The 57,300-nt window shown below is 73.0% G+C and carries 48 protein-coding genes and 1 pseudogene (1 of these 49 only partly in view); 18 read left to right on the top strand and 31 right to left on the bottom strand.

Annotation, left to right across the window (positions count from 1 at the left end; translation table 11 throughout):
* Positions 1–6 carry the beginning of a M48 family metallopeptidase gene (locus ABZX65_RS33240; protein ID WP_355348687.1) on the bottom strand. It extends 627 nt beyond the left edge of the window, so only the first 6 of its 633 coding nucleotides appear in the window; its start codon is at positions 4–6; the stop codon falls past the left edge of the window.
* Between the two features lie 265 nt (positions 7–271).
* Here ABZX65_RS33240 and ABZX65_RS33235 point away from each other — a divergent pair, with 265 nt between their 5' ends.
* On the top strand, positions 272–1,465 hold the full coding sequence (locus tag ABZX65_RS33235; protein ID WP_355348684.1) for a ThiF family adenylyltransferase: 1,194 nt from the start codon (positions 272–274) through the stop codon (positions 1,463–1,465).
* A 21-nt stretch (positions 1,466–1,486) separates the two neighbouring features.
* Positions 1,487–2,836, top strand: a complete 1,350-nt coding sequence (locus ABZX65_RS33230; protein ID WP_355348681.1) for an AarF/ABC1/UbiB kinase family protein — start codon at positions 1,487–1,489, stop codon at positions 2,834–2,836.
* Positions 2,837–2,916: 80 nt separating this feature from the next.
* Here the strand turns inward: ABZX65_RS33230 and ABZX65_RS33225 are convergent, their stop codons facing one another.
* The 5 genes from ABZX65_RS33225 to ABZX65_RS33205 form a co-directional block, all read right to left on the bottom strand.
* A complete protein-coding gene (locus tag ABZX65_RS33225) occupies positions 2,917–3,102 on the bottom strand; it encodes a hypothetical protein (protein WP_223187396.1) in 186 nt (61 codons plus the stop codon).
* 105 nt (positions 3,103–3,207) lie between these two features.
* The gene (locus ABZX65_RS33220; RefSeq protein ID WP_188283322.1) at positions 3,208–3,456 is read right to left on the bottom strand and encodes a hypothetical protein; all 249 of its coding nucleotides are present in this window, start codon (positions 3,454–3,456) and stop codon (positions 3,208–3,210) included.
* Between the two features lie 125 nt (positions 3,457–3,581).
* The gene (locus ABZX65_RS33215; protein ID WP_317452820.1) at positions 3,582–3,908 is read right to left on the bottom strand and encodes a WhiB family transcriptional regulator; all 327 of its coding nucleotides are present in this window, start codon (positions 3,906–3,908) and stop codon (positions 3,582–3,584) included.
* A gap of 197 nt (positions 3,909–4,105) precedes the next feature.
* On the bottom strand, positions 4,106–4,477 hold the full coding sequence (locus ABZX65_RS33210; RefSeq protein WP_355348677.1) for a hypothetical protein: 372 nt from the start codon (positions 4,475–4,477) through the stop codon (positions 4,106–4,108).
* A gap of 133 nt (positions 4,478–4,610) precedes the next feature.
* The gene (locus tag ABZX65_RS33205; RefSeq protein ID WP_355348674.1) at positions 4,611–6,818 is read right to left on the bottom strand and encodes an ATP-dependent DNA helicase UvrD2; all 2,208 of its coding nucleotides are present in this window, start codon (positions 6,816–6,818) and stop codon (positions 4,611–4,613) included.
* Positions 6,819–7,068: 250 nt separating this feature from the next.
* Here ABZX65_RS33205 and ABZX65_RS33200 point away from each other — a divergent pair, with 250 nt between their 5' ends.
* Complete coding sequence (locus ABZX65_RS33200; protein WP_355348671.1) at positions 7,069–7,311, top strand: mycoredoxin; 243 nt, start codon at positions 7,069–7,071, stop codon at positions 7,309–7,311.
* Positions 7,312–7,406: 95 nt separating this feature from the next.
* Here the strand turns inward: ABZX65_RS33200 and nudC are convergent, their stop codons facing one another.
* The 4 genes from nudC to ABZX65_RS33180 all read right to left on the bottom strand — a co-directional run bounded on the left by nudC (position 7,407) and on the right by ABZX65_RS33180 (position 16,379).
* On the bottom strand, positions 7,407–8,327 hold the full coding sequence (gene nudC / locus ABZX65_RS33195; RefSeq protein ID WP_355348668.1) for an NAD(+) diphosphatase: 921 nt from the start codon (positions 8,325–8,327) through the stop codon (positions 7,407–7,409).
* 84 nt (positions 8,328–8,411) lie between these two features.
* Positions 8,412–11,939, bottom strand: coding sequence for an ATP-dependent DNA helicase (locus ABZX65_RS33190; RefSeq protein ID WP_355348665.1), 3,528 nt, complete (start codon positions 11,937–11,939; stop codon positions 8,412–8,414).
* A gap of 226 nt (positions 11,940–12,165) precedes the next feature.
* On the bottom strand, positions 12,166–15,666 hold the full coding sequence (locus ABZX65_RS33185; protein ID WP_355348709.1) for an ATP-dependent DNA helicase: 3,501 nt from the start codon (positions 15,664–15,666) through the stop codon (positions 12,166–12,168).
* 341 nt (positions 15,667–16,007) lie between these two features.
* Positions 16,008–16,379, bottom strand: a complete 372-nt coding sequence (locus tag ABZX65_RS33180) for an MGMT family protein (protein ID WP_355348662.1) — start codon at positions 16,377–16,379, stop codon at positions 16,008–16,010.
* Between the two features lie 512 nt (positions 16,380–16,891).
* Between ABZX65_RS33180 and ABZX65_RS33175 the strand changes: the two genes are divergently transcribed.
* Positions 16,892–19,555, top strand: a complete 2,664-nt coding sequence (locus tag ABZX65_RS33175; RefSeq protein ID WP_355348706.1) for a lysylphosphatidylglycerol synthase transmembrane domain-containing protein — start codon at positions 16,892–16,894, stop codon at positions 19,553–19,555.
* Between the two features lie 114 nt (positions 19,556–19,669).
* Here the strand turns inward: ABZX65_RS33175 and ABZX65_RS33170 are convergent, their stop codons facing one another.
* Positions 19,670–20,260, bottom strand: a complete 591-nt coding sequence (locus tag ABZX65_RS33170) for a hypothetical protein (protein ID WP_355348660.1) — start codon at positions 20,258–20,260, stop codon at positions 19,670–19,672.
* 396 nt (positions 20,261–20,656) lie between these two features.
* Here ABZX65_RS33170 and ABZX65_RS33165 point away from each other — a divergent pair, with 396 nt between their 5' ends.
* Entirely contained in the window at positions 20,657–21,349 is a 693-nt protein-coding gene (locus tag ABZX65_RS33165) for a hypothetical protein (protein WP_355348657.1), read from the top strand.
* Positions 21,346–22,449, top strand: a complete 1,104-nt coding sequence (locus ABZX65_RS33160) for a hypothetical protein (protein ID WP_355348654.1) — start codon at positions 21,346–21,348, stop codon at positions 22,447–22,449. The genes ABZX65_RS33165 and ABZX65_RS33160 overlap by 4 nt, the downstream gene beginning before the upstream one ends.
* Before the next feature lie 94 nt (positions 22,450–22,543).
* Here the strand turns inward: ABZX65_RS33160 and ABZX65_RS33155 are convergent, their stop codons facing one another.
* The 13 genes from ABZX65_RS33155 to ABZX65_RS33095 form a co-directional block, all read right to left on the bottom strand.
* Entirely contained in the window at positions 22,544–23,446 is a 903-nt protein-coding gene (locus ABZX65_RS33155) for a VCBS repeat-containing protein (protein ID WP_355348651.1), read from the bottom strand.
* A gap of 260 nt (positions 23,447–23,706) precedes the next feature.
* Complete coding sequence (gene moeZ / locus ABZX65_RS33150; protein ID WP_355348647.1) at positions 23,707–24,885, bottom strand: adenylyltransferase/sulfurtransferase MoeZ; 1,179 nt, start codon at positions 24,883–24,885, stop codon at positions 23,707–23,709.
* 212 nt (positions 24,886–25,097) lie between these two features.
* Positions 25,098–25,967, bottom strand: coding sequence for a spherulation-specific family 4 protein (locus ABZX65_RS33145; RefSeq protein ID WP_355348703.1), 870 nt, complete (start codon positions 25,965–25,967; stop codon positions 25,098–25,100).
* Positions 25,968–26,026: 59 nt separating this feature from the next.
* A complete protein-coding gene (locus ABZX65_RS33140; protein WP_188283310.1) occupies positions 26,027–26,938 on the bottom strand; it encodes an NAD(P)-dependent oxidoreductase in 912 nt (303 codons plus the stop codon).
* 167 nt (positions 26,939–27,105) lie between these two features.
* Positions 27,106–28,029: a hypothetical protein gene (locus tag ABZX65_RS33135; protein ID WP_355348644.1), complete on the bottom strand. Its 924-nt coding sequence runs from the start codon at positions 28,027–28,029 to the stop codon at positions 27,106–27,108.
* A 1,178-nt stretch (positions 28,030–29,207) separates the two neighbouring features.
* On the bottom strand, positions 29,208–30,941 hold the full coding sequence (locus ABZX65_RS33130) for a DUF3492 domain-containing protein (RefSeq protein WP_355348641.1): 1,734 nt from the start codon (positions 30,939–30,941) through the stop codon (positions 29,208–29,210).
* A 188-nt stretch (positions 30,942–31,129) separates the two neighbouring features.
* Entirely contained in the window at positions 31,130–32,878 is a 1,749-nt protein-coding gene (locus tag ABZX65_RS33125) for an ABC transporter ATP-binding protein (RefSeq protein ID WP_355348638.1), read from the bottom strand.
* The gene (locus ABZX65_RS33120; RefSeq protein ID WP_355348635.1) at positions 32,875–33,864 is read right to left on the bottom strand and encodes an ABC transporter permease; all 990 of its coding nucleotides are present in this window, start codon (positions 33,862–33,864) and stop codon (positions 32,875–32,877) included. The genes ABZX65_RS33125 and ABZX65_RS33120 overlap by 4 nt, the downstream gene beginning before the upstream one ends.
* The gene (locus ABZX65_RS33115; RefSeq protein WP_355348632.1) at positions 33,861–34,931 is read right to left on the bottom strand and encodes an ABC transporter permease; all 1,071 of its coding nucleotides are present in this window, start codon (positions 34,929–34,931) and stop codon (positions 33,861–33,863) included. Before ABZX65_RS33115 ends, ABZX65_RS33120 begins: the two co-directional genes overlap by 4 nt.
* 3 nt (positions 34,932–34,934) lie before the next feature.
* Entirely contained in the window at positions 34,935–36,653 is a 1,719-nt protein-coding gene (locus tag ABZX65_RS33110) for an ABC transporter substrate-binding protein (RefSeq protein ID WP_355348629.1), read from the bottom strand.
* Between the two features lie 170 nt (positions 36,654–36,823).
* The gene (locus ABZX65_RS33105) at positions 36,824–36,922 is read right to left on the bottom strand and encodes an Ms4533A family Cys-rich leader peptide (RefSeq protein WP_355348626.1); all 99 of its coding nucleotides are present in this window, start codon (positions 36,920–36,922) and stop codon (positions 36,824–36,826) included.
* 121 nt (positions 36,923–37,043) lie between these two features.
* On the bottom strand, positions 37,044–38,486 hold the full coding sequence (locus ABZX65_RS33100) for a DUF3152 domain-containing protein (RefSeq protein WP_355348623.1): 1,443 nt from the start codon (positions 38,484–38,486) through the stop codon (positions 37,044–37,046).
* A gap of 21 nt (positions 38,487–38,507) precedes the next feature.
* Positions 38,508–39,527 (bottom strand): alpha/beta hydrolase, encoded by a 1,020-nt coding sequence (locus ABZX65_RS33095; RefSeq protein WP_355348620.1) that lies wholly within the window; start codon positions 39,525–39,527, stop codon positions 38,508–38,510.
* A gap of 183 nt (positions 39,528–39,710) precedes the next feature.
* Here ABZX65_RS33095 and ABZX65_RS33090 point away from each other — a divergent pair, with 183 nt between their 5' ends.
* The 4 genes from ABZX65_RS33090 (at position 39,711) to ABZX65_RS33075 (ending at position 41,575) form a co-directional block, all read left to right on the top strand.
* Positions 39,711–39,977: a hypothetical protein gene (locus tag ABZX65_RS33090; RefSeq protein WP_355348617.1), complete on the top strand. Its 267-nt coding sequence runs from the start codon at positions 39,711–39,713 to the stop codon at positions 39,975–39,977.
* Positions 39,978–40,131: 154 nt separating this feature from the next.
* Complete coding sequence (locus ABZX65_RS33085) at positions 40,132–40,773, top strand: TetR/AcrR family transcriptional regulator (protein WP_355348614.1); 642 nt, start codon at positions 40,132–40,134, stop codon at positions 40,771–40,773.
* A 155-nt stretch (positions 40,774–40,928) separates the two neighbouring features.
* Positions 40,929–41,159, top strand: a complete 231-nt coding sequence (locus ABZX65_RS33080; RefSeq protein WP_188281577.1) for a DUF3107 domain-containing protein — start codon at positions 40,929–40,931, stop codon at positions 41,157–41,159.
* A gap of 137 nt (positions 41,160–41,296) precedes the next feature.
* The gene (locus tag ABZX65_RS33075) at positions 41,297–41,575 is read left to right on the top strand and encodes a hypothetical protein (protein WP_355348609.1); all 279 of its coding nucleotides are present in this window, start codon (positions 41,297–41,299) and stop codon (positions 41,573–41,575) included.
* Between the two features lie 82 nt (positions 41,576–41,657).
* Here ABZX65_RS33075 and ABZX65_RS33070 read toward each other — a convergent pair whose 3' ends face one another.
* Entirely contained in the window at positions 41,658–42,386 is a 729-nt protein-coding gene (locus ABZX65_RS33070; protein ID WP_355348606.1) for a ferritin-like fold-containing protein, read from the bottom strand.
* 529 nt (positions 42,387–42,915) lie between these two features.
* On the opposite strand from ABZX65_RS33070, the gene ABZX65_RS33065 reads away from it, so the two are divergent.
* The 3 genes from ABZX65_RS33065 (at position 42,916) to ABZX65_RS33055 (ending at position 46,187) form a co-directional block, all read left to right on the top strand.
* Positions 42,916–44,907 carry a DEAD/DEAH box helicase gene (locus tag ABZX65_RS33065; RefSeq protein ID WP_355348700.1) on the top strand — a complete coding sequence of 664 codons (1,992 nt, stop codon included), beginning with the start codon at positions 42,916–42,918 and terminating at the stop codon, positions 44,905–44,907.
* Between the two features lie 134 nt (positions 44,908–45,041).
* Positions 45,042–45,953 (top strand): alpha/beta hydrolase, encoded by a 912-nt coding sequence (locus ABZX65_RS33060; protein WP_355348603.1) that lies wholly within the window; start codon positions 45,042–45,044, stop codon positions 45,951–45,953.
* Between the two features lie 93 nt (positions 45,954–46,046).
* The gene (locus tag ABZX65_RS33055; RefSeq protein WP_355348600.1) at positions 46,047–46,187 is read left to right on the top strand and encodes a hypothetical protein; all 141 of its coding nucleotides are present in this window, start codon (positions 46,047–46,049) and stop codon (positions 46,185–46,187) included.
* Between the two features lie 176 nt (positions 46,188–46,363).
* Here the strand turns inward: ABZX65_RS33055 and ABZX65_RS33050 are convergent, their stop codons facing one another.
* The 4 genes from ABZX65_RS33050 to ABZX65_RS33035 form a co-directional block, all read right to left on the bottom strand.
* Entirely contained in the window at positions 46,364–46,972 is a 609-nt protein-coding gene (locus ABZX65_RS33050) for a MarC family protein (protein WP_188284666.1), read from the bottom strand.
* A gap of 211 nt (positions 46,973–47,183) precedes the next feature.
* Positions 47,184–48,041, bottom strand: a complete 858-nt coding sequence (locus tag ABZX65_RS33045) for a PHP domain-containing protein (RefSeq protein ID WP_355348596.1) — start codon at positions 48,039–48,041, stop codon at positions 47,184–47,186.
* Positions 48,042–48,367: 326 nt separating this feature from the next.
* Positions 48,368–49,006, bottom strand: coding sequence for a DUF6758 family protein (locus ABZX65_RS33040; protein ID WP_355348593.1), 639 nt, complete (start codon positions 49,004–49,006; stop codon positions 48,368–48,370).
* A gap of 113 nt (positions 49,007–49,119) precedes the next feature.
* Positions 49,120–49,713, bottom strand: coding sequence for a suppressor of fused domain protein (locus ABZX65_RS33035; RefSeq protein ID WP_355348590.1), 594 nt, complete (start codon positions 49,711–49,713; stop codon positions 49,120–49,122).
* Positions 49,714–50,089: 376 nt separating this feature from the next.
* On the opposite strand from ABZX65_RS33035, the gene ABZX65_RS33030 reads away from it, so the two are divergent.
* A complete protein-coding gene (locus ABZX65_RS33030; protein WP_355348587.1) occupies positions 50,090–51,226 on the top strand; it encodes a magnesium and cobalt transport protein CorA in 1,137 nt (378 codons plus the stop codon).
* Between the two features lie 66 nt (positions 51,227–51,292).
* On the opposite strand, the gene ABZX65_RS33025 is transcribed toward ABZX65_RS33030, so the two are convergent.
* Entirely contained in the window at positions 51,293–52,153 is an 861-nt protein-coding gene (locus ABZX65_RS33025) for a DMT family transporter (RefSeq protein ID WP_355348697.1), read from the bottom strand.
* Positions 52,154–52,456: 303 nt separating this feature from the next.
* On the opposite strand from ABZX65_RS33025, the gene ABZX65_RS33020 reads away from it, so the two are divergent.
* On the top strand, positions 52,457–52,972 hold the full coding sequence (locus tag ABZX65_RS33020; RefSeq protein WP_355348584.1) for a hypothetical protein: 516 nt from the start codon (positions 52,457–52,459) through the stop codon (positions 52,970–52,972).
* 14 nt (positions 52,973–52,986) lie between these two features.
* Here ABZX65_RS33020 and ABZX65_RS33015 read toward each other — a convergent pair whose 3' ends face one another.
* Complete coding sequence (locus tag ABZX65_RS33015; RefSeq protein ID WP_355348581.1) at positions 52,987–53,712, bottom strand: hypothetical protein; 726 nt, start codon at positions 53,710–53,712, stop codon at positions 52,987–52,989.
* Positions 53,713–53,898: 186 nt separating this feature from the next.
* On the opposite strand from ABZX65_RS33015, the gene ABZX65_RS33010 reads away from it, so the two are divergent.
* From ABZX65_RS33010 to ABZX65_RS33000, 3 genes and pseudogenes are all read left to right on the top strand, one after another.
* Positions 53,899–55,320: a CBS domain-containing protein gene (locus tag ABZX65_RS33010; RefSeq protein ID WP_355348578.1), complete on the top strand. Its 1,422-nt coding sequence runs from the start codon at positions 53,899–53,901 to the stop codon at positions 55,318–55,320.
* Positions 55,307–55,834: pseudogene (locus ABZX65_RS33005) on the top strand (DUF1003 domain-containing protein); the annotation flags it as partial. The gene ABZX65_RS33010 and the pseudogene ABZX65_RS33005, both read left to right, overlap by 14 nt.
* Before the next feature lie 236 nt (positions 55,835–56,070).
* Positions 56,071–57,228 (top strand): Mrp/NBP35 family ATP-binding protein, encoded by a 1,158-nt coding sequence (locus ABZX65_RS33000; protein ID WP_355348575.1) that lies wholly within the window; start codon positions 56,071–56,073, stop codon positions 57,226–57,228.
* The last annotated feature ends 72 nt before the right edge of the window (positions 57,229–57,300 follow it).

Raw genomic sequence — 57,300 nt, 5'->3', positions numbered from 1 at the left:
TCGCATGGGAATCACCTCGCTTCATACGCATATTGAACGACTATCCCCCACAACCTGTGGATAACTCTCCGGGAGTTTCGCCGGGAAATGGCATGCTGAGTTCTGTCGCTTACGGAGAGTGACGAGGGAAGTCGGAATGGGGAATTTCGCCGGGCGGGCCGGATGGACGGGACGGGCTGGCCGGTGGGCGGCTCTCCCGGTGGACCTCCTGGTGGACGTCCTGGTGGACCTCCCGGTGGATCGAGTGAACGGATGGACGGGGGTGACGGTCATGCGTCCCATGCTCAAGAGCGCGCTGCGCCGCAGTTGGCGGGACAGGGAGAGCGTGCAGTTCGGGGTGGATCCGGCGCACGCGGTGGTGCTGGAGCCGGTCGACGGCGCGGCGGCCGGTTTTCTCGACCTGCTCGACGGCACGCGCGGCGCCGACACGCTGACCCGTGACGCGGGTGCGCTGGGCCTCGGGCCCGCGCAGGTCAGACGGCTGCTGGGGCTGCTCGCCGAGGGCGGCGTGCTGGACGACGCGGCGGCGCACGGCGCGCTGGCGGAGGCGGTACGGCACCGGGCGGCGGCCCTGGACCGGCTCAGACCCGATCTGGCGGCGCTCTCGGTGGTCCACCCGGGTCCCGGCGGGGCGGCGGGCCGGATACGGCACCGCAGGGCGGCACGGGTGCGGGTGCACGGGGCCGGGCGGGTCGGCGCCGCCGTGGCCTCGGTGCTGTCGGCGGCCGGGGTGGGCTGGGTGGACGTGCTGGACAGCGGTCGCGTCGAGCCGTGGGACACCGGCCCCTGCGGCATCCCGGCCGACCACATCGGGGACCGGCGGGACGCGGCGGCCCGTGGCGCGGTACGGCGGGCGGCGCCGGGTCCGCGTACGACGCCGGGCGAGCGCGGCAGACCCGGCGCCACGGTGGTGGTGATCGCGCCGAGGGACGGGCTGGACGCCTGGGCGCCGGATCCGGGCGAGTCCCGGCGGCTGGTCGCCTCCGGGGTGCCGCATCTCTACACGGGTGTGGTCGAGGGGACGGGCGTGGTCGGTCCGCTGGTGCTGCCGGGTCGGACGGCGTGCGGGGAGTGCCTGGGGCTGCGGCTGGCCGACGAGGACCCGGCCTGGCCCCGGATGCTGGCCCAGCTCAGGTCGGGGCGGCAGCCCGCGGTGCCCGCCTGCGACATCGCGCTGGCCACCTCGGTGGCCGGGCTGGCGGCCGGACACGTGCTGGCGCACCTGGATGGACGGGTCGCGCCGGGGGTAGGCGGCCGGGTGGAGATGTCGCTGTCCCGGCTCACCACCAAGGTCAGGGCGCTGCCCGGTGACAGCCGCTGCGGGTGCGGTGCCGGGACCGCCCGCGGGGCGCGGGACGGCCGGGACACCTGGGGCGACGCAGACGGGGGCAAAGCGGCGGAGCCGACGACAACCGGTGCTCGCTGGGACGGGGCGCCGGTGGCGGGGGGCACAATGGCCATGTGACCGACGGGAAATGAGGGGCGCATGTCTGATCTTCCGCGCAAGGCTGTGACCCGTACCGCGAAGCTGGCGGCGCTCCCTCTCGGGTTCGCCGGACGGGCCACGCTCGGACTGGGAAAGCGGCTGGGGGGCAGACCGGCCGACGAGGTCGCGACCGAGTTGCAGGAGCGGACCGCGGAACAGCTCTTCAAGGTGCTCGGCGAGCTGAAGGGCGGGGCCATGAAGTTCGGCCAGGCCCTGTCGGTCTTCGAGTCGGCGCTGCCGGAGGACATCGCCGGGCCCTACCGGGCGGCGCTCACCAAGCTCCAGGAGGCCGCCCCGCCGATGCCCGCCCGCACCGTGCACAAGGTGCTGGCGGAGCGGCTGGGCAAGGACTGGCGCTCACTGTTCAGCGAGTTCGAGGACACCCCGGCCGCCGCCGCGTCGATCGGCCAGGTGCACCGGGCGGTGTGGAGCGACGGGCGCAAGGTCGCGGTGAAGGTCCAGTATCCGGGGGCGGGCGACGCGCTGCTGTCCGACCTGACGCAACTGGGCCGGGTGGCACGGCTGTTCGGGCCGCTGGTGCCGGGGGTGGACGTGAAGCCGCTGCTGGTGGAGTTGCGCGAGCGGGTCGAGGAGGAGCTGGACTACGCCCTGGAGGCCAGGGCGCAGCACGCGCACGCGGAGGAGTTCGCCGAGGACCCGGACGTCCACGTGCCGGATGTGGTGCACCAGGCCGACGAGGTGCTGGTCACCGAGTGGATGGACGGCGTGCCGATGTCGGAGGTGATCTCCGGGGGCAGTCAGGAGATGCGGGACCGCGCGGGGCAGCTCCTGGCGCACTTCCTGTTCGCCGGGCCCGCCCGCACCGGGCTGCTGCACGCCGATCCGCATCCGGGGAATTTCCGGCTGCTGGTCGACGACGGGCCCGCCGAGGGCTGGCGGCTGGGCGTGCTGGACTTCGGCACCGTCGACCGGCTGCCGGAGGGGCTGCCGCTGCCGATCGGCACCGCCCTGCGGCTGGCCCTGGAGAGCGACGCCGACGAGGTCTACGCGATGCTCCGCCAGGAGGGTTTCGTAAAGCCGACGATCAAGCTGGACGCCGAGGCCGTGCTGGACTATCTGCGGCCGATCATCGAGCCGGCCGGGCGCGAGGAGTTCACCTTCGACCGGGCGTGGATGCGCGCTCAGGCGGCCCGGATCGCCGACCCGCGCTCACCCGCGCACCAGCTCGGCAAGCAGCTCAATCTGCCGCCCTCCTATCTGCTGATCCACCGCGTCACCCTCAGCACCGTCGGGGTGCTGTGCCAGCTCGGCGCGACGGTCCGGCTCCGCGACGAGCTCAACGCGTGGCTCCCCGGCTTCGACCCCGAGGGCACGGCGGAGTCGGCCTGAGCGGGCACGGACGCCGGGCGGCGGCGGACGGCCAGCGCTGAAGGCTGGGTGCTGGGGCGGCCGGGCGGCTGGGAGCCGCGCTACCACCACGCGGAGTCGAGGCGGCTCTCGATGCTGCGGAGGTGCTGGCGCGCGCACGTGACGCAGAAGTACACGCGGTGTCCGTTCTCGACGGAGCAGGTCCACGTCAGCGGCAGGCCATCGTGGGTCTCGCCGCAGCGGGCGCACGTGGTCGTGGTCGTGGTCTGAGAGTTCTTCTGATCCACTGGTTGACGATACCTCCGCATGCGCCGCGTTTGTCGCCGTAACGCACCGCGGGGCCGGTCCTTTCGGACCGGCCCCGCGTCAAATGTTGGTAACTGCCTGACTGGTTACTGCATGACGGCCATCGCCAGTGCCCGGCGGGCACGGAGCGAGGCGCGTTCGGCACGGCGCTGGAGTCGGCGGGCGGCGAGCAGCCGCACGGACCTTCGTTCGTGTTCGGCCTCGTACAGGCGCTGTTGCATATGGGCACGCGCCAGTGCTTCTGGCATGAGTTGCATTTCGAGGTTCCTGTTCTGGTACGACGCGGGGGCGTCGGAAGTACGGGCTGCGGGGATCTCGGTGAGTGTGGGGTTCATCGGGGCCTGATTCTTCGGGTCGAGCGTGAGTGGGCGGTCAATCGTTCCGGGCAGATGCGCCGTGGTGGCGCTTCGGGTGGTGCGGGCCTTCCTGACGTTCCGGGTCGGCCGGGTCCTCCTGGCGGTCATACCGCGACCGCGTCCTTGCGCGGACGGCCACGGGGCCGCTTGCGGGGCACGACTACCCCCTGGATGAACAGCTCGCCGCCCCAGACACCCCAGGGCTCGCGGCGGTCCTTGGCCCCGGCGAGGCAGGCCTCACGGACGGGACAGGTCTGGCACAGGGACTTCGCGTACTCGACGTCCGCCGGCGACTCGGCGAAGAAGACCTCCGGGTCGTAGGTGCGGCACGGGACGGGCACGCCGAGTCGCTCGATCTCGTCGTCGAGCTCGGTGAGGGGCAGCAAGGGAGTCTCCGGGTCGTGGTGTGCTTCTGCGGGCGAGCGGTTCAGGTCGGGCTGGGGTCCGGACGGGGCGTGCTGGGCGGTAGGCACGGTTGGTTCGTTCCTCGTCTGTCGGTCCGGCCGGTGGGCCGGTTTTCTGTTTCTGCCTGTCCTGCGGAACAGGCTTTCTGTCTGGAGAGAAAACAGAAGGGCCGCGGATCCCGGTCTGGGATTCCGCGGCCCTGAGGCGCCGACCTGATGCGTTATCAGGCTGGATCACTCCAGGGTTCGAGCCCGCGGAAGGCCCACTTGCCGTACTGCTGCGTCTTCTGCTGTCCATTGCCATTGGCGAAGCCGCCGCTGGCGAAGCCGTCGATAGCGCCCTTGGCCTCGATCGCAGCCTTGGCGGTACCAGCGCCGGCGCCGTTGGCCGCCGCCGCGAAGGCAGAGGCATGCGCCAGAACCTTCGCCGCTACCGCTGCCGCGGGCGCCTGCATCGGTCGCTCGTTCCGCTCACGGATCGGCAGAACCGGGAGCAGGGCGGAGGACAGACGGGTGGCACGCGGCGAAACGCCGAGCGGGCAGGTGGCGACGACCGAACGATCGGTCATTTTCACGGTGGTCATGATGCTGATCATTGGGCTCGCCTCCTCTCGGCGTCGTAGTGCGGATGGAACGGACTGCTAGTACATCACGATCAGACCCGCTCTTGGAAGAGCCGCTCTCGACCGTGCTCCCGAAGGCTATGGGGACTTCCTCGGGATGCGCAAACTATTTTTCCGCCTCTTCTTCAGTTTCTTCGGAAGATCCTTCGGCGGCCTCGTTTCCGCCCGGTTCCTCCCCCGCGCACAGCGCCAGAACGTCCGCGCCGAACTTGTCGAGTTTCCGCGCGCCGACCCCCGCGATCTGCGACAACTCCGCCTCGCCGCCCGGCCTGACCTCGGCGATGGCCAGCAACGTCTTGTCGGTGAAGACGCAGTACGCGGGCTGGCCGAGCGCCTTGGCCTGTTCCATCCGCCACTCGCGCAGCCGTTCGTACAGCGCCTCGTCGAGATCCGAGGGGCAGTCCTCGCAGCGCATCAGTTTGATCTCGCCCGCCTCGGACAGCGTCCGGCCGCAGACCCGGCACAGCACCGGGCCGCGCCGCTTGCGACCGCCTGAGCCGCGCTCCGCGCCGCCGCTGCCGCCCGCGCCCGCGCCGCGTGCGCCGCGCGGCGCGGAGCCGGGGCGCAGCCCGTCCAGGAAGCGCGAGGGCCTGCGCCCGCCGCGCCCGCCGGGTGAGCGGGACAGCGCCCAGGACAGCGACAGGTGCAGCCGGGCCCTGGTCACCCCGACGTACAGCAGCCGCCGCTCCTCCTCGATCTGCTCGTCGGTCTTGGCGTAGGTGATCGGCAGCGTGCCCTCGGTGAGGCCGACCAGGAAGACCGCGTCCCACTCCAGGCCCTTGGCGGCGTGCAGCGAGCCGAGCGTGACGCCCTCGACGGTCGGGGCGTGCTGCGCGTTGGCCCGCTCGTCCAGCTCCGCGACGAAGTCCGAGAGGGTGGCGTCCCGCCGGGCCGCCGCGAAGTCCTCCGACAGCCGGACCAGCGCGGCCAGCGACTCCCAGCGGTCCCGTACCGCCCCGGAGCCGGCCGGCGGCTCGGAGGCCCAGCCGCGGGAGCTGAGCACCGCGCGCACCTGCTGCGGCACGGTGTTGTCGGCCTCTTCCGGGTCGGTGGACGCGCGGGCCGCGCCGCGCAGCAGCAGCCCGGCCTCGCGCACCTCCGGCCGTTCGAAGAAGCGTTCCGCGCCGCGGAGCTGGTACGGCACCCCGGCGTCGGCCAGCGCCTGCTCGTAGACCTCGGACTGGGCGTTGATCCGGTAGAGGACGGCGATCTCGCTGGGGCGTACGCCGGAGGCGATCAGCTCCTTGATCCGGCGCGCGGCGCCCTCGGCCTCCGCGGGTTCGTCCGCGTACTCGGAGTACACCGGCTCGGGTCCGGCCTCGCGCTGCGAGATCAGTTCCAGCCGGTGGGCGGCGGCCTGGCCGCGGGCCTTGCCGAGCAGGCCGTTGGCGAGGCCGACGACCTGGGGGGTGGAGCGGTAGTCGCGGACCAGCTTGACCACGGTCGCGTCGGGGTGCCGGGAGCGGAAGCCGAGCAGGAAGTCCGGGGTGGCGCCGGTGAAGGAGTAGATGGTCTGCGAGGCGTCGCCGACCACGCACAGGTCGTCCCGGCCGCCGAGCCACAGCTCCAGCAGCCGCTGCTGGAGCGGGCTGACGTCCTGGTACTCGTCCACCACGAAGTGCTGGTACTGCGACCGCACGGTGTCCGCCACGTCCGGCCGGTCCTGGAGCACCCCGACGGTCAGCAGCAGCACGTCCTCGAAGTCGATCACCCCGCGGTCCCGCTTGAGCTGTTCGTACGTGGTGTAGATCTTCGCCACCTCGGCCGGGTCGCGCGGCACGTCACGGCCGGTCTTGGCCGCCGCGGCCGCGTACTCCTCCGGCACCGTCTGCGTGACCTTGCACCACTCGATCTCGCCGGTGACATCGCGCAGTTCGTTGCGGTCCAGCCTGATCCGGCAGCGGGCTCCCGCCTCCGCCACCAGTTGCACCTTGCGCTCCACCAGCCGCGGGATCTCCCCGCCGATCGCCCGCGGCCAGAAGTACTGGAGCTGCCGCAGTGCCGCGGAGTGGAACGTCCGTGCCTGCACACCGCCCGCGCCGAGCTGCCGCAGCCGCCCCCGCATCTCCCCCGCGGCGCGCGCGGTGAAGGTCACCGCGAGCACGCTCGCGGGTTGCAGGATTCCGGCCCGCACCCCGTACGCGATCCGGTGCGTGATCGCCCGGGTCTTGCCCGTACCGGCCCCCGCCAGCACGCACACCGGCCCGTGCAGCGCCGTCGCGACGGCGCGCTGCTCGGGGTCGAGTCCGGCGAGCACCGCGTCCGCGGAGTCGGGTTGCGCGGGAAAGAGCGATTCGTGGGTTGTCGCAGTCACCCCGCCACTCTGCCAGGTCCGACCGACACCCCGGCGAAGTTATCCACAGCCGCCCGCGAAACCCGCCGCGAACCCCGCCCCGGAACCCACGCCGGTACGTGCCCCGGTACCTGCCCCTGGACCCGCACTCGCAAGCCGCCCCGTAACCCCCTCGCGGCCGACCGGCCGCCCCCCGGAATGCCCACTCACGCCATGGTGTTCTACTGGCGCAGAACCCCCTTCACCCGCAGGCGACGAGGAGCGAGAAGCGATGTCGGGCACCGTGACCATGTACAGCACCACCTGGTGTGGCTACTGCCGTCGGCTGAAGAGCCAGATGGACCGCGAGGGCATCGCGTACACCGAGGTGAACATCGAGGAGGACGCGGAGTCGGCGAAGTTCGTGGAGAAGGCGAACGGCGGCAACCAGACGGTGCCGACCGTGCTGTTCCCCGACGGCTCCACCCTCACCAACCCGTCGCTGGCGCAGGTGAAGCAGAAGATCGGCGCCTGACCCGCACCGTACGTACGAGCCCGTCGTCGCCGTGAGGCGCGGCGGGCTCAGGCGTTGCTGCCGCTGAGGGCTCAGGCGTTGGCGCAGCAGCAGGCTCAGGCGTTGGCGCCGGGGCGGGGCAGGGGCTTGCCGTACCAGAGCTCGATGAGCCGGGCGGCGATGGAGATGCCGAAGGGCGGCAGCACTTCGCCGGACTCGAAGGCGGCGCGCAGGTCCTCGCGGGAGAACCAGCGGGCCTCGTGGATCTCCTCGCCGTCGACGGTGATCTTCGACGAGGTGGCGTGGGCGTTGAAGCCCAGCATGAGGCTGGAGGGGAAAGGCCAGGGCTGGCTGGCGACGTACTCGACGTCGCCGACGACGACGCCCGCCTCCTCGAAGACCTCGCGGCGCACGGACTGCTCGATGGACTCACCGGGCTCCACGAAGCCCGCGAGGGTCGAGAAGCGGCCTTCGGGCCAGTGGACCTGGCGGCCGAGCAGGGCCCGGTCCTCCTCGTCGGTGACCAGCATGATCACGGCCGGGTCGGTACGCGGGTAGTGCTCGGCGCCGCAGGCGGGGCAGCGGCGGATGTGGCCCGCGGCGGCGATGACGGTGCGCTCGCCGCAGCGGGAGCAGAAGCGGTGCATCCGCTGCCAGTTCTCCAGCGCCACCGCGTGCACCATGAGTCCGGCTTCCAGCGGCGACAGCAGCCCGCCGACCTCGCGCAGCCCCGCGGGACGCGCCTCCTCGTCCATCCGGCCGGGAAGGGTGTCCTTCTGGAGCGCGAAGTAGCGCACGCCGTCCGGGGCCGTGCCCAGGAAGTAGCGGTGCGTCTCGGTTTCCGGGGCGTCGAAGGCGGGGGTCATCACCAGGGCCGTACGCCCGTCGGGCCCGTCCTCGACCAGCACCTGGCCGCCGGAGACGACGAAGACGCGGGTTGTCGGGTGGCTCCAGGCAGCGGCCAGCCACGCCTCGTCCAGGCGGTGGTGCGCGGCTCGGTCGACGCCCTCGTGGGTGAGGGCGAGCGGTTGCGACATAGCGTCGAATCCGGTCAAGGCTGCTTTCAACTCCCGGTGGTCGTGCACATACGTGCAGCCTAGCTTGGCGGGGGTGGTCCCGATTTACGCGGTCGGGCCCCGCTTTCCCGCGGTCGGGCCCAGCAGCCGCTCAAGACCCTCCCGGTCCGGCAGGTCCGGCGGCCGGATGACCGTCGCCGTGCGGATGTGGAGGAAGGCGGCGGTGACGCGGTCGAGCGGGACGCCCTGGTGCTCCGACCAGGCCAGGCGGTAGACGGCGAGCTGGAGGGGGTCGGCGTCGGTGGCGCGGCCGGTCTTCCAGTCGAGGATCTCGTAGCGGTCGCCGTCCCGGTACACCGCGTCCATCCGGCCGCGGATCACGCGGCCCGCCAGGACCAGGTGGAAGGGGAATTCGACCCGGTACGGGGTGCGGACGGCGTACGGACCGCGCAGGAAGGCGTCCTTGAGCGCGGCGAGGTCGCGTTCGTCGGCGATGTCGTCGTCGCCCTCGATGCCGGGGAGGTCTTCGGGCCCGAAGAGCGGGCGGGCGTCGAACCGCGACTCGACCCACGCGTGGAAGCGGGTGCCGCGCCGGGCGGCGGGCGCCGGGGGGCGCGGCATGGGCCGGGCCAGGTCGCGGGCGAGACCGTCGGGGTCGGCGGCCAGCCGCAGCAGCTGCGTCGCGGTGAGCGCGGCGGGCAGCGGCACGTCCCGTACGCCCGCCCGCGCCCGCCGCAGCTCGTCGGCGAGCGCGTCGAGGTCCCGGTCCCAGGACGCCACCAGCCGCGCCTCTTCCGCTACGAGACCGGGTTCAGCGTCCCGTGCGGGTTCACCGACTCGTGCCGGTTCACGTACGGGTGCGTCCTGCGCCACGGGGCCGCGCGCCGGTACGTCCTCGCGTACGCCGTGCGGCTCCCGTACCGGCGGGCGCTGCGTGGGGAGCGCGTCCCAGTCCGCGACGTCGTCCATGCCGCCCACGTCGTCCATGTCACCCACGTCGTCGTACGGCGGCTCGTCGTCCGGCTGGTCGTCCGGCTCGTACGACGGCTCGTACGTCGGCTCGTACGGCAGCGGCGCCGGGGAATCCGCGCCGGGGTCGGGGCCCGCGCCGGACTCCAGGTAGGTGAGGACGGTCTTCGCCGCCCGGCGCCGCCGTTCCAGGGCGGTCGGGTCGAGGGGCAGCGGCCAGGGGGGCTCGACGGGGGCGGCGAGGGCCGGATTCTGCTCGTCCTCGGCCGGGGGCTCCGCCCAGTGCTCGATCTCGCCGTGGCCCGCCTCGCAGTGGGTGCGCAGGGCGTCGAGGAAGGCGGACGGCTCGAACGGCTTCTTCTGGGTGGGGCCCCAGCGGTGGCCGGAGCCCAGCAGCAGGGAGCGCGGGCGGGTGAAGGTGACGTAGCCGAGGCGCAGCTCCTCCACGCGCTGGTGTTCCTTCATGGCCGCGCGGAAGCCGTCGAGCCCGGCGCGGCTCCATTCGGCCACGTCCGGGAGGGTGGCCGCGTCGCCGCGCAGCCCGTGCGGCAGCACTTTCGCGTTGGCGGGCCACAGCTCGCGTCCGCGTTCGCTCGGGAAGCCCTTGGCGACCAGGCCCGGCACGGCCACGACGTCCCACTCCAGGCCCTTGGACTTGTGGGCGGTGAGCACCTTGACGGTGTTCTCGCCGCCGGGCAGCGAGCTGTCGAGGCCCTTCTCGTACTGGATGGCGGTGTGCAGGAAGCCGAGGAAGGCCAGCAGCGTGGCCTCGCCGTCGAGGGCGGCGAAGCCCGCGGCGATGTCGAGGAAGGCGTGCAGGGTCTCGCGGCGGCGGGCGGCGAGCGCGTGCGGGGACGCGGACAGCTCGACTTCGAGGCCGGTGACGGCCAGGACCCGGTGGAGCACGTCCATCAGCGGGTCGGCGAGCGCGCGCCGCAGATCCCTTATCTCCGCGGCGATCCGGGCGAAGCGGACCCGTGCCTCGGGCGAGAACGGCAGGTCGTCGTCCGGGCCGTCGCTCCCGTCGGATCCCGGGGACGCCGATGCGAGGAATGTCTCCAGAGCGTCCGCCAGCGAGATCACCTCCGCCGGGTCGACGCCCTCGACGGCCGCCGCCAGCGGATCGCGCCCGTCCCCCGCGGCCCCGTACCGCACGAGCTGCCGGGCGCGGCGGCCGAGGAGGGCCAGGTCGCGGGGGCCGATCCGCCAGCGGGGGCCGGTGAGGAGGCGGACGAGGGCGGCGTTCGCGGTGGGGTCGTGCAGGACTTCGCAGACGGCGACGAGGTCGGCGACCTCGGGCAGGTGCAGCAGCCCCGACAGGCCGACGACCTCGACGGGGATGTCGCGGGCGACGAGCGCGGCGTGGAAGTCGGCGAAGTGCGCGGCCGTACGGCACAGGACGGCGATCTCGCCCGCGGGGGTGCCGGTGCGCACCAGGTGGGCGATGGAGTCGGCGAGCCAGGCCGTCTCGTCGTCCTGGGTGGGCAGCAGGGCGCAGCGCACCAGCCCGTCGCGTTCGGCGCCGGGGGCGGGCCGCAGGGCCTCCACGCCTTCGTGGCGGGCGCGCAGTTCGACGGCGAGGGTGTTGGCGAGGTCGAGCAGGCGCCCGCCGGAGCGGCGGTTCTCGCTGAGCGAGTAGCGGTCGGCGGGGCGGCCGTCGGCGTGGGCGAAGTGCCGGGGGAAGTCGTCGAGGTTGGCCACGGAGGCGCCGCGCCAGCCGTAGATGGCCTGGCAGGGGTCGCCGACGGCGGTGACGGCGTGCCCGGTGCCGCCGCCGAACAGCCCGGCGAGCAGCAGCCGCTGGGCGACGGAGGTGTCCTGGTACTCGTCGAGCAGCACCACTCGGTACTGGTCGCGCAGGATCGCGCCGACCTCGGCCCTGTCCTGCGCGAGCGTCGCGGACAGCGCGATCTGGTCGCCGAAGTCCAGCAGGTCGCGGGAGCGCTTCTCGGCCCGGTAGTCGGCGGCGAGCCCGGCGAGGTCGAGCCGGGCGCGTACCGCCTGTTTCACCTCGCGCGCCCAGGCGTAGCCGCGCGTGGCCGGGTCGATGTCGGCCAGCTCCTCGGCCAGGCGCGTGTCGTACGCCGTCAGCCGCTCGACCGGCACCAGGTGCTCGGCCAGTTCGCCTTCCAGCGCCAGCAGGTCGCCGACGAGTGCGGGCAGGCCCTTGGTGAGCGCCGGATACGGTCCCGGCGCGCGGCGCAGCACCTTCGCGGCGAGCTGGTAGCGGGTGGCGTCGGCGAGCAGCCGCGCGCCGGGCTCCAGGCCGATCCGCATCCCGTGGTCCTTCAGGAGCTGCCCGGCGAAGGAGTGGTACGTGGCGATCTGCGGGTCGCCCGGCGGGTGTTCGGGGTCGCCCTCCGCCGCCGGGTCCGGGTCGGGGTCGGTGATCCCGGCCCGCGCGAGGGCTCTGCGGACCCGCTCGGACAGCTCGCCCGCCGCCTTGTTGGTGAAGGTCAGGCCCAGCACCTGCTCGGGCGCCACCTGCCCGGTGCCGGTCAGCCACACCACCCGCGCGGCCATCACCGTCGTCTTCCCCGACCCGGCCCCGGCCACGATCACGCCCGGCGCGAGGGGTGCGGTGACGCACGCCATCTGCTCCGGGGTGAACGGGATGCCCAGCAGCTCCTTGAGCTGCTCGGGGTCGGTGAGGGGGGTTGCCACTCGGGTGAGGCTATCCGGCTCCGCCGACAGCCGTGGCGGCGGAACCCTTCATTCCGCGATCCGTACGACACCGCCGTCCGCACGCTGGGCGGCCCGTACGGCGGCCGTCGCTCACACCGGGGCGCGGCCGTCACTCGCACCGGGGCGCGGCCGTCGCTGACTCTGGGGCGCGGCCGTCGTTCGCACCGGGGCGCGGCCATCGCTCGCGCCGGGGCACGGAGGTCGTTCACTCCACCACCTGGCGTCCCTCCGGTCGCGCCGTACAGGCCGCCCGGAAGGCGCAGTTGGCGCAGTGCTGGCCGGTGGACGGGGTGAAGCGCTCGTCCAGGACGCGGCCCGCGGCCTCGGCCAGCAGCTCCTGCGCCCACTCCCCCGCCAGCGGTTCCTGGCGCTGCACGGCCGGTACGGTCTCGCCGCCCTCCTTGCGCGTCGCGCCGAGCCTGAGCTGGACGAGTTCGGCGCCGCCGGACGGCGGGCGGGTGTCGTTGAAGAGCGGGTCGACGGCGCCTTCGCGCACAGCGAGCTGGTAGACGGCGAGCTGCGGGTGGTGGGTGACCTCGGCCGCGGTGGGCTTGGAGCGGCCGGTCTTGAAGTCGACGACGTACGCGTTGCCCTCGGCGTCGGTCTCGACGCGGTCCATGCTGCCGCGGATCCGTACCCGGGCGTCGCCCGCCTCCAAGGTGACGTCGAAGCCGTGCTCGGTGGCGACGGGGGTACGGCCGCGCTCCATGACGTGCCAGCGCAGGAAGCGCTCCAGGGCCGCGCGGGCGTTCTCCTTCTCCTGCCGGGACTTCCACGGCGCGTCGAAGGCGAGGGCGTCCCAGACCGAGTCCAGCCGTTCCATCAGGACGTCGAGATCGGCGGGGGCGCGTCCCGAGGCGACCTCGTCGGCCAGGACGTGGACGACGTTGCCGAAGCCCTGGGCGGCGGTGGACGGCGGTTCCGCCTTGACCTCGCGGCCGAGGAACCACTGGAGCGCGCAGGTGTTGGCGAGCTGGTCGAGCGCGCTGCCGGACAGGACGACGGGCTGGTCGCGGTCGCGCAGCGGGACCGTCGAGCGGGTCGGCTCGTACAGGCCCCACCAGCGGTCGGGGTGCGCGGCGGGCACGAGCGCGTACCCGTCGTCGTTGAGCGCCGCGAGCTTGGCCAGCCGGCGCGCGGCGGCGTCGCGCAGGGCCGGGGACGCGGCGGGGTCGACGGTGGTGGCCCGCAGCTCGGCGACGAGCGCCGCGACGGCCAGCGGGCGGCGCGAGCGGTGGGTGACGTCCTGCGGGGGCACGCCCAGCTCGGCCAGGAAGCGGGAGGGCTGGTCGCCGTCGTCGTTGGCCGACTTCACGGCCGTGACCAGCAGGCGCTCGCGGGCGCGGGTGGCCGCCACGTAGAACAGCCGCCGTTCCTCCGCGAGGAGCGCGCCCTGGCTGAGCGGCGGCGCGAGGCCGTCGGTGCCGATCCGGTCCGCCTCCAGCAGCGAGCCGCGCCGCCGCAGGTCGGGCCAGACGCCGTCCTGCACCCCGGCCACCACGACGAGCCGCCACTCCAGGCCCTTCGACCGGTGCGCGGTCATCAGGCGTACGGCGTCGGGGCGTACGGCCGGGCCGCCGAGCGTGTCGGCGACGATGTCGTGCGCCGACAGCTCCTCGATGAGGTTCAGCGCGCCCCGGCCGCCGGTGCGCTCCTCGGCCCGCGCCGCCGTCTCGAACAGCGCGCACACCGCGTCCAGGTCACGGTCGGCGTGGCGTCCGCCCGCCCCGCCCCGCAACGCCGCCCGCTCCAGCCTCCCCGGCCAGGGCGAGCCGTCCCACAGGCCCCACAGCGCCTCTTCCGCCGTGCCACCGCCTGCCAGCGTGTCCCGCGCGGCCCTCAGCAGCCCGCCCACCCGCAGCGCCCCCCGCGCATACGCCGGGTCGTGCGCCACCAGCCGCTCCGGCTCCCCCACCGCCTCCGCGATCAGCTCGTCCGACCCCCGCGGCACCGCGTGGCCCGCGGCCCGCTCCTCCTCCCGCAACGCCCGCCCCAACCGCCGCAGATCCGCGGCGTCCATCCCCCCCAACGGCGACGTCAGCAGCGCGACGGCGTCCTCCACCCCAACAACCACCCGCCCGTCGCCCCGCGAATACCCGTCGGGTGCCGCCGACGAAGCAGCGACCTCACCCCGCCCCTGCGGGCCGCCGAACGGCGCAGGCCCGGAAAGGGGGGCCGACGATCGGCCGGGCTCGGCGGGGCCGGCCGCCGACGCCGAGGACGCGCCGGGCCCTCCCAGCCCACCCGGCCGAGCGGCGTCCGCGTCCCCGCCGGACGCTCCCAAGCCGCCAGGCCGAACGGAGTCCACGCCCCCGTCGGGCGTTCCCGGGGCGCCGGGCAGGGTGGGGGGCTCAGGGGCAGCCGACTCGGCTGCGAGGCGGAGGGCGAGGAGGAGGGGGGCGACGGCGGGCTCGGCGTGGAGGGGGATGTCGGGGGCGTCGAGGTGGACGGGGACGCCGGAGGTGGTGAGGGCGCGGCGCAGGGCCGGGAGGGGCGAGGCGGAGCGCAGGAGGACGGCCATGTCGTGCCAGGGGATGCCGTCTTCGAGGTGCGCGCGGCGCAGGGTGTCGGCGATGCCGTCGAGTTCCGCGCCGGAGGTCGGATACGTGCGGACGGCGACCGCGCCGTCGGACCGTACGGCGTGCAGCGCGCGGTGCTGCCGTACGGCCGCGGCGGGCAGCTTGGGCAGCGGCATGCGGGTGGTGAGCCGCCGGGTGGCGTCCAGGAGTTCGGCCCCGGCGCGGCGGGAGACGGTGAGGACGCGGACGGCGGCGGCCTTGGCGTCGCGGGGCGGGAAGTCGGTGGGGAAGTCGAGGATGCCGTTGATGTCGGCGCCGCGGAAGGCGTAGATCGACTGGTCGGGGTCGCCGAAGGCGACCAGCGTGCGGCCCTGCCCCGCCAGCGCCTGGAGGAGCCGTACCTGCGCCGGGTCGGTGTCCTGGTACTCGTCGACGAAGACGGCGTCGTACCGCCCGGCCAGCTCCCGGTGCGTCTCGGGGCGTTCGGCGAGCAGCGCGGCCCGGTGGACGAGTTCGGTGTAGTCGATGACCCCCTGGAGGTCGCTGACCTCCAGGTATTCGTCCAGGAAGGCCGCCGCCGCGGTCCAGTCGGGCCGCCCGATGCGGCGGGCGAAGTCCGCGAGGGCGCGCGGGCCGAGCCCCAGTTCGCGGCTGCGCGCGACCACCGCGCGCACCTCGTCGGCGAATCCGCGCGTGGTGCGCGCGGCCCGCAGGTCGTCCGGCCAGCGGAATTTGCCGCGCCCGTCGCGTTCGAGCATGGCCTCTCCGGCCAGCAGCTCGCGGACCAGCAGGTCCTGCTCGGGGCCCGACAGCAGCCTGATCGGGTCGGCGAACAGCTCGGGCGCCTGGTGCTCGCGGACCAGGGCGTAGCAGAAGGAGTGGAAGGTGGTGGCGTGCGGCGCCACCACTCCGCCGGTCGCGCCGCCCGGACCGTCGGGTTCCGCCGCCGCCCGCGCCGCCAGCCGGTCGCGCAGCTCGACGGCGGCCTTGCGGCTGAAGGTGAGCACGAGAATCCGGTCGGGATTCGTCCCGGCCCGCACCCGCGCCGTGACCGCCTCGACGAGCGTGGTCGTCTTGCCGGTGCCGGGCCCCGCCAGCACCAGCAGCGGCCCCTGCCCGTGCTCAACCACCGCGCGCTGTGCCGCGTCCAGCACAGGAGGCGTCGCGGCCACCGGCGGCGTCCGCACCAACCGGTACCCGCCGCCCGCACCCCGGTGCGCCTGGTGCGGCACTGCCGAGGTGGCGGAGGAGGCGGAGGAGACCGAGGAGGATGTCACGTGGTTCGCCGGTTCTGTCGGGGCCAGGATCAGATGCGCGTACGGAGTCGGGTGCGGGATCGGTCACGGGGTCGGTCATGGGCTCGGGCGGTCGTACGGGGACGCGTACCGGGTCACGTACGCCGCCGGGATCGCGTTCCCGGACGGGAGCTGTCGACGCTACGCCACGCGCGGGATGTACTCCGTACGGACGGCCGATGCCATCGCGGCGGCGCCGATGACGGAAGCTGGAGGACATGAGTCCCCGGCCGTCAGCCGCTGCCGCCCCCCGCGAGGTCGGCGGCGCCCCCGTCCCAGCGGGCCCTGCGCATGTCGACGCGCGGTATGTGCCCCTCGGCGGCCGGGCCGCGCTCACGCAGCGGGGTGCCCTCGGCGCGGTACGCGTCCAGCGCGCTCAGCTCGTGGCCGGGCAGCAGCGTCCCGTCGGAGCGCACGACACGCCACCAGGTCACGCCGCCGCCGTACAGCGCCATGACCCGGCCGACCTGTCGCGGACCGCCTTCGCCCAGGTATTCCGCGACATCGCCGTATGTCATCACGCGGCCGGGCGGGATCAGTTCTACGGTGTCCAGCACCCGCTCCGCGTACTCCGTGGGGGCACCGGGGTCGTACTCCTCGCTCATCCGAACAATCCTGCCCCAGACCACCGACAACGGGGGGTTCCGGTCCCATTCGCAGACCTCTCATGCCACCATCGTCCGGGCGGTGACTGGTGATACGAGATCAAGAAGAAGAGACGGCTGGGGAGCAGCAGCCGGGCGCGGAGCAGGCCGGACCGGCCGACCGCGCCCCCGACGCGCTGCCCGCGCACCCCGCCGCGCCGGCCGCGAACGGGGCCCACAGGGCGCGCCTGTCCGACCTGCCCGTGCCCGACACCACGCGTGACGCCGTGGCCGAACCCGCGACGGACACCGGCCCGGACGCCGACCGGGCCGCCGCAGACGACACGACGCCCGAGGCCACACCCGACACCGCGTCCGGCACCGCGTCCGGCGCCACGCCCGAGAAGACCCCGGACACCGCGTCCGGCACCGCCCCCGGCCCCGCTCCCACCCTGACCCCCGGGCCGGGACCCGGCACCGTCCTGGTCGACGAACCGCTGCTCGCCGCCCGCGTGCACCGCCCCGCCGACCTGATGCGCTTCCTGTTCGGGCTGCTGGGCATCGCGGTCGTGCTGGCCATCGCGGGCTTCGCGCACGCGACGACCACCGGCCTGGAGACGGACATCTCCAAGGGCGCGGACCACGCGCCCGACGCCCTGTCGTCCTTCGCGGGCCTGACCGCGAGCATCGCCGTACTGATCGTGCCGGTCGCCTTCGCGATCGAGCGGCTGGTCAAACGGGACGGGCTGCGGATCGCCGACGGCGTCCTGGCGGCCGTCCTCGCGCACGGCGCCGCGCTCGCCACCGACTTGTGGGTGACCAGTTCCGCGCCGAATCCGATCCAGGAGGCGCTGACTCACAGCGCGCCCGGCGGCACCGGCCTCACCGACCCCGTGCACGGCTATCTCGCGCCCGTCATCGCCTATGTGACGGCGGTCGGGATGGCGCGCAGACCGCGCTGGCGGGTCGCGCTGTGGTTCGTGCTGCTGCTGGACGCCTTCGCGGTGCTGGTCGGCGGCTACACGACACCGTTCTCGATCGCCGTGACCGTGCTGATCGGCTGGACGGTCGCCTACGGCACGGTCTACGCGGTCGGCTCGCCGAACGTCCGGCCGACCGGGCAGCACCTGCTCGCGGGCCTGCGCCGGGTCGGCTTCGCGCCGCAGACCGCGCGCCGGGTCGAGCTGGACGGCCCGGAGACCGCGGACTCCGACCGCGGCCGGGCGTATCTGGTGACACTGGAGGACGGCCCGCCGCTGGACGTCACGGTGGTCGACCGGGAGCAGCAGGCGCACGGTTTCTTCTACCGGCTGTGGCGGCGGCTCGCCCTGGTCGGCGGGATCACGCAGCGGCGCAGTCTGCTGTCGCTGCGGCAGGCGCTGGAGCAGGAGGCGCTGCTGGCGTACGCGGCCATCGCCGCCGGGGCCAACGCGCCGAAGCTGATCGCCACCTCCGAGCTGGGCCCCGACGCGGTGATGCTGGTCTACGAGCACATCGGCGGCCGGCGATTCGACTCGCTCGCGGACGACGAGATCACCGACGACCTGCTGCGCGAGGCGTGGACGCAGGTGCGGGCGCTCCAGTCGCGGCGGATCGCGCACCGGCGGCTGGTCGGTGAGTCGCTGCTGGTGGATCGTTCCGGCAAGGTCGTGCTGACCGAGCTGCGCGGCGGTGAGATCGCGGCCGGGGACATCGTGCTGCGGATGGACATCGCGCAGATGCTGACGACGCTCGCGCTGCGGGTGGGGCCCGAGCGCGCGGTGGCCTCGGGGCTCGCGGTGCTCGGTCCCGACCGGGTCGCCAACTCGCTGCCGCTGCTCCAGCCGATCGCGCTGAGCCGGGAGACCCGGGCGCGGCTGAAGGTGCTCGGGCGGGCCCGCGCGCAGCGCGAGCGGGACGCGGTGCTCGCGGCGTCGGCGGCGGAGAAGGAGGCACGGGCCGCGGAGCGCGTGCACGGCGCGGAGGTGGCGCACGGCGGCGCGACGGCGGCGGTGCCGCCAGGGGACCTCAGAGCCGGGGACCTCAAGGCCGGGGATCTCAGAACCGGGGATCTCAGAACCGGAGACCTCAGAGCCGGGGACCTCAAGACCGGGGACCTCAAGGCGGGCAAGCTCAAGGCGGGCCGGAAGGCCGAGCGCAAGGCCGAGAGCAAGGCGGAGAAGCGGGCCATAGAGGACGCGCTGGAGGAGGCCCGCGAGGACGACCTGCTCTCCCTCATCCGCCAGCAGGTGCTGCTGATCCGTCCGCAGGCGCCGGTCGAGCCGGTCCGTCTCGAACGCATCAAGCCGCGCACGCTGATCACGGTGATCGCGGGCGCCTTCGCCGCGTATTTCCTGCTCTCCCAGCTCAGTTCCGTGCCGATCGGCGACGCCATCGCCAACGCCGACTGGCGGTGGGCGGTGATCGCGGTCCTCGGCTCCGCGGCCAGTTACGTCGCCGCCGCGTGCGCGCTCTCCGGGTTCGTACCGGAGCGGCTGTCGCTGGTGAAGACGGTGCTCGCGCAGGTCGCCGGGTCGTTCGTGAAGCTGGTCGCCCCGGCCGCGGTCGGCGGTGTCGCGCTCAACACCCGCTACTTGCAGAAGGCGGGCGTACGGCCCGGCCTGGCGGTGGCGAGCGTCGGCGCCTCCCAGCTCGTCGGCCTCGGCTCGCACGTGGTGCTGCTGATGGCGTTCGGCTTCATCACCGGTACGGAGAAGACGCCGTCGCTGTCGCCGTCCCGTACGGTCATGGCCGGGCTGCTGACCGCGGGCGTGCTGGTGCTGGTCGTCACGGCGGTGCCCGCGCTGCGGAAGTTCGTCTCGACGCGGGTACGCGCGCTGTTCGCCGGGGTCGTGCCGCGCATGCTGGACGTGCTCCAGCGGCCCGCGAAGCTGATCACCGGCATCGGCGGCACGCTGATGCTGACGGTCACCTTCGTGATCTGCCTGGACGGCTGCGTACGGGCCTTCGGCGGCCACCTCAGTTACGCGGCCATCGCCGTCGTCTTCCTCGCGGGCAACGCGCTGGGGTCCGCCGCGCCCACCCCCGGTGGCGTCGGGGCCGTCGAACTCGCCCTCACCGGTGGCCTGATCGCCGCCGGGCTGCCGAAGGAGGTCGCCACTCCGGCCGTGCTCTTCTTCCGGCTGCTGACCTTCTGGCTGCCGGTGCTGCCCGGCTGGGTCTCCTTCCACCACCTCACCCGCAAGGGCGAGCTGTAGCGGGCGGGTTGACGTACTCCGCGGCCGGCCGGACCCCGGCGCCGTACGACGCCGGGAACCGGCCGGCCGACCCCGCCGACCGGTCCGAAGGACCGAATCAGCGGGCCCCGCGCGCTACTTGATGTCGGAGATCTTCTTCGTCGCCAGGTCCGACCGCACCTTGAGCGTCTGGTACGTCTCGTGGCCCTTCCCGCCGAACGTCAGGCGCACATTGGTGAAGGCGTGTCCCGCGCCGCTGCCCGCGTACGTCACGCGCCACGCCGTCGGTACGTCCTGGGCGCGCAGCACGCCGTCCGCGTGGTTCTTCTTCTCCCACGCGGCGAGCTTCTTCTGGAGGCCCTTGGTCAGGAAGTGCGACCGCAGGTCGGCGCCGAGGTGGCCGCTGTCGGTGTCCCAGACGGCATCGATGTAGGACCCGTAGAAGTCGGCGACGCGTCCCGTCGTGGACTGCGGGCTGCCGGAGCCGATCACCGGCTCGGCCTTGGCGCCCTTGTGGGCCTTGTGCGCCGTGGGCGCCTGGTGCGCGACCGCGTGCCCGTGCCCGGTCGTGTGGGACTGCCCGGTCGTGCGGGACGCGGTCCGCGGCTGGGACTGCGCCTGCGCCGCGGCGGCGGGTACGGCGACCGCGAGCGCCACCGCGGCCGTGGTGAGGGCGATACGGCGGACGGTACGGGTGCGGGTACCGGTGGTGCGGCTCTGCTGCATGACGTGCCTTGCCTTTCGAAGGTTCTTCGAGGGCTCGGGTGCTCCGCGCCACGCGAAGTCGTCGTGTTCTCCGCGGTGTTCGACGCGTTCGAGCCCATTCGCTGCTTTTGCGGCGTTTGTTCGGGACCCACCACTTGTATCCAATAGGTCGCCGACTATCCGTTAGGAGGGGTTGTGTCCTTGCCGGGTTGCGCGGCATCCGGGTGGAATCGGCGGCTGTGCCGTCGCGGTGACCCGCACGTGACCGAACCAGCACACTTCCCCTCTCAACACGGGCCGCCGCCTTGGGTACGTTGGATTCCACTTGGATACGGGGCCAAGGGGTGTTCGGCGTTCGATGTGTTGTTCGGCCGGTGCCCGTCGGTGCCCGGTGAGCACCGATCGGGAGCGTTGACCATGCGAGTCCACTGCGGCGCCACGGCCGCCGCGTTGACGGCGACCGCCGTCCTGGCGCTGTCCGCCTGCGGCGGCGGTGGAGGTGGCGGCTCCGACACGATCGACGGGGATTCGGCGAACACCGCCTCCCCCACCGCGACGGCCGCCTCTCCCACGGCGTCGGCGTCCGCCGAGCCGACCGCGCCGCCGGTGACGCAGGATCCGAACCTGGCGCTGCCGGGCGATCTGAAGCTGGTCTTCGACTGGCCCGCGCCGACCGGTCACGCCGAGGCCGCCGCGTTGGGCAACGCCGCCAACTTCATGCGCAGCATCGCCCACGGCATCGTGAAGCGGAATGTCAACGAGCCGCTGGTGGCGCGGTACGCGCAGCCGGGCGGCAGCGCCGCCGCGTATGCCCGTACGCAGATCGGGCAGGCGGTGGACGGCGGCTGGACCGAGACCGGCACCGACCGCTTCTACCGGCCCACGGTGAAGGTGACCTCGGCGAAGACCGCCGCCACGGTCGGCTTCTGCGACTTCCAGGGCAAGGTCTACGGCAAGGACGTCAGGTCGGGCAAGCTCCTCGGCACCGCGGTCACCGACAGCAGTTACGTGTACTTCACGATCGTCATGGCCAAGTTCCCCGCGGGGGCCGACCTGTGGCAAGCCGTGTCCGTCGATGCGAAAGCGAAGGCAACGCAATGCAAGGAGTGACCACCCCATCGGGCCCGGCAACGGGCCTGCGCCGTGCGGCTCTTGGCGCGGCCACCGCGATCCTCGTGACGGCCGCCACGGCCACCGTCGCCGCCCCGGCCTTCGCCGACGTGCCCGGCGGCAAGACCAGCGGCTCGGGTGACGACAAGGGCAATCTGAGCGCGGGCGTCCAGGTCACCTATCCCACGGACACCAGCGCGAAGGGCTCGGGAGGCCGTTCGCTCGGCGCCGCCGACAATGTGACGTGGACGCCGCCGCCGTGCTGGATCGGCCCCGTCGCCGGCCCCGCCGAATTCAAGAAGATGGTCGAGAAGCAGGTCAAGGAGACCAACGAGTATCCGGGCCAGGCCAATTACGCCATGCAGGCCATGGACGAGTACAAGAAGCACTACTCGGAGGGCAGGACCTGGAGCGGCAACGGCGAGAAGGCGTACAAGAACTTCAATCTCGACCAGCAGGGCAAGGGCGCTTTCTGGGGGCCGGTGACGAATCCGAACTCCGACAGCCCCGACCGCTTCGACTGCAACGGCACGCTGCCCTTCTGGGTGCCCAACGGCCAGCGCCCGCCCGCCGGTACGCCGAATGTGATCACCACGGAGATGCTGGCCAGGCTCGCCTTCGCGCACACCAAGGTGCCGGGCGTGGACATCCGGACGAATCCGGTGGGCACCCAGACCGTCAATCTGCCCACCTGGGTGACGCTGAACGAGAACTACGCGCCGGTCACCGTCAGGGCCGAACTCAACATCCCCGGCGCGCAGGCCATGTGGGCCGAGACGACGGCCACGCCGACCAGCGTCCACATCGATCCGGGGACGTCGGACGCCACCGTGTACCCGTCCTCCGCCGAGTGCCCCATCGGCAAGGGCGGCCAGGTCGGCGCCCCGTACACCGAGGGCGCCACCGGCAACCCGCCGTGCGGTGTGACGTATCGGCGCTCCACGCAGAGCACCGGCGCGTACGACCTGAACGTGACGGCCACCTGGAAGGTCTCCTGGCGCGGTTCGGACGGCGCGGCCGACAACCCGCCGCTGCCGAACGGTGTGATCACCCAGGACCACCCGGTCACGGTCCAGGAGATCCAGACCGTCAACCGCTGAACCGGACCATGTGAGAGGCCCGCCGCCCGGAGGAGTTCCGGGCGGCGGGCCTCGTTTCACGGTTCGAACGGCGCGATCCGGAGGACGGCGCGGCTTAGAACAGGTAGTTGTACGTGTTCCAGCCGCCGCCGATCTTCACGCGGGCCGCGAACGGGGCGCCGGCGTTGCCGGTGCCCTTGTACAGCCACAGGACACCCGACGTGTCGCGGGCGATCAGGTCGTTGCGACCGTCACCGCTGGTGTCGCCCAGGCTGAGGATCTTGTTGTAGGTGTTCCACCCACCGCCGATCTTCGTCCGCGCGGCGAACGGCGCGTCGATGTTGCCGGTGCCCTTGTAGAGCCAGAGCGCACCGCTGCTGTCGCGGGCCACGATGTCGGGCTTGCCGTCACCGGTGAGGTCACCGCGGCCGGCGATCTGGTTGTAGGTGTTCCACCCGCCGCCGACCTTGCGCTTCTTGGCGAACGTGCCGTCCGCGTAGGACAGGTAGAGCCACAGCACGCCGCTGCTGTCACGGGCGAGCAGGTCCGGGTTGGCGGCGCCGCCGACGTTGCCCGGCGTCACGAAGGCGTTGTAGACGTTCCAGCCGGTGCCGATCACGGTGCCCTCGTCGGGCGAGGCCGCCGAGAAGATCCGGAGCGTGCCGCCGAACCGCGCGTAGACGTTCACGTGCGTGTCGTTGCCCGAGTTGTTCTTGAAGAACGCGTTGGCGCTGCCCATCCCGTAGCCGGTCTGGGTGCGGGAGCCGAAGCCGTTCGCCTTCGGCGGGTAGCTCCAGATCCGGCCGCTGGAGTCGCGGCCGTCGATGCCGAACGACCAGATCTTGTCGTCCTGCGCGGCGTTCGTGGAGAACGTCGAGACGCCGGGTGCGGCGGTGTGGCTCTGCGCGTCCTTGACGGTGGTGAGCGCGGGCGAGCCGCCCTCGGCGCTGGCGGCGACGGAGGCGCCCAGCACCATGGCGAGCGTGCCCGCCGTCACCGCGGCGGCCCTGGCCTTCATTCCCCGTCCGGTCCGCCGGTTTTTCTGCGTTTTCACGTAGTGGTCCCCCTCAGTGAAATGTCCCTGCTCCGTACGGATCACTCCGCACGGGAGCCCCTGACGCTACCTCCTTCGCCCCCCGGCTCTCTCATGGGCAGGTCATGGGTCCGTCACAGTTTCGATACCGTCAAGGGCATCTGGAACAACAGGACATGACGGGACGGCGGAGGGGCCCGGTGCGTGGCACCGGGCCCCTCCGCCGTGAGACCGCTTCAACTGGCTTAGTACACCGGCTTGTCGGGCTCGATCGTGTTGACCCAGCCGATCACGCCGCCGCCGACGTGCACGGCGTCGGAGAAGCCCGCGGACTTCAGGACGGCGAGGACCTCCGCGGAGCGCACACCGGTCTTGCAGTGCAGGACGATCCGCTTGTCCTGCGGCAGGTGCTCCAGGGCGCTGCCCATCAGGAACTCGTTCTTCGGGATGAGCTTCGCGCCGGGGATGGAGACGATCTCGTACTCGTTCGGCTCGCGGACATCGATGACCTCGATGTTCTCGCCGTCGTCCATCCACTCCTTGAGCTGCTTGGGAGTGATGGTCGAGCCGAGCGCGGCCTCCTGGGCCTCCTCGGACACGACGCCGCAGAACGCCTCGTAGTCGATCAGCTCGGTGACGGTCGGGTTCTCGCCGCAGACCGCGCAGTCCGGGTCCTTGCGGACCTTCACCGTGCGGTACGTCATCTCCAGGGCGTCGTAGATCATCAGGCGGCCGAGCAGCGGCTCGCCGATGCCCGCGAGCAGCTTGATGGCCTCGGTGACCTGGATCGAGCCGATGGACGCGCACAGCACGCCGAGGACGCCGCCCTCGGCGCAGGAGGGGACCATGCCGGGGGGCGGGGGCTCCGGGTAGAGGCAGCGGTAGCAGGGGCCGTGCTCGGACCAGAAGACCGATGCCTGGCCGTCGAAGCGGTAGATGGAGCCCCAGACGTAGGGCTTGCCCAGCAGCACGCACGCGTCGTTGACCAGGTAGCGGGTCGCGAAGTTGTCCGTGCCGTCGACGATCAGGTCGTACTGGGAGAAGATCTCCATCACGTTCTCGGCTTCGAGCCGCTCTTCGTGCAGGACGACGTTCACGTACGGGTTGATGCCCTTGACGGAGTCGCGGGCGGATTCGGCCTTCGAGCGGCCGATGTCGGCCTGGCTGTGGATGATCTGACGCTGGAGGTTCGACTCGTCGACCTCGTCGAATTCGACGATGCCGAGCGTGCCGACGCCCGCGGCGGCCAGGTACATCAGGGCCGGAGAGCCGAGCCCGCCGGCGCCGACACACAGCACCTTGGCGTTCTTCAGCCGCTTCTGGCCGTCCATTCCCACGTCGGGGATGATCAGATGGCGCGAATACCTGCGGACCTCGTCAACGGAGAGCTCGGCGGCCGGCTCGACCAGGGGTGGCAGCGACACAGGGACCTCAGCAATACGGTTGGTCGGTCATCAGTCAGTACGTGCGGTACGTGCTGTCCCTGCAACACTGCCACGCCGGTCTTCATTCCAAGACACCCGGTCCGAGGACCGAGACGGAATCGGCTCACATCCCGGTCACGTCCCGGTCACGCTCCGGCCGCGCTCCCCCCGCGTCCTGGCCGTGCCCGGTCCGAGGGGCCGCCGCGCCGGTGCTACGTGCTCGGCGACGGCTGTTTGCGCAGCATACGGACGGCTTCGTGCCAGTATCCGGCCAGGCCCGCCCACGGGTCGGCGCCGTCCCGGTCCGTGCGGTCGGTGAGGCACACCGTGGACGCGCCCTGCCAGCGGGCGATCCGCAGGGCGGTGTCCAGATGGGACCTGGGCAGGCCGTGCACCAGGTGCACGAAGCGTTCCGGCGGGTACGCGGCCGTCCACTCCGGCGCCTCCGACCAGCGGTAACTGGTCCAGGGGCCGCAGAAGGTGACGAGCTGGTCGGCCAGTTCGGCGTATCCGGGCCACGGGTGCTCGCCGTGGCCGAGGACGATCTGGCCGCCGCCGCTCTCCGGCAGGCGCGAGGCGGCGGCTCCCGCTCTCCCGCTGGCCCCACTGGCCCCGCTGCCCCTTCTGCCTCTGCTGTCCCCGTTGTCCCCGCTGCCCTCGGCGGCCTCGTTGCCCTCCGTGCCCCCGGTGTCCTCCGTGCCCCCGGGGTCCTCGTCGTCCGCGTGCAGCAGTGCCCGCAGCGTGGTCACCACCCGGCGGCACTCGGCGGCGTCGGCGCGGCCGGTCGGGGCGCGGTCCAGGTAGAAGCCGTCGACCCGGTACCAGTCCAGGTAGTGGGAGGCGTCGGCGAGCAGGTCGCCGAAGGGCCGGGTGCCGTTGCGGCAGTCCAGCAGTCCGAGGACCGGGACGCCGTTCTCACGGACGCGGCCGACGACCTCTCCGTACAGCGGGTCGGGCCGCGTACCGGGGCCGCGGGCCACGTCGAAGGCGGCCCAGTGCAGCGGCGCCCCCGGCCGGGCCAGTTCGGCCCATTCGGTGGGGGCGACCAGCGGGTGCGCGAACGCCGGGACGCCGAAGCCCATCGCGTCCCGGCCCGCGCCCGCACGGCGGCGCAGTCCCGTGCCCCACTGGTGCGGTCGCGTCAGACGCGACATGCCGCCTCCATCCACACATCGGCCAGGGACTCCTCCAGGCCGATCCGGGGCCGCCAGCCGAGCCGGTCCCTGGCGGTACGGACGTCGGCCTGCTGCCAGCCGCCGCAGCCGTCGGGGTACGGGGGCGGCCCGGCGGACGCGGGCGTCTCGTCCAGCTCGTGCAGCGAGCCCTCGTAGCCCGCCACATGGGCGAGGGCCGCGGCCATCTCACGCATCCGGACGGCTCGGCCGCTGCCGATGTTCACCACGCCCTGCGCGGCGGACAGCGACGCGGCGTGCACGGCGCGGGCCACGTCGCGGGCGTCGATGAAGTCGCGCTGGACGCCGAGGCCGCCGAGTTTCAGCTCGCCGTCGCCGTTCTGCATCGCGCGGCGCAGGGTTTCGGCGACCCGGCCGAGCGGGGCCCCGGTCGGGGTGCCGGGGCCGACCGGGCTGAACACCCGCAGCACCACCGCGTCGAGACCTGAGCTGAGGACCAGCTCGGTCGCGGCGAGCTTGCTGACGCCGTAGGGGCCGCCGGGGCGGGGCACCGCGTCCTCGCCGGTGGACGCGCCTTGCGGCGAGGGCCCGTACTCGGAGCCGCAGCCGAGCTGGACGAGCCGGGCGTCGACCTGGCTGCGGCGCATCGCCTCGCAGACGGTGGCGACGGCGACGGTGTTCTGCCGGGTCAGCTCGCGGGCGCCGCCCCTGGTCGTACCGGCGCAGTTGATCACGACTCCGGGGTGCACGGCGTCCAGGAACCTGGCGAGGACGCCGGGCGCGCCGCTCGCCAGGTCGAAGCGGACGTCCGCGTCGTCGCTCCTGCCGAGCGCGGTGAGCTGGACGGCGGGGTCGGCGAGGAGCCGCTCCGCGACATGCCGGCCGAGGAAGCCGTCGGCTCCGAGCAGCAGCACTCTCATCGCGTGCCTCCGAGTGCCTGCGCCGAGTGTCCCGTCGTGCGCCCGCGGGGCGGAAGGCCGTCCTCGCGGACGAGGAGGGGGCGTGCCGGGCGTCGGGCCGCGGTCGGGGTCGGGGCGGTTCGGTACCTGGTCAAGGGGTGTTCTCCTGGTCGTTCGTTCTGCTGAGGTCAGGGGTGGTGGCGCGGCGGCGGCCGGTGCGCGGAGGCACGGGGCAGCACGCGGAACGCCTGCGCGGTCAGCACGAGTGCGGCGGCGCCGCAGATGACGGCTTGCGCGGTGGCGGGGGCAGGGCCGAGGTGCAGGGGGGTCGCGGCGAGGGTCAGCGCCTCGGCGGCGCAGGCCGCTCCGAGACCGGCCGCCGCGTGGCCGGGGAAGCCGTGCACGGACAGCAGGCGCGCGGCGAAGAGCAGCAGGCCGAGGGCGGCCGGTCCGGCCAGTGGCGCGGAGCCCGCGACGGCGGTGGCCGTGTCGAGCAGGGCGATCAGCGCGACGGCGTACACGGCGAGGGCCGCGGCCAGGCGGGGGCGTACGGCGTCGGCGAAGTCCGACAGGCCGTGGCTGGGGGCGAGTTGGGCCCTGGAGCGGACGGCGAGCCAGTGCGCGCAGTACGCGGCGGGCAGCAGGGCGAAGGTGAGCGCCGCGAGGGTGGCGGCGCCGGCGGTGCGGCCGGTGGCGTGCCCGGCGTACAGCGCGTAGCCGAGCAGGCCGTACGTCCATACGGCGGCGCCCGCGCCGCGCTCGACCCGCAGCGGTCCGATCCGTACGGCGGCCCACGCGACGACGGCGACGAACGCCAGCAGCGGCAGCCGTACGCTTCCGGGGGCTCCGGCCGCCAGCGCGCACACCGCGCCCGGCACCGCCTGCGCGGCCCCGGTCCGCCAGCGCGGCAGGGCCCGTTCCCGCTCCCCCGGCGCCGCCTCCAGTCGGCGTACCGCCCTCGGGACCCGCGCGTACAGCTCCTCCGCGAGCCCGAAGACGTCCCGGTGCCGCAGGCGTCGCGCGGCTCCGTCCGTCACGCCGTGGGCTTCCAGCCCGGCCGCGATCTCCCACTCGTCCACGGCGCCCGCGATCAGCGCCTCGTGCCGGTGCATCACTCCCCGTACGGGGTCGGCGGGCCCCCTGCGCCGCGGCTCGTCCGCACCGCCCGGCCGCGCCCCCGCCCGAAAGTCCGCCACCCGTCCGCCGGCCTGCGGTCCGCCCCGCGCGGCCCGTCGCCCGCCGTCGATCCCCACCAACCGCCCTCCGGGCCGCGCCTCCCCACCCGCCCCCGCCCCAGCACCGCGTAGCCCCGCACCCTCGGCGTCCAGGCCGACCGGTACCGGCCCGCGCCGCTCGCGAGCGGGGCCGCCAGGCAGGGCCAAGTCCCCTTCCAGGACCGGCACTTCGAGTACGGAAGCGTTTGCGCCCGCGCGCGCCGAATCCCCCTCCGCCTCGGGGCCCTCGGCAACGCGGAGGCCCGCGCCCGAGCGCAACCCGCCGTCAGCGTCCAGGCCGCCCGGTACCGAACCGTCCCGCTCGCGAGCGGAGCCGCCAGGCAGGACCAAGTCCCCGTCCACGACGGGCACTTCGGATACGGAAACGTTCGTGCCCGGGCGGGTCTCGGACCGCATGAGGCCCGCGCCGCTCACCGATGCGGCGCTGTCCGGGTCCGCGAGGCGAGCGTCAGGCAAGCCGTGCGCCCCGTCATCACCCGGCTTCGCCGACCCCGACTCGGGCCGCCGCGCCGAATCCGCGTGGGCCTGCGGCTCGTCGGTAACGCGGGGCTCCGCGCCTGAGCGGGGCTCGCGCTGCTCGCGAGCGGGGTCGCCAAGCACCGCCAAGCCCCGGTCCGCGACGGGCACTTCGGACGCGGAAGCGTCCGGACTCGATGGCGCGGCGGCGGGTGGGGAGGCGGCTCCGAACGAATCTGTGCGGGTCGGGGCGGCTGGGCACGGCTGGGCGGCGGTCTCGGGCGCGGCGGCGGGCGGTTGCGCGTCGTCCGCGACGACGGTCCGGGACCGTACGCGCGACGGGTCGCCGTCCGGGGGGGCCGGACGCAGCTCGGCCGGGTGCTCGTCGGTGTCCGGGTTCCGCGCCGGGAGGCGGGAGGCGCCGAAGAGGGCCGTGACCGTCTCGTCGAGGGAGTGGGGGGTGGCCTCGTCGTCGTAGGCGTCTATGTCTATGGCGGTGGGGTCGTCGGGGTCGTGGGGCGGGAGCCGCAGGGGTGAGGCGGGCGGGGCGGCCTGGGCGGTGAGGCGGGTGAGTAAGGCGTGGGCGGGGGTCGGCGTGGTCATGAGGGGGAGCCTCCGGAGGCGGACGGGGCACCTACGGGTTCGGGGGTGCGGGACCAGGCGGGGTGGGCGGGGGTGGGGGCCAGGCGGGCCGGGACGTGCGACTCGGCGGGAGCCGTGAACGGCCGCGGATCGCCCGCCGCGTCGAGCAGCGGCTCGCGCCGCACGGGATGGTGCGCGACCACGTCGAGATAGCTCTCGCGGAAGGCGTCCACGCACCGGGTGACGGTGAAGAGCGCGAGCGCCCGCTCCCGGGCCGCGGCCCCGAGCCGCGACGCCCGCTCGGGCCCGCGCAGCAGATCGACGACGGCGTCCGCCAGCGCCTTGGGGTTGCGCGGCGGCACGACGAGCCCGGTGCCGCCGATGACCTCGCGGACGGCCCCCACGTCGGTGGACACGGTGGGCCGCCCGCAGAACATCGCCTCGACCAGGCTCAGCGGAAAGCCTTCCGCGCTGCTGGAGAGCACCACGACGTCGCCCGCGGCGTACGCGTCGGCGAGTTCGGGCGCGCCGGGCGACCCGATCTCCTCGAAGCTGACGGGACTCTCACCGACGGCGTTGGCGTCGGCGGCCTCGTAGGGGAAGAGCTGCGCGGCGAGCGTCCGGCAGTGCCCGAGGTAGGAGGCCGCGCGTTCGTCGGCGGCGCGCAGCCGCAGGTAGAAGATCCGCAGCCGCGCCCGCGGCTCGTCCGCGCGTATCGCGCGGAAGGCGTGCAGCAGCGCGATGAGGTCCTTGGCCGGATCGATCCTGCCGACCCAGGCGAGCGTGGGGTCGGCGTGCGCGGCGGGCGCGGTGGCCTCGGCCTCGGCGGCCTCGCCCGCGAGGGCGAAGCGCGCCGCGTCGATCCCCGGATGGATGGTCCGCATCCGGTCGCGCGGCGCCCCGCACCGCTCCTGCCAGCGCCGCACATGCGTGGAGCCGGGCGTGACGAGCGCGGCCTGCCGGTAGCTCTCCCCGGCGAGCAGCCGGTGGTAGTCGCCGAGCACCACCCGTACGGCTCCGGCCAGTCCGGCCGCGCGGTTCCCGAGCAGCGCCTCCCGTACCCGCACGGTGTACTCGGTGACGATGAGCGGCGTTCCGCAGAACCGTTTGGCCAGCAGGCCGGGCAAGGCCGCCGGGCCCCCGGAGACGGCGTGGCAGACATCGACGGCGCCCAGTTCGCTCGACCCGTACCAGGGCGCGGACAGCGGCCTGAGCTGGCGTTCCAACAGCTCGGCGACGGCGAGGAGTTCGGTGACGACGATGTCGCCGAGCACGGGACGCACGCCGGGGGCGCGGCACGCCGACTCCAGGGCGGCGAGCGCGTCCTCGCCGCGCAACAGATCGGGCAGGCCGCCGTGTTCTGCGGCGACCTCGGCGAGACCGTACAGCCCGGAGGCGAAACGGTCCGCCCGGTCGGCGGAGCCGAGCCCGGCGCCGCCGGCCAGCGCCGCGACCAGGTCGCGGTAGTGGGTGAGGAAGTCGGCGCGTCTGGCGCGTCTGGCCGCCCGGCCGCCGCCGCACGTCGGCGCGAGGGCGGCGGCCGGGGGCTCCCCCCAGAGGCGTTCCGCGCGGAACCGCCGTACGTGCGACGGCACTTCGACGCGGCCCCCCGCCTCCGTCCGCGGTGACCGGCTGAGCGCGTACACGTCGAATTCGTGGTGCGCGAGACCGCGGACGAGCCGGTCGCACCACGCACCCCCTTCACCTCGCGCGTACGGGTAACCACCCTCGGTGAGCAATGCGATACGCACGTGTACGCCCCCTTTCTCCCTGGCTCGGCCACAACGGAATGTCGGCCGGGTGGCGCCCACGGGACCTGCGTCCGCCCGGCGCGAAGACGTTATTCCGGTACGGCGGTGGCGCGGCGGACGGTTGTCCGCCGCGCCACCAAAAGGGGTGAACGGGCGTAACTTCTCACACTGCCACGCGTTGATGTGACCTAAGGTGCGGTCACCATCACGCTCCGCAGTTCCCTGCGGTCCGCCCTGCGGGCCGCGGATTCGGCCGGGTCCAGCACCGGGACGGCCGCCAACAGGCCCTTGGTGTAGGGGTCCTGGGGCGCGTCGTAGACCTCGTCGACCGTGCCGGACTCCACGATCCGGCCGCCGCGCATCACCGCGACGCGGTCGCTCACCTGCCGTACCACGGCGAGGTCGTGGGCGATGAAGACCAGCGACAGGCCGAGGTCGCGGCGGAGTTCCGCGAGCAGCGCGACGACCTGCGCCTGCGTGGTGACGTCCAGCGCGGAGACCGGCTCGTCGCACACGATGAGCTTCGGCTCGGGCGCCAGGGCCCGTGCGATACCGACGCGTTGGCGCTGCCCGCCGCTGAACTCGTGCGGGTACCTGTGGTACCACTCCGGGTCGAGGCCGACCCGCTCCAGCAGTTCCTTCACCCGGCCGACGACGGCCTTGTCGCTCAGTTCGCCCGCCGCCCGCAGCGGGTCCGCGATGGACTCGCCGATGCTGCGGCGCGGGTTGAGCGAGGAGACCGGGTCCTGGAAGACCATTTGCAGCTCGCGCCGCAGCGGGCGCAGCGCCTTGTCCCCCAGTCCGCCGATCTCCCGGCCCCGGTAGCGGATCTCGCCCGCGCTCGGGTCGAGCAGTCGCACGAGCATCCGCCCGAGCGTCGTCTTGCCGCTGCCGCTCTCGCCCACGATGCCGAGCGTCTCCCCGGCCCTGACCTGGAGCGACACGTCGCCCACGGCCGTGAGCCGCTGCCGCCCCTTGCCGAACTCCCGCCGCAGCGCGACCGCTTCCAGCAGAAGCTCGGAGCCGGGCTCTTCGGCCGTGCCCGTACGCGCGCCGCGTCCGCGTGGTGTCGCCGCGCCCACGGGCGCGGGAGCCGCGCCCGGCTCCCCGCCGTCCGCCGGCCGCGGGTCGATCCGGGGCACCGCCGACAGCAGCGCCCGCGTGTAGTCGTGCGCCGGGGCGGCCAGCACCTCGGCGACCGGACCGCGTTCGACGGCGGCGCCGTCCCGCATGACGAGGATGTCGTCGACGCTCCCGGCGACGACGCCCAGGTCGTGGGTGACGAGCAGCAGCCCCATGCCGGTCTCGGCCCGCAGTTCGTGCAGCAGGTCGAGGATCTGGGCCTGGACGGTGACGTCGAGAGCCGTCGTGGGCTCGTCGGCGATGAGCAGGCGCGGCTCGCACGCCAACGCCATGGCGATCAGGGCGCGTTGGCGCATGCCGCCGCTGAACTCGTGCGGCCGGGAGCGGGACCGGCGGGCGGCGTCGGGGATGCCGACGCGGTCCAGGACCTCGACGGCGCGGGCCCGCGCCGCGGCGCGCGAGCCGCGGTGGTGCACCCGGTAGACCTCGGCGATCTGGTCGCCGATGGCGTAGTAGGGGTCGAGCGAGGACAGCGGGTCCTGGAAGACCATGGCGGCGACCCCGCCGCGCAGCTCGCGCAACTCGGCGTCGTCCGCGCCGAGTACGTCGGTCCCGGCGACCCGTACGGTCCCGGAGACCCGCGCGCCCGTACCGCGGTGCAGGCCGAGCAGGGCGTACGCGGTCGCGCTCTTACCGGAGCCCGACTCGCCGACGAGCCCGAGCGCGCCGCCCGCGCCGAGCGTGAAGTCCAGCCCGTCGACGGCCCGTACGGCCCCGCCCTCGGTGGGGAATTCGATCCGCAGTCCCGCGACCTCCACCAACGGGGCTTCCAGGTCGGTGAGTTGCCCGGTCATGCCAGTACCACCCGTCGGTCGGCCACCGCGTACAGCACGTCGGCGACAGCGTTGGCCACGACGACGGCCAGGCCCATGACCAGCACGATCCCGACCACCACCGGCACGTCCTTGATCTGTACGGACTGCACGAGCTGCTGCCCGAGTCCGGGGATGTTGAACAGCGTCTCAGTGAGCAGCGCGCCGCCGAACATCGTGCCGAGGTCCAGCGCGGACAGCGCGATCACCGGGGTCAGCGCGCCCCGCAGCGCGTGCCGTACGACGATGGCCCGCTCGCTGACGCCGTACGCGCGGAAGGTGCGGATGTGGTCCTCCGCCAGCGTCTCCAGCATCGAACTGCGGGTCAGCCGGGCGTACTTGGCGGCCTCCACCAGGGCGAGCGCGAGCCAGGCCAGCAGCAGATTCCACGCCCACTGCTGCGGGTCCTCGGTGAGCGGGACGTACGAGGGGTACGGCAGCCACTGGAGCCAGGAGCAGAAGAGCAGGAGCAGCAGGATGCCCGTGATGAACACCGGGGTCGCCGTGCCGACCAACGTGAAGCCGGTCAGGGCCCGTTCGGTGACGGTGCCGCGCCGCAGCGCGGACAGCAGGCCGGTGCCGACGCCGATGACCAGCCACAGCACCATCGCGCCGAAGGCGAGCGACGCGGTGGCGGGCAGCTTCTCGCCGACCATCGACGTGACGAGTTCGCCGGTGCGGTACGACTGGCCGAGGCAGGGCGCCGGGCAGTGCAGCACATCGGTGCCGGTGCTGTAGTCGTGACCGGCGACGATGCCGCTGAGGAAGTGCCAGAACTGCACGTACACCGGGTCGTCGAGGCCCATCTGGCCGCGGATCTGCACGATCTGCGCGGTCGAGCACTTGGGGCCGCAGGCCAGCCGGGCCGCGTCGCCGGGCGCGAGGTAGAAGCACGCGTAGAGCACGGCGGCCAGGACGAGGAGGACGACGAGGGCCTGGAAGAGCCGCCGCCCGAGGAAGCGGATCACGCGCCGTCCACCGCCTCGGCGTCCGAGGCGCGGCCAGCCGTATCCGTCGCGGCCGTGTCCGAAGAAGCCGCGTCCGCCTTCGCCGACTTCCGTCCCGTCCCCACCCGCAGCCTGCTGGCGACCCGCGGGTCCAGGGCCGTCCGCACACCGTCCGCGAAGACGGTGAAGGCGAGCACGGTCACGAAGAGCAGCAGGGCGGGCAGCAGGACGTACGCGGAGTCGGCCTGGTACCAGGTCGAGGCGCTGGAGAGCATCTGGCCCCAGGAGGGGGTGGGCGGGGTGACGCCGATGCCGAGGAAGGACAGGCCCGCCTCGGAGACGATGTTGGAGGGCAGCAGGATCGCCGCGTAGGTGACGACGGGCGCGACGAGCGCGGGCAGCAGTTCGCGGCGCGCGGTCCGCCACCGGCTGGAGCCCGCGAGCCGTGAAGCGGCCACGTAGTCGAGGGACTTGAGGGTGAGCACCTGCGCGCGGACGATCTTCGCGATGCCGCCCCAGGCGAGCAGCCCGAGGACCAGCATCAGCAGCACGGGCCGCGGGAAGCCGTCGGGGACGACCGCGAGCAGCGCGATGGCGAAGATCAGCGCGGGCATGGTGACGAAGACGTCGGTGATCCGGCTGAGCACGCTGTCGAGGAACCGGTTGCCCAGGCCCGCGCCCAGGCCGAGGGCCACGCCGAGCGCGACCTGGAGGACGGTGGCGCCGAGGGCCACGACGAGCGAGATCCGCGAGCCGTAGACGAGCCGGGCGAACAGGTCGCGTCCGGTGCCGGGTTCGAGGCCGAGCCAGTGGCTGCCGGAGACCCCGCCGAAGGTGCCGACCGGTACGCCGCCGGCCGCGGAGTCGACCAGGTCGGCGTGGTAGGTGGTGGTGTCCTGCCCTTCGAGCGCGGCGAGCAGCGGGGCCGCCACCGCGACCAGGACGAACAGGACGATGACGGCGCCGCCGACGAGCGCCGCGCGCTGTCCGCGCAGCCGCCGCCAGATCTGCCGGGCCCCGGAGGGGGGCGCCGCGGTGGCGGCGCCCTCCCCCGCGGCCGAGACGGCCGAGAGTGCTTCGACGGTCACGGACTACTTCACCGCGGCCTGCGAGATGTCCAGCACACCGGTCCAGTCGCTGATCACGACGTTCTTGATGTTCTTGCCGAACAGCCGCTTGTAGACGGGGTGGAAGAGCGGCACGGTGAGCGCCTGCTCGCCGATCCTCTTGTCCAGCGCGCCCCAGCGGACGGCGGCGGCCTTGAGGTCGGTGATCTTGTTGATCTGGTCGATCTCGTTGTTCACGGCCGGGTCGTCGAGCTGCGCGTTGTTGAAGTTGGCGCCGTCCCTGACGATCTGGCGGCCGTCGAAGATCGGGCCGAGGAAGGGGCCGCCGGACGGCCAGTCCGCGCCCCAGCCGGTGAGGAAGAAGCCGGGCTCGGTCTTCAGGGTGTGGATCTTGTCGGAGAAGGCCGCGTGCTCCTGGCCGTCGAGCTTGACGGTGATCCCGGCCGCCTTGAGCGCCTCCTGGACGGCGGTGGCGACCTCGGGGCCCTGCTCGTCGCCCTTGGTGACGTCGTGGGTGAGCGAGACGGTCAGGCCGTTGGGGTAACCGGCCTCCTTCAGCAGCTCCTTGGCCTTGGCCGGGTCACCGGTCTTGCCCGCGGGGAACGGGTCGTAGGCGGTGTAGCCGAAGGACGCCTGCGCGGGCAGGAAGGTGGTGGCCGGGTCGTTGAGCGACGAGCCGCCCTGCGCGTTGATCACCGTGGTGCGGTTGATCGCGTACGCGATGGCCTGCCGGACCTTGATGTTGTCGAACGGCTTCACCTTCGGGTTGAAGGCGATGTAGTCGGTGTAGCCGAAGTGCCCGGTCCCGACCCGCTGGGCGAGGTTCTTGTCGCCGGTCACCTTGGCCAGCTCGGCCGGGCCGAGGTTGGTGTCGGTGGTGACCGCGTCCGCGTCCTTGCCGACGCCCGCCGACAGACGCTGGTTGATCACGGCCTGGTCGAGGCCGGACTGCACGTCGATGGTGTCGGGGTACGCCTTGCGCTGGTCGTCGGTGGCGGCCGACCAGTTGGGGTTGCGCTTCAGCACCAGGTGCTCGCCGTTGTTCTCGTTGCTGACCACCTTGTACGGGCCGGAGGAGACCGGGTGCGCCGCGTATTTGGTGCCGGTGTCCTTGGCCTTGGGCACCGGCGCGAAGGAGGTCTGCGTGGCGAGCAGCGGGAATTCGCCCTCGGGCTTGTTCAGGTGGAAGACGATGGTCTTCGCGTCGGGCGTCTCGATCGAGGACAGGCCCTTGGGGTCCTTGTACGGGCCCTGGTAGTCGGCCGCGCCGACCAGCCAGTCCCGCAGGTAGGGCGCGCCGCCGGACAGCTCGGCGGCGAAGGACCGCTCGATGTCGTACTTGATGTCGGCGGTGGTGATGGGCGAGCCGTCCTCGTACTTCAGGCCGTCCTTGAGGTGGTACGTCCACACCGTGGCGTTCTCGCTGGGCTCGCCGGTGGTGGTGGCCAGGTCGGGGACGACCTTGGCGCCCGCGGCGCCGTCGGCGCGGTTGCGGGTGGTGAGCGTCCGGTAGACCAGCGACGGCACGTTGCCGCCGCCGGAGGTGTAGAGCCGGGCGGGGTCGAAGTTCTCCTGCGCCTGGTTGTTCAGGACGTACAGCGTGCCGCCCTTGCCCGGCTTGCCGTCGCCGCCCGCCTTGGCGTCGTCACCGTTCTTGGGGCCGCAGGCGACGGCCCCTCCGGCAAGGGCCAGACCGACGGCGATCACGCCTATGCGGCGGGATGTGGAGGACAGTTGACGCATCAGAGGAACCTTTCGCGGCAGCGAGGAAGGGCGCGCACAGCGGTGCGCGCGAAAAAGCGGAAACGGGTCGTGACGTGCGGGACCGAAGGGTCCGGCCGGAGCAGCCCGTGGCGGAGGAGACGCCGTCCTGGGACGGCGGCCGGGCCTCTACGCGGTGGGGCTGGATGCGGTCAGCGACAGTGAACGTCGGCGACGCAGTGCGCGGCCACGCCGATGAGCGCCAGCTCGATGCCGGCGCGTGCATACGGATGTGCGTGGTGGTGCTGCATGGACAGAAGCGTGCAGCGACGCGACACCAATTGTCAAAGCCAGATCAATACGATCTCAAACGATCACTTATGGATTGCACCGCTGAGCGGGTCCGCGCCTACGGGATGCGGACGGCTCCGCCTACGGGTACGGCCACGCGTTCGGCTTGCAGGTGGGGCCGCCGTCGAGCGACAGGAATTTGGTCTGCTGCATCATCACCGGGGCCGGGGCGCCCTCCTTGGGACAGCCGACGTGGCTGTGCCCGAGACGGTGCCCGACCTCGTGGTTGATCAGCATCTGCCGGTACTCGTGCACCCGCGCGGCGCCGAATGTACTGGCGCCCTGCGCCCATCGGTAGGCGTTGATCATCGTGCGCGGAGTTGACGCGGAGTCACATGACACGTTCTCAACTGTTGTGTCCAGACCGGACTTCGCGCACCACTTCGCGGTGGTGCCGGGACTGGCGAGCGTAATGACGATGTCCGCGGGGCCGGTTGAGACCCGCTCGAAGGACATCTGTCCGCCGTGTCCCCAACTCCGGCTGTCGTTCAGGGTCTTGAAGACGGTGTCGCTGAAGAGCTGCGCGTTCAGCGGCAGCCCGCGCTCGACGTCCACCCGGAAGCGCATGACCTTGCCCCTGCCCGGCGCGGCCTGGTGGCCGCCGACCGTGCTGAAGGCGCCGGACAGCCTCAGGTCCGGGTCCAGCGGGTACAGCTTGGCCATCAGCTCGTCGTACGTGGCGGCGGCGGGCGTCGCCGCCGGGGCCCCCGCGGGCGCGCTCGCGGCGCCGGGCGCGCGGTCCTGCGAGCGCGACGCCTCGTCGGCCGCCGAGCGCGTCGCGGTGTCCTTGCCGCTGTCCTCGCTGTGCCGTTTCTCACTTCCGCCGACCTGTCCCGCGACCACCACGGCGAGCACCGTGACGACGGCCGCGGCGGCGATCCCGCTGAGCGTGCGCCCCTTGCCGCCGGACTTGGTGTCCACGGCCGTGCCCGCGTCCGCCTCCGGCTCCGGGTCCGGCTCGGGCGCGGCGGCCGGGCCGCCGGGCGGCGGGTCCGCGGGCCCTTCCGGCTCCTGCGGTCCGAAGGCGTCGAGGAATTCCTGCCGCGGGCGCGGGATCAGCCGGCCCGGCGCCTGCATCTGGCCGGGCCCGGGCGCCTGCGCGTGCCGGGCGTACGGGCCCTGCCCCTGGCCGAGCGCGGGTCCCGCGGGCGGGGAGCTCAGCGCGGACGCGGTGTCGTACGCCTCCCAGTCCTCCGCCCACTCGTCGACGAGGTCGAAGGGCAGCTCGCGGGTGCGCGGCGGCCCGGAGTAGCGGCCGGTGTCGGCCGCCCAGTCGTCGGCCGGGCCCCACGCGGTGTGCTCGCGGTGCTCGGGGTGGGCGGGCGCCGGACCGCCGTGGTCCTGCGGCCGGTACTGCGGGAAGCTGCCCGTGTCGTGGCCGGACAGCGGTTCTGGACCGCGGCGGCGGCGCCCGCTGCCGGGGACGCCGGGCCGCAGGGGTCCTGGGACGCCCGGCATTCCGGGCGCGCCCGGAATGCCGTTGTCACGGCCGTCCTGGCCGTCCCGCGCGCTGTGCTTACCCACGTCGCCCACCCACGTCCTCGATCAGCTCCCGGTCGCCTCGGCGCCGGCGGGCCCCGCGTCCGTACGGCCCCGGCCGTCGTCCTCGGCTTCCGCGACCTCGTCCTGGAGATCGCGGAAGCCCCGGGCCACCAGCTCGGGGTGCTCCATCATCGCCACATGACCGCCGTCGGGGATGACCAGCAGCCGGGAATCGCGGAAAGCCCTGGCCGCCCGGCGGGCGACCTTGACCGAGACGAGCTTGTCCCGGCCTCCGTACACGAGCAGCGTAGGGGCGAGGACGCGCTCCGCCTGCCGCCACAGCGAATGCTGGCCACCGAGCGTGTACGCGTCCACGATCCCACGGGTGGAACGCACCATGACGTCCCAGAAATACGGCAGTTCGATCCGCCGCTGGTATTCGGCGACCGCGTCGGCGCGGGCCTGCTCGCCGACCACCCCCGGGTCGCCGTAACAGAGCGCCAGCAGCTCCTGGGTCCTGCGCTCGGCCGGCCAGTTCCTCGTCGCGCGCAGATACAGCGCGGGGACGCCGGGCACCGAGAGCAGCCCGGTGGGCCAGGCGGTGCGCTGCGGCGGCAGCTCGGGGAGCGCGGGCGAGACCAGGGTGAGGGTGCGGACCAGGTCCGGCCGGGCGGCGGCGACCTTGACGGCCACCGCGCCGCCCAGCGAATTCCCGAAGAGGTGGACCGGGCCGCGCCGCTCGGCCTCCAGCAGCCGGACCACCGCCCGCGCGTGCCCCGGAATCGAGTAGTCGCCGTCGTCGGGCGGCGGGGAATGGCCGAATCCCGGCAGGTCCAGCGCCTGTCCCGCGACCCGGTCGGCCAGCGCGGCCATCAGCGCCGACCAGTTCTGCGAGGAGCCGCCGAGGCCGTGCACGAAGAGCGCGGGCGCCGTCCCCGGCCCGTCCGTACCGCGCGATCTGACCACCAGGGTGAGGCCGGGCAGGCTCGCCGTGTGCACCGATTCCCCCGGGGCGAGCCGCGGCCCGGGCGGGAGTACGACCGCCGGTTCTGCGGCCGTCTGGGGAACGTCGGTCGAGGGCATGGATGAATGTTACGAGACGATCACGCGTACGACCGCGTGTTCGCGGTCACAAGAACCTCCGCAAGGGCCGGAAGCCGCCACGCGCTCCGAGGGGCGCGCGCCGCACACCGCGGCCGGGAAGCCGCCATGCACGCGCCTGCCCGGCCGCCTAGGCTCAAGGGTGAGGCAAGAGAAGGAGGGGCCATGTCCGAGAACACCGGGAACGGTAGCGGGGACATCGAACGCTTCGAGCGTGAGGCCGACGAATTCGACGCCGCCCAGATCGCCCGCGACACCGATCTGGATCTGGAAGCGCCGGAGGCCGACACCGCGGAACAGCACGCGGAACTGCTCCAGCAGCACGACGAACCGATCATCGCGCGCCCCTCCCACCAGGTGGAAGAGGCCGATCCGGCCGACGCGGCGGAGCAGCGCAGGGTCGTCGCGCCGGACGAGGACGACTACCGCTGACGGTCGCCGCTCACCGACGGATTCCGCAGGCGCTCTCGCGCGGAGGTTCCAGGTAGTGAGAATGTGCGACCGCACGGCGCACAGGGTCGTTACTGAAAAGTACGATGGCCATCGCAGTGTTCTATCGTTCCTCACTTCAGATTTGGGAGGCGGCGTGACAGCCATCGAGCAAGCTCAGGCGAGGCCGCGCGGCACACGCCTGCCCCGCCGGGCCCGACGTGAACAATTGCTGGGCGCGGCCCAGGAAGTCTTCGTGGCGCAGGGTTACCACTCGGCCGCGATGGACGACATCGCCGAGCGGGCCGGCGTGAGCAAGCCCGTGCTCTACCAGCACTTCCCCGGCAAGCTGGAGCTCTACCTCGCGCTGCTCGACCAGCACTGCGAGTCCCTGCTGCACTCGGTACGGACCGCGCTGGCGTCCACCACGGACAACAAGAAGCGCGTCGAGGCCACCATGGACGCGTACTTCGCGTACGTCGAGGACGAGGGCGGCGCCTTCCGGCTGGTCTTCGAGTCCGACCTGACCAACGAGCCCGCGGTCCGCGAGCGCGTCGACAAGGTCTCGCTCCAGTGCGCCGAGGCGATCAGCGAGGTCATCGCGGAGGACACCGGGCTCTCCCGCGACCAGTCGATGCTGCTGGCCGTCGGCCTCGGCGGTGTCTCCCAGGTCGTCGCCCGCTACTGGCTGGCGAGCAAGAGCACCGTGCCGCGCGACACCGCGGTGGACCTGCTGACCTCCCTGGCCTGGCGCGGTATCGCCGGATTCCCGCTGCACGGCGCGGAGGGCCACCACTGAGGCGGTGCCCCGCCGCCCGTCCGCGTCGCCCCGGGCCTGTTCGCTCACGGCGTTGCCGAGGTACGGATTTCCACCGGCCGCTCCGGGCTAGTCTTTGCTGCGTACGGCGCGAAACCAACCGCGCACACCGCCAGACCATCGGAGGTATCCAAGCCGTGGAGGTCAAGATCGGCGTGCAGCACGCGCCGCGCGAGATCAACATCGAGAGCGCGCAGTCCGTCGCGGAGGTCGAGCAGGCCGTCGCCGACGCGCTGTCCGGCGCCTCGAAGCTGCTGAGTCTGACGGATGAGCACGGCCGCAAGGTCCTGATCCCCGCCGACCGGCTCGCGTACGTGGAGATCGGCGAGCCGTCCGCCCGCAAGGTCGGTTTCGGCGCTTCGCTCTGAACGTCCGGCCCTGAAAGGGGCCGAAAGGGCGGCAACCGGTGCAACCGGTTGCCGCCCTTCGTTTTGTCCCGGCCTCCACAGGGGTAGGACCAGAGCGCACCGGTCCGTACCAGCCGTACCACCGGAAAGGGATCACGATGCTCTGGGAAGCCGTCGCCTACGTCGCCCTCGGGCTCGGCGCCGCCTATGCCGCCGCCCGCCTCTTCCCGCTCCGGCTCCCGTTGAGTCCGCTGCTGCTGGCCACAGGACCGATCGCCGCGCTGCTCGGCGGCCTCGTCACCCGCACGATCGTCGGCCCCGGCCACCCGGAGGCGACGCTGCCCGCCGCGCTGGCGGTGGGGGCGGCCATGCTGAGCGTCCTGGCCCGCCCGCCGAAGCGTGGCCGCCACGCCAAAGTGACCGCGTCGAGCGTCTGACGCGGCCACCGGCGTCCTCAGGAGTCGTGGCGGGACCGGCCGTGGCGGGGCGGAGAGTTTCGCGGTGAGGCGTTACGCGGTGTTACGCGGCCAGGCCCAGCGCGGCCATCCGCTTGGTGTGCGCCTCGGTGATCCGCGAGAACATCCGTCCGACCTCCGCGAGGTCGAAGCCGTCGGCGACCCCGCCGACGAGCATGGTGGACAGCGCGTCGCGGTCGGCGACCACCCGCTGCGCCTGCGACAGGGCCTCGCCCATCAGCCGCCGCGCCCACAGCGCGAGCCGCCCGCCGACGCGCGGCTCGGCGGCGATGGCGGCGCGCACCTTCTCCACGGCGAAGGTCGCGTGCCCGGTGTCGTCCAGGACCGCGAGCACCAGCGTGCGCGTATCGGTGTCGAGCCGGGCGGCGACCTCGCGGTAGAAGTCGGAGGCGATGGAGTCGCCGACGTACGCCTTGACGAGCCCTTCGAGCCAGTCCGAGGGCGCGGTCTGCCGGTGGAATTCGTCGAGCGCGGCGCCGAAGGGCTGCATCGCCTTGTTCGCCGACTCGCCGATCTCGGTGAGCCGGTCGCGCAGCCGCTCGAAGTGGTGGAATTCGGCGGCGGCCATCGCGGCCAGCTCCGCCTTGTCCTCCAGGGTCGGCGCGAGTTTCGCGTCGTCCGCGAGCCGTTCGAAAGCGGCCAGCTCGCCGTACGCCAGGGCCCCGAGCAGATCGACGACGGCGGCCCGGTACTGCGGGTCCGCGGACGCGGCGGTCCAGTCCTGGGCGGCGATTCCGGTGGCGGGCGTGGTGTTCTCGTCAGGCGTCTCCATGCTGGGCACAATAGCCAAGTCGGAGCGGCCCGTACGCACCCGTGCGGTGATCTTCGCGGGGCCGGTGACAGGCCGATGACGTGCCGGTGCCGTCCCGAACGAAACATTTGATCGGGTGCAGCTACGTGTTTCCGGGGTAGAGTGGTATTGCACCCGCCGAAAATCGGCTTGCTTCCGATCCTCGGCGGGCGACGTATGCAACACCTGGATGCCCGGTCGGTGGCCCGATCGGCTCCGACACCGACCGCCCTCCTGACATCGGGAGGGGCCCACTCGCGACACGAGCGAGGGCAGCGGTCCCGCGCTGCACAGCCGCCCACGGCTGTACGACACCTCTGCGCGGTCAGTGACCGGCGTCGTCTTTTCCGCGACACGGCCGCTCGACCCCCCTCGCCGCACAGTGCCGCGTCTCACAGAAGAGGCAAGCATCCTGTCCACCACCACGACTTTCCGCAGTCTCGGCATCCTGGCCGAGACCGCCGAGGCCCTTGAGGCCGTCGGCATCATCACCCCCTTCCCGATCCAGGAGATGACGCTCCCGGTCGCCCTCGCGGGCAACGACGTCATCGGCCAGGCCAAGACCGGCACGGGCAAGACCCTCGGTTTCGGTCTGCCGCTGCTGGAGCGCGTCACCGTGACCGCCGACGTCGAGGCCGGGCGCGCCACCGCCGACCGGCTCACCGACGCCCCGCAGGCCCTGGTCGTCGTCCCCACCCGCGAGCTGTGCCAGCAGGTCACCAACGACCTGCTGACGGCCGGCAAGGTCCGGAACGTACGCGTGCTCGCGATCTACGGCGGCCGGGCGTACGAGCCGCAGGTCGACGCGCTCAAGAAGGGCGTCGACGTGATCGTCGGCACCCCGGGCCGCCTGCTGGACCTCGCGGGCCAGAAGAAGCTCGATCTCAAGCACATCCGTTCCCTCGTCCTGGACGAGGCCGACGAGATGCTCGACCTGGGCTTCCTGCCCGACGTCGAGAAGATCATGGGCATGCTGCCGGTCAAGCGGCAGACGATGCTGTTCTCCGCGACCATGCCCGGCGCCGTGATCAACCTCGCCCGCCGCTACATGTCGCAGCCCACCCACATCCGCGCCACCGCGCCGGACGACGAGGGCGCGACCGTCGCGAACACCACGCAGCACGTCTTCCGCGCCCACTCGCTGGACAAGGTCGAGCTGGTCTCGCGCATCCTCCAGGCCGAGGGCCGCGGTCTCGCGATGATCTTCTGCCGTACGAAGCGGACCGCCGCCGACGTCGCCGAGCAGTTGGAGAAGCGCGGTTTCGCCTCCGGCGCGGTCCACGGCGACCTCGGCCAGGGCGCGCGCGAGCAGGCGCTGCGGGCGTTCCGCAACGGCAAGGTCGACGTGCTGGTCTGCACCGACGTGGCCGCGCGCGGTATCGACGTCGAGGGCGTCACGCACGTCATCAACTACCAGACGCCCGAGGACGAGAAGACCTACCTCCACCGCATCGGCCGCACCGGCCGCGCGGGCGCCTCGGGTATCGCGATCACGCTGGTCGACTGGGACGACATCCCGCGCTGGCAGCTCATCAACAAGGCGCTGGTGCTGTCCTTCAACGACCCGGAGGAGACGTACTCGACGTCTCCGCACCTCTACGAGCTGCTGGGCATCCCGGTCGGCACGAAGGGGATACTGCCTCGGGCGGACCGGACGCGTGCCGGTCTCGACGCCGAGGTCGTCGAGGACCTGGGCGAGACCGGTGGCCGCGGCGCCCGCGGCAACGGCCGTCGGCCGGCCGGCGGCAAGCCCGCCGCCGCGCCCGTCGAGGACCGCCCGGCCCGTACGCGCACCCCGCGCCAGCGCCGCCGCACCCGCGGTGGCGAGGCCGCGTCCGGTGCGGCCCCCACGTCGGCCGTCGGCGCCGAGGCCGTGGAGTCCGCCGTCGCGGTCTCCCAGCCCGGTACGGACGAGGTGGCCGCGCCCCGCACCCCGCGCCGCCGTCGCCGTACGCGCGGTGCCGCTCCCGAGGCGGTCGCCGTGGAGACGGTGACGGCTGTCGAGCCGGTCCCCGCCGCTCCGGTCGCCGAGGAGGCCCCCAAGGCACCGCGCCGCCGCCTGCGCAAGGCCGCCGCTGAGCCGGTCGGTGCGCAGACTCCGGCCGCCGCCGCGGTGACCCCGGTGGTCGAGGAGGAGGCGCCCAAGGCCGCCCGCCGCCCGGCCCGCCGCTCGATCCTCAACGGCGAGCCCGAAGAGACCGCCGCCCCGGTCACCCCGGTCGCGGACGAGGCGCCCAAGACGCCGCGCCGCCGCACCCGCAAGGCCGCGACGGCCGTCACCGCCGAGGTGCCGGCACCCGCGGTCGCGCCGGAGGCGGAGAGCACCGCGGACGCGCCGAAGCCGGTGCGCAAGCGGGCGCCCCGCAAGACCGCCGCCGCCGCTGCCGCGGCGGTCGAGGTCGCCGAGGTACCGGCTCCCGCCACCGCGGGGGACGAGGCGCCGAAGACCCCGCGCCGCCGTACCCGCAAGGCGGTCGCCGCGACGGCCGCGGACGAGGGCTGACCTCGGCCGTCTCCGCCGCCGCACCCGTACGGACGAACGCCCCCGGCCCCTCGGCCGGGGGCGTTCGCGTGCCGGGGACACCGGGATCGGGCGGAGGCAACCTGTCGGACATATGCACCGCGTAATCTCGGTTCATGAGCCGACCCACTGCCCTGGATCTGCCGGAGAACGTGTCCGCCCATCGGCTGGAGACGGCCCGCGGATCCTTCGCCGTACTCGACGCCTCCCCCGCCCCCGACGCCCCGCCGCGCGGCACCGCGCTGCTCGTGCCCGGCTTCACCGGCAGCAAGGAGGACTTCCTCCCGCTGCTCACCCCGCTGTCGGCGGCCGGTTTCCGGGTGGTGGCGGTGGACGGCCGCGGCCAGTACGAGTCGGGCGGCCCGCGCGAGGAGAGCGCCTACGCGCAGGGCGAGTTGGCGGCCGACGTGGTCGCGCAGACGGCGGCGCTCGCGGCGGCCGGCGGGGGCGGCCCCGTGCATCTGCTGGGCCACTCGCTGGGCGGTCTCGTCGTACGGGCGGCGGTGATCGACCAAGGTCCCGGCGCGTGGGCGTCGTTGACGCTGATGAGCACGGGTCCGGGTGCGATCTCCGAGGAACAACAGACCCGCACCCAGTTGTTGATCGATGTGCTGCCGGTGATGGATCTGGAGGCCGTCTGGCAGGCGATGCGGTCGATGGACGCGGAGAACGGCGAGCAGCCGGACACCCCGCCCGCCGTCGAGGCGTTTCTGCACCGCCGCTGGGTGACCACGCTGCCAGAGCAACTCGCTGTCACCGCACGGCAGTTGATGGACGAGCCGGACCGGGTGGACGAGCTGGCCGCGGCCGGGCCGCTGCCGAAGCTGGTGATCTCGGGCGAGGTCGACCATGTGTGGCCGCCGTCGTGGATGGACGCGATGGCGACTCGGCTGGGCGCCGAGCGCGCGGTGATCAAGGGCGCGGAGCACTCGCCGAACACCGAGCGTCCCGCCGAGACGGCGGCGGCGCTGATCGCCTTCTGGACCGGCGGCGCGGGGGACGACGGCACAAGCCTTACCGGTGAGTAATTAGATCGAGAAAGTGTTTCTTTAGTCTAGGGAATGTTTTCGAGGGGGTGTTGGTTGACTACACATGTAACGAGCGACGAAGGGAGAAGCCCCATGCGCTTCGAGATCATGCGACTCGACGACCGAAACGGCAACGCCGTGGACAGCACCGTCGTGGACGCCTCCGCCGTCAACAAGATCGTGCAGCAGGCCGCTGCCATAGGCCAGCGCATCTACATCCGCCCCGCGGACTGACGACGCCACAGGGCCTGGCCCACCGCATCGGCGCCCCGTACATGAAGACGTACGGGGCGCTTTCGCGTGTCCGGGGGCCACGGGAGGGGCCACGGGAGGGGCGGCGGGGGCCGCAGGAGGGGCGGCGGGGGGCGCGCGAGGGCCGCGGGGGGCCGCAGGAGGGGCCGCGGGAGGGCTCAGCCCTCGCCGTGGATGAAGCCGAAGATGCCGTTGGCGACCTGCTGGACGGCGATGGCCGACAGGAGCATGCCCGACAGCCGGGTCACCAGCACCACACCGCCCTCCTTGATCAGCCGGATGATCGCCAGCGAGTACCGCATCGTCAGCCACAGCACGGCGTGCATCGCGATGATCGCCACCCACACCGACATCTGCTGACCGAACCCGTCCGCGTGCTGCACCGCCAGGATCACGGTCACGATCGCGCCGGGGCCCGCCAGCAGCGGCATCCCCAGCGGTACCAGCGCGACGTTCACGTCCTTCGTCTGCGTCGGCTCGTCCGCCTTCCCGGTCAGCAGATCCAGCGCGATCAGCAGAAGCAGCAGCCCGCCCGCCACGCGCAGCGCGGGCACCGACACATGCAGATAGTCGAGGATCTGCTGGCCGCAGATCCCGAACACCGTGATCACCCCGAGCGCCACCAGCGCCGCCTGCCACGCCATCCGGCGCTGCACCTTCGTGGCGCGCCCCGAGGTCAGCGCGAGAAAAATGGGCGTGATACCGGGCGGATCCATGATCACGAAGAGCGTGACGAATACCGACCCGAAGAGGGTGACGTCGAACATGGGGCGACTTTCTGGTGAGGGGGGCGGGGCGGGCTGCGCCCGGCAGACGGCGTGTGAGGGGGGACGGGCCCACCGGGCCGCGGCCACGGGGAGGCCGTCAGCCGACGTCACTTCCGCACGGGTGGCTGGGGGCCGGAAAACGCACCGCGCCGCAGGCGCGGGAGGGGGCCCCGGGGCTCCCCGAAGTGAGGAGCGGGGTCACGTAGGGGCGCTAGACGGCGCTGATGGGCACCGCGCCCGTCGCCCGCCGGGCGATCTCGCGGTAGACCTCGGGGTCGGTGACGCAGTCGCCGAGACGGCAGGTCTTGCGACTGCCGTGATAGTCGCTCGACCCGGTGGCGAGCAGCCCCGTCTCGGCCGCGAAGGCCCGCAGCCGGGCCCGGGTCGGGGCGTCGTGGTCCACGTGGTCGACCTCGATGCCGTCGAGCCCGGCCGACGCCAGTTCCGCTATCACCGACTCCGGTACGGTCTCGCCGCGCTTGTGCGCGCCGGGGTGCGCGAAGACGGTGACGCCGCCCGCGCCCTTGACCAGCCGTACCGCGTCGAAGGGGTCCAGCTCGTGCTTGGGTACGTAGGCCCGCCCGGCGTTCGTCAGCCAGTCGTCCGTGAAGGCGTCGGAGACGGTGGGGACCACGCCGAGCTCCACCATCGCGGTCGCGATGTGGGGGCGGCCGACGGAGCCGTCCCCGGCGATGGCGGCCACCCGCTCCCAGGTCACGGGCACGCCCAGCTCCTGGAGCTTCGCCACCATGGCCCGCGCCCTGGGCACCCGGTCGTCCCGTACCAGCTCCCGCTCCCGGTACAGCTCCGGCTCCTCCGGGTCGAACAGGTACGCCAGCATGTGCATGCTGATCCCGTCGATCCGACAGGACAGCTCCGCGCCGGTGACCAGCGTCAACGGCACCGTCAGCGCGCGCAGCGCCGCCGTCGCCTCCGCGTATCCGCCCACCGTGTCGTGGTCCGTCAGCGCCACGACGTCCAGACCGGCCCCCGCCGCGTTCCGCACCAGCTCGGCGGGCGCGTCGGTGCCGTCACTCGCGGTGGAGTGAGCGTGCAAATCAATCCGCACCGGGGCGCTCCGCTGGGCAGTAGTGTCTTCTCGGCCAGCCGCCAGCATAAGCCTTCCCCCCACCCCACCCGCCGCTGCTCCGCCACCCCCGCAGCCCCCGCCCCTGACGTGGCGCACCGCCTTTCGCCCAGGCTGCGGGAGGACCTGGTTTTTAGGGGCGCGGGGAACTGCGCCACCAGCCACCACGCTCCCGCACGTCACCACCCGCCCCGGCCGGGCAATTCGGTTGTCGCCGGACCACCGGCCGGTGGGGGCTCGCCGCGCCCCTGGGGGGGACCGACTTGCGCAAGGCGGGGGTACGGGTGGGGGTGGCCCCCCGGGAGGGGCTAGGCGAGGAGGCGGGGGGAGAGGGCCCCGCAGGGGAGCATGTCGACCTCGGCCCCGGCGTCGCGGAGGTCGGTGAGGACGAGCTCGTCGTACATGAGGAGCCCGGTCTGCTCGGGCCAGACGATGGCCCAGAGCCAGAGCCCGCGGGCCTCGCCGGCGAAGACGACACGGTCGTCGGGAGCGCCGTTGACGTGCCAGAGCGGCGTCGGCCGCCCGGCGGCGAGCACCTTGGCGTGCGGAGGCTTGTCGACGCACATGCCGGGCCCCGGATCGGGCCCGGGAATCCCGGCGTGACGGGCGCCGAGCCCGACGCCCAACTCCTCGGCGATGAGCATGAGTTCACCGGGTCCGCCGAGCGGCCCGGGTCCCGAGCAGGCCACGGCGGTGGCCCGCCCGCCGCTGCGGTCGTCGCCCGCGGCGGCGACACCGGAGAAGAGCCAGCCGACCGGCAGGGGCCACGGCATCCAGACGGGCACCTGGGCGCGGTGCACCACGACGCCGAGCGCCTCGACGCTCGGGGGCACGACGGGTTGCAGCGGATACACGGTCCCGTGCTCGTCGCACTGCCAGGAGTCGGCGAAGAGGCCGGGCGCTCGCACCCTGCCACCGCACTTCGGGCAACTGGGTTCGCCCCTCATAACGACCAACGGTCCTCCGGGTCCGTGCCCCCGTCAAGGACGATCACCCAGGTGGTTCAGCGACACCACGCGCCTGGCGGAGCGCCGGACGCGGCCGCGACCGGCGGCCCGGATCAGCCGAGGGCCACGGCCCCGCGCAGCGGATCGCGCAGGTCCGTGCCGTGCGAGAGCCAGCGTTCCTGGAGGGCGGCGGCGCCGTGCACCCGCTTCCAGGCGGCCTCGGTGTGGGTCATCGGCAGCAGCGGCAGGAAGCGGACGGGGTCGGGCGCCGGGTCGAGGGCGTCGAGCACCAGGTCCTCGACCAGGCCCCCGCCCTCGGCGACGAGCACGGCGGAGAAGGGCGCGCCCGGCCAGAGCGGCTCGCCGACGTCCAGCGAGTTGCCGGGGGCGACGACGACCCCTTCGACCTGCGGAGAGGCGCCGAGTACGGCGAGCGGCCGCAGCACCTTGTCGGTTTCGGCCACACCGGCGCGTACCGACAGCAGCAGTTCGGCGCGCGGGCCGCGTACGGGATCGGCGACGGTGGCGAGAGGCTCGTTCATGGGCTGCGCCGACATCCCGAGGGTGGCGTATCGCAGCAGGTCACCGTCGCGGTAGCGGAGCACTTCGATGCGGTCGACGCCGAGGAACGTCACGGCGGCGCGCGCGTCCGGCGCGCCGAAGGCGGAGCGCAGCCGCGCCTCGACCAGCGTCAGGAGATCACCCATGCGGCGAGCATAGATCGCGTATGGAACCGGCCAAGCGCGGTCGAGCGGGCACGCGGACGCGCTAAGGTGGGGTGTTCATATACGACATCCCCCAGCGGGGCATGGCCGGAGGAGGTGGGGACTGCAGTGGATCCGAGTCGACCGTGCAGTACCGGCAGCTCTTCCGAACGCCGTCCCGTGATGTGAGCCTGCGCGCTACTTACCCGGCCCTTGTGCCGCGAAACGCGTGACCTCACGATCCTCACGATCTGCCCGCGGAGCGAATCCGCGTCGGAAGAGCGCCCTGAACTGCCTGGTGATCAGCCAGTACTGATCCCGTCCTGATCAGCATTCAGTGCGGCGTGATGCCGTCGGCCAGTCCGTGAAGGAGCTTGCCATGTCGATGATCCGTGATCTGCGCGCTGTCGTACGCCCCGCGCTGCGCAAGAGCACCGCGTCCTACGACTACGGGCCGACTCACGACGTCTCCGCCGCCGGCAGCGCGGTGGTGGACTGCGCGGTCTACCGCGACGGCGTGCGGTGCAGCGACACCGTCGGTCTCAGCGAGGCGCTGGCGAGCGTGCGGGCCGGGCGCAGCGGCGAGCAGTGCGACGGGCGCGACGGCTTCGTGTGGATCGGTCTGCACGAGCCGACCGAGCAGGAATTCGCCGGTATCGCCCAGGAGTTCGGCCTGCACCCGCTGGCGGTCGAGGACGCGGTCCACGCCCACCAGCGGCCGAAGCTGGAGCGGTACGACGACTCGCTGTTCACGGTCTTCAAGACGATCCGCTACGTCGAGCACGCCGAGCTGACCGCCACCAGCGAGGTGGTGGAGAGCGGCGAGGTGATGGTCTTCACCGGCCGGTATTTCGTGATCACCGTGCGGCACGGCAGCCACGGTTCGCTGCGCTCGCTGCGGCACCGCCTCGAGGACGACCCCGAGCTGCTGGCCAAGGGCCCGTCCGCGGTGCTGCACGCCATCGCCGACCAGGTCGTGGACGACTACCTGGCCGTCACCGAGGCCGTGCAGGACGACATCGACGAGGTCGAGATCGACGTCTTCTCGGCCGAGAACGGCAAGCCGTCGCGCGGCGGCGACGCGGGCCGGATCTACCAGCTCAAGCGCGAGGTGCTGGAGTTCAAGCGCGCGGTGGCGCCGCTGCTGCGGCCGATGCAGGTGCTCGGCGAGCGGCCGATGCGGCTGATCGACCCGGAGATCCAGAAGTACTTCCGCGATGTCGCCGACCACGTGGCCCGCGTCCACGAGCAGGTCATGGGCTTCGACGACCTGCTCAACTCGATCCTCCAGGCCAACCTCGCGCAGGCCACCGTCGTGCAGAACGAGGACATGCGCAAGATCACCGCCTGGGCGGCGATCCTGGCCGTCCCGACGATGATCACCGGCGTGTACGGGATGAACTTCGACACGATGCCGGAGCTGCGCTGGAAGTTCGGCTATCCGACCGTGCTGATCGGCATCGTGGCGATCTGTTACGTGATCCACCGCGGCTTCCGGCGCAACGGCTGGCTCTGACCCCGGCCCCGGCTCCAACCCCGGCTCTGACCCCGGCTCCGGCTCCGACGCGGGTGCGCGCGGCGCTCAGGCGGTCTTCCTGCGGTCGGCGAGGATCACCAGGGCCAGGCCCACGAGGATCACGCAGAGCGCCGGGTAGGCGGACCAGGCCGGGATCTGGCCCAGCCACAGCGCGGCGATCAGCGCCGCGCCCGGCGTCTCCAGCAGGATCGCGGTGGAGGTGGTGGACGGGCCGAGGCCGCGTACCACCCGGTTGAGCAGCGAGTGCCCGAGCAGTTGCGCGACGACGGTGAGGGCGGCGATCTTCAGCCACGTACGGCCGTCGTAGCCGCCGAGCGCGGAGCCGGAGACCAGGCAGGTGACCAGCAGGACCGCGGCGGTGGTCGCGTAGCAGACGTAGGTGTACGCGGTCGTGCTCGCGGTCCTGCGCACCTCGGAGCCGAGCAGGACGTATCCGGCGGCGGCGATGCCCCCGCCGAGGGCCAGGGCGTCGCCCGCGAGGGCCCGGGTGTCGGTGGACAGGTCGATGCCGGTGAGGATGACGACGCCCGCCACGGCGAGCGCGGTGCCCACCCACACCAGCCGGGGCGGCCGGTGGCCGCGTATCCGCAGGATGATCGTGGTCCAGATCGGCGTGGTGGTGCACAGGGCGGTCGAGGTGGCCACCGACGTCATCGACAGGCTCGGCAGCCACAGCCCGAAGTGCAGCGCGAGCACGACACCGGCGAGCACCGAGAGCGTCAGCGCCCTGCGGCCCATCCGCCGCAGTTCGGCGCGGCCCCGCCACAGCGCGAACGGGCTGAGGACGCCGACCGCCATCGCGTTCCGCCAGAAGGCGATGGCGAGCGCGGGCGCGGCCGTCGAGGCGATCAGCGGGGCCGACATCGAGACGCTGGCGATGGCCACGGTGAGCAGCGTGAAGTCCAGCGTCCGCGCGGCGGCGGGCTCGGCGCCCGGCCCTCCCGCGGCGGCGGGCCCCGTACCGGTGTCCGGCAGCGGAAGCGCGGCGGCGGCGGGCTCGGCGGTCACGGTACTCCTCAGGCGGACGCGGTGCGGTGACAGGGACGGCCGCGGGTCGGACACCGGAGCGTCCGACACCGGGGGCGGACACGGCGCCGCGCCCGTCGGCAGCCACCAGCGTAAGGCCCATGGCGGGTCCACGTACCTGTCGGTCCGTACCGTGATACCGGCCGGGGTTCGCCGCCTGCGGCCAGCGCCTAAAGTGGCGGCATGACGACCGCTGTGAGCGCAGAGCAGACCGCCCTCGTCGAGGAGGCCACCAAGAAGTCGGGCCTGGTGTGGGTGGACGGCCAGGCGCTGTGGCACGCATGGGTGGACGGCGCGATGTGCGTGGTCGGCGGCGGGCCCGTCGAGCAGCCGCTTCCGCCGGGGCTCGCCGACGGCGGGCGCGCCACGGTCGTCGTCCGCAGCAAGGACAAGGGCGGGCGGCTGGTGGCCTGGACGGCCCTGGTCGCCCTGCTGCCGCCGGACGGCGAGGCGTGGGAGGCGGCCGTGGCGGAGCTGAAGGGCAAGCGGCTCAACTCCGTCGACGCCGAGACGGTCACCGAGCGCTGGGCCCGCGACTGCCGGGTCTTCCGGCTGGCGCCCGAGGGCGCTCCCGTCGAACACCCCGGCGCGATGCCGGACGTCTCCGGCGCGGCGGTCCCGGCCGCGACTCCGGCCACGACCCGGCATCCGGTCCCGGCCGGTCTGCCGAAGCTGCTGGCCCGCCGCCGCAAGGCGTAGCGCACCGGGCCTGGCTACTTCGTCGTCACCGATTTGCCGTAGTCGACCACCGAGGACTTGTTCGGCGCCGCGAGCGTGAAGTCCTCGCCCCAGTCGGAGAGGGTGAGCGTCCCCGCGTTGCCCGCGCGCTGGTAGCGCAGCGGGTAGGGCGTGCCCTTGAGGGAGACGTCCAGCGAGCCGCCCTTGGTGCCGTTGAGGGCGACGGTCCTGGTGTCGCCGACCTTGCGGTGGTCGCCGAGCTTGAGGTCGCCGTCGAGCACGAAGAGGTCGGCGAGCAGCACCTTCTTGTCGGTGAAGCCGCTGAACTGCTTGTACGCGGGGTCGTCGGTGGGCACCTTGACGTATTTGTCGTCGAGCTTCTGGGCGGCGGCCTTCCCGTTCTTGTCGGCGCCCGCGTCGCCGTAGAAGTCGGCGCCCGCCTTGAGGTAGAGGTCGGCGCCGACCCGCAGGAGCTGGAAGGTCGTGCCCTTGGTGGTGACCTCGCCGACGCCGCCGTTGTCCCGCAGCCGCATGTCGAGCCGGAAGCTCTGCCCCTTGCTGATCACCGTGCCCGCCAGGCGTACGGTCGGCGCGGTCTCGGCGGCGGTCTTCGCCTTCTGCTCGACGGTCGCGGGCGGCAGCTTGGCGACGCCGTTGGTGCCCGCGTCGGGGTCGCCGCCGAAGCCGAGGCATCCGGTGAGTACGGTCGCCGCGCACAGTGTTCCGAGAGCGGCGGCTGCGGTCCGGCGGCCGGGATACACGTGTTCTCGTCCTCCTGCGGAGACAGCGGGGGGCACCCCGGACGAGTCCGGGGAGGCGTCCAGAAGCTACCGCACGGTACCCCCGGCGAGCACCCCGTGGGGCGGGCAAGATCGGCTGGGAGTAGCCTGGCGACGGATGACGAGTGGACCGGAGCAGCCCTCCGTGGACCGGTAGGAGGCCCCCCGATGGCCGCAGGCAGCCCGCGGGTCTTCGTCTCCCATCTTTCGGGCGTCGCGGTCTTCGATCCGAACGGCGACCAGGTGGGCCGGGTCCGTGACGTCGTGGTGATGCTGCGGGTCGGCGGACGGCCGCCGCGGGTTCTCGGCCTGGTGGTCGAGGTGGTCAGCCGCCGCCGGATCTTCCTGCCCATGACGCGGGTCACCGGGGTCGAGTCCGGCCAGGTGATCACCACCGGGGTGCTGAACATGCGCCGCTTCGAGCAGCGCCCGACCGAGACGCTGGTGCTGGGCGAGCTGCTGGACCGCCGGGTGCGCCTGGTCGCCGAGGACCCGGGGCAGGACGCCGGAGGGGACGGCGGGCAGGGCGCGGCCGACGCGGGCGCGGGCGAGTCCGGCGCGGAGGTCACCGTCCTCGACGTCTCCATGACCCAGCTCCCGGCCCGCCGCGACTGGGAGATCGACAAGGTCTTCGTGCGCCGCGGCAGGCCAGGGGCCCTGCGCCGCAAGGGAGCCACCCTCACCGTCGACTGGTCGGCGGTGACCGGCTTCCGGCTGGCCGAGGACGGCCAGGGCGCGGAGAACCTGGTGGCGACCTTCGAACAGCTCCGCCCGGCCGACCTGGCGAACGTCCTGCACCACCTGTCGCCCAAGCGGCGCGGCGAGGTGGCCGCGGCGCTCGACGACGACCGGCTGGCGGACGTCCTGGAGGAGCTGCCCGACGACGACCAGGTGGAGATCCTCAGCAAGCTCAAGGAGGAGCGCGCCGCGGACGTCCTGGAGGCGATGGACCCGGACGACGCCGCCGACCTGCTGGCCGAACTGCCCGCGGACGAGCAGGAACGACTCCTCACGCTGATGCAGCCGCAGGACGCGGCGGGCGTACGGCGGCTGCTGTCGTACGAGGAGCGGACCGCGGGCGGGCTGATGACCACCGAGCCGATCGTGCTGCGCCCTGACGCCACGGTCGCCGACGCGCTCGCCCGGATCCGCAACCCCGACCTGTCCCCCGCGCTGGCCGCGCAGGTCTACGTGTGCCGGCCGCCGGACGAGACGCCGACCGGCAAGTACCTGGGCCTGGTGCACTTCCAGCGGCTGCTGCGCGACCCGCCGTTCACGCTGCTCGCCTCGATCGTGGACACCGACCTCCAGCCGCTCACGCCCGACACCCCGCTGCCCGCGGTGACCAGCTACCTGGCGACGTACAACATGATCTCGGCGCCCGTGGTGAACGCGACCGGGGGGCTGCTGGGCGCGGTCACGGTGGACGACGTGCTGGACCACCTGCTGCCCGAGGACTGGCGCGAGACGGATCTGCACGGCGCGGTCGGGCCGCACGGGCACCACATGACGGACGACGGCACGGACGACGCGGCGGACGACGACGCGCGGGGCGGCATGACGGGGGTGGGCGACGATGGCGGCCGATGACCGCGACCGGGAGCGCTTCCGGCACCCGCCCGGCGCGACCGCCACCTCGCGCCCCCGCGTGCGGCTCGACCAGCCGCGCGCCCCGCGCCGCAGCCTGCTGCCGACGTACGACCCGGAGGCGTTCGGCAAGCTCTCCGAGCGCGTGGCCCGCTTCCTGGGCACCGGACGGTTCATCGTCTGGATGACGGTCCTCATCATCCTGTGGGTGCTGTGGAACATCTTCGCGCCGCCGTCGATCCGCTTCGACAACTACCCGTTCATCTTTCTGACCCTGATGCTGTCCCTCCAGGCGTCGTACGCGGCCCCGCTGATCCTGCTCGCGCAGAACCGGCAGGACGACCGGGACCGGGTCAACCTCGAACAGGACCGCAAGCAGGGCGAGCGGAGCATCGCCGACACCGAGTACCTGACCCGCGAGGTCGCGGCGCTGCGGATGAACCTCGGCGAGGTCGCCACCCGCGACTGGATCCGCTCCGAACTCCAGGACCTGCTCAAGGAGATCGAGGACCGGCAGGCCGGGGGCGGCCACGGCACGAGCCCCGGCGGCAGGCCCAGCGGCGGCAGGACCCACACCAAACGCGGCCCCGAGGCCAGGCGCGGCACGGACGGCGGGCACGGCTCCGGGACGGGCCCCGGCTCGGGCCCCGGCTCCGACCCCGGCTCCGACCCCGGCTCCGACAACGAGGGCAGTGACGAAGGCGACGGCCGGGGGCGCTGAACGGCGCTCGGCCACCGCCGTACCATCGACGTATGGCTACCGACACCGCAGTCTCCACGCCGACCGAAGACGCCGTGCGCGCCGCGCTCGCGACGGTGAACGACCCGGAGATCCACAAACCGATCACCGACCTCGGCATGGTCAAGTCCGTGGACATCGGCGCCGACGGCTCGGTCGCCGTCACCGTCTATCTCACGGTGTCCGGCTGCCCGATGCGCGACACCATCACCAACGCCGTCACGGCGGCGGTCGAGGGCGTCGCCGGGGTCACCTCGGTACAGGTCACGCTCGACGTGATGAGCGACGAGCAGCGGCGCGGCCTGGCGTCGTCGCTGCGCGGCGGGCAGGCGGAGCGCGAGATCCCGTTCGCCCAGCCGGGCTCGCTGACCCGCGTCTACGCCGTCGCGTCCGGCAAGGGCGGTGTCGGCAAGTCCTCGGTGACGGTCAACCTGGCGGCGGCGATGGCGGCCGACGGGCTGAAGGTCGGCGTGGTGGACGCGGACATCTACGGGCACAGCGTGCCGCGCATGCTCGGCGCGGACGGCCGGCCCACCCAGGTCGAGAACATGATCATGCCGCCGTCGGCGCACGGCGTGAAGGTCATCTCGATCGGCATGTTCACCCCCGGCAACGAGCCGGTGGTGTGGCGCGGGCCGATGCTGCACCGCGCGCTCCAGCAGTTCCTGGCGGACGTGTACTGGGGCGACCTCGACGTGCTGCTGCTCGACCTGCCGCCCGGCACCGGTGACATCGCCATCTCCGTCGCACAGCTCGTGCCGAACGCGGAGATCCTGGTCGTCACGACCCCGCAGCAGGCGGCGGCCGAGGTCGCCGAGCGCGCCGGGTCGATCGCCGTGCAGACCCACCAGAAGATCGTCGGCGTGGTGGAGAACATGGCGGGCATGCCGTGCCCGCACTGCGACGAGGTCATCGACGTCTTCGGCTCGGGCGGCGGCGAGCGGGTCGCCGAGGGGCTGACCCGGATGACCGGCGCGACCGTGCCCGTCCTCGGGCAGATCCCCATCGACGTGCGGCTCCGCGAGGGCGGCGACGACGGACGTCCGGTGGCGCTCAGCCACCCCGAGTCCCCCGCGGGCGCTGCCCTGCGGTCCATCGCGGGCAAGCTGGGCGGCCGTCAGCGCGGCCTGGCGGGGATGTCCCTGGGGATCACCCCGCGCAACAAGTTCTGAGCGCTCGGCGGCCGGGCGGGCGGGCCGGCCGCCGAGCGTACGGGACGGCGGGGGCGGGCTGATCACCGATCA

The sequence above is a fragment of the Streptomyces sp. NPDC003300 genome, from assembly GCF_040610915.1.
In the GTDB taxonomy this organism is placed as follows: domain Bacteria; phylum Actinomycetota; class Actinomycetes; order Streptomycetales; family Streptomycetaceae; genus Actinacidiphila.
The sequence above is the reverse complement of the archived record's forward strand: the minus strand, read 5'-3'. Positions and strand labels throughout refer to the sequence as shown.

What these genes read in the sequence shown, in the direction of transcription:
- ABZX65_RS33235 (WP_355348684.1), top strand. Translation starts at nt 272, where the DNA reads ATGCGTCCCATGCTCAAGAGCGCGCTGCGCCGCAGTTGGCGGGACAGG.
- ABZX65_RS33230 (WP_355348681.1), top strand. Translation starts at nt 1,487, where the DNA reads ATGTCTGATCTTCCGCGCAAGGCTGTGACCCGTACCGCGAAGCTGGCG.
- ABZX65_RS33220 (WP_188283322.1), bottom strand. Translation starts at nt 3,456, where the DNA reads ATGAACCCCACACTCACCGAGATCCCCGCAGCCCGTACTTCCGACGCC.
- ABZX65_RS33210 (WP_355348677.1), bottom strand. Translation starts at nt 4,477, where the DNA reads ATGATCAGCATCATGACCACCGTGAAAATGACCGATCGTTCGGTCGTC.
- ABZX65_RS33200 (WP_355348671.1), top strand. Translation starts at nt 7,069, where the DNA reads ATGTCGGGCACCGTGACCATGTACAGCACCACCTGGTGTGGCTACTGC.
- nudC (WP_355348668.1), bottom strand. Translation starts at nt 8,327, where the DNA reads ATGTCGCAACCGCTCGCCCTCACCCACGAGGGCGTCGACCGAGCCGCG.
- ABZX65_RS33180 (WP_355348662.1), bottom strand. Translation starts at nt 16,379, where the DNA reads ATGAGCGAGGAGTACGACCCCGGTGCCCCCACGGAGTACGCGGAGCGG.
- ABZX65_RS33175 (WP_355348706.1), top strand. Translation starts at nt 16,892, where the DNA reads ATGCGCTTCCTGTTCGGGCTGCTGGGCATCGCGGTCGTGCTGGCCATC.
- ABZX65_RS33170 (WP_355348660.1), bottom strand. Translation starts at nt 20,260, where the DNA reads ATGCAGCAGAGCCGCACCACCGGTACCCGCACCCGTACCGTCCGCCGT.
- ABZX65_RS33165 (WP_355348657.1), top strand. Translation starts at nt 20,657, where the DNA reads ATGCGAGTCCACTGCGGCGCCACGGCCGCCGCGTTGACGGCGACCGCC.
- ABZX65_RS33155 (WP_355348651.1), bottom strand. Translation starts at nt 23,446, where the DNA reads ATGAAGGCCAGGGCCGCCGCGGTGACGGCGGGCACGCTCGCCATGGTG.
- ABZX65_RS33145 (WP_355348703.1), bottom strand. Translation starts at nt 25,967, where the DNA reads ATGGGCTTCGGCGTCCCGGCGTTCGCGCACCCGCTGGTCGCCCCCACC.
- ABZX65_RS33140 (WP_188283310.1), bottom strand. Translation starts at nt 26,938, where the DNA reads ATGAGAGTGCTGCTGCTCGGAGCCGACGGCTTCCTCGGCCGGCATGTC.
- ABZX65_RS33135 (WP_355348644.1), bottom strand. Translation starts at nt 28,029, where the DNA reads ATGCACCGGCACGAGGCGCTGATCGCGGGCGCCGTGGACGAGTGGGAG.
- ABZX65_RS33125 (WP_355348638.1), bottom strand. Translation starts at nt 32,878, where the DNA reads ATGACCGGGCAACTCACCGACCTGGAAGCCCCGTTGGTGGAGGTCGCG.
- ABZX65_RS33110 (WP_355348629.1), bottom strand. Translation starts at nt 36,653, where the DNA reads ATGCGTCAACTGTCCTCCACATCCCGCCGCATAGGCGTGATCGCCGTC.
- ABZX65_RS33105 (WP_355348626.1), bottom strand. Translation starts at nt 36,922, where the DNA reads ATGCAGCACCACCACGCACATCCGTATGCACGCGCCGGCATCGAGCTG.
- ABZX65_RS33095 (WP_355348620.1), bottom strand. Translation starts at nt 39,527, where the DNA reads ATGCCCTCGACCGACGTTCCCCAGACGGCCGCAGAACCGGCGGTCGTA.
- ABZX65_RS33090 (WP_355348617.1), top strand. Translation starts at nt 39,711, where the DNA reads ATGTCCGAGAACACCGGGAACGGTAGCGGGGACATCGAACGCTTCGAG.
- ABZX65_RS33075 (WP_355348609.1), top strand. Translation starts at nt 41,297, where the DNA reads ATGCTCTGGGAAGCCGTCGCCTACGTCGCCCTCGGGCTCGGCGCCGCC.
- ABZX65_RS33070 (WP_355348606.1), bottom strand. Translation starts at nt 42,386, where the DNA reads ATGGAGACGCCTGACGAGAACACCACGCCCGCCACCGGAATCGCCGCC.
- ABZX65_RS33065 (WP_355348700.1), top strand. Translation starts at nt 42,916, where the DNA reads ATGACGCTCCCGGTCGCCCTCGCGGGCAACGACGTCATCGGCCAGGCC.
- ABZX65_RS33060 (WP_355348603.1), top strand. Translation starts at nt 45,042, where the DNA reads ATGAGCCGACCCACTGCCCTGGATCTGCCGGAGAACGTGTCCGCCCAT.
- ABZX65_RS33055 (WP_355348600.1), top strand. Translation starts at nt 46,047, where the DNA reads ATGCGCTTCGAGATCATGCGACTCGACGACCGAAACGGCAACGCCGTG.
- ABZX65_RS33050 (WP_188284666.1), bottom strand. Translation starts at nt 46,972, where the DNA reads ATGTTCGACGTCACCCTCTTCGGGTCGGTATTCGTCACGCTCTTCGTG.
- ABZX65_RS33040 (WP_355348593.1), bottom strand. Translation starts at nt 49,006, where the DNA reads ATGAGGGGCGAACCCAGTTGCCCGAAGTGCGGTGGCAGGGTGCGAGCG.
- ABZX65_RS33035 (WP_355348590.1), bottom strand. Translation starts at nt 49,713, where the DNA reads ATGGGTGATCTCCTGACGCTGGTCGAGGCGCGGCTGCGCTCCGCCTTC.
- ABZX65_RS33030 (WP_355348587.1), top strand. Translation starts at nt 50,090, where the DNA reads ATGTCGATGATCCGTGATCTGCGCGCTGTCGTACGCCCCGCGCTGCGC.
- ABZX65_RS33020 (WP_355348584.1), top strand. Translation starts at nt 52,457, where the DNA reads ATGACGACCGCTGTGAGCGCAGAGCAGACCGCCCTCGTCGAGGAGGCC.
- ABZX65_RS33010 (WP_355348578.1), top strand. Translation starts at nt 53,899, where the DNA reads ATGGCCGCAGGCAGCCCGCGGGTCTTCGTCTCCCATCTTTCGGGCGTC.
- ABZX65_RS33000 (WP_355348575.1), top strand. Translation starts at nt 56,071, where the DNA reads ATGGCTACCGACACCGCAGTCTCCACGCCGACCGAAGACGCCGTGCGC.